Below are 50,780 nucleotides of genomic sequence, written 5' to 3' on the forward strand. Positions count from 1 at the left end.
CCGGGATTATTTGATTAATTAATAACTCGTCCCGATTTTAACGGGACACTAGTGAGTTGAATTTATAATTTTTTTCGGAAAAACTCAAAAATCTTTAGTTCATGACAGTGATATGTATTAAGTTAAACCGTATATTCTGTCTTCTCGTATAACATCTGTCACTTATGGATAATTTTAGTTACCAAGTCTTTAGGGAACTTATGCAAAATAATGTGATTAAAATCTTTAAACGATAACAAATATGAGAAGAACAGTAAAAAACAGTTGGTTTGCAGTAATATTGCTGACATGGGGGATGATATGTTTTTCATGTGAGGGCTGGACAGATCTGGAGAGGACCTTCATTATATCTGCTTAGAATATAAATCTCATTCCCCCTCTCTTCTCCGCCTGCTTATATTTCTTAATCTCCATTGAAAGATACTTCATTTGTTGAGCAAACATAAAATCGTGGATAGGACGTAAGTCTGGTTCTTCATCATCTTGAGGACGGGATGCTTCCAATGCCTGATAATATTCCAGTTTATCCTCTTTGAATATAGTAGCTAGAGGGAGTTGATGATAAGAGAGAATGTAGTTCATCAATAAGCGTGAAGTTCTCCCGTTTCCATCGGCAAACGGATGGATGCTGACTAGATAAAAATGGGCGTCGAAAGCTAACTGATAGATAGAGTCGGGTGTCTGAACTTGTTTGATACGCTGATTTAGTATTTCACATAGACGGGTTACTTCACGCTCTATTTTCTGATAGTTTACGAAATAACGGTCACCTACATGCACGGAAGATTTGCGCCAATCTCCTTTGGAAGAATCATAATCTCCTGCACTGGAATGAATTATAGTTCCTGTAGTACGCATCACGTGAGCTGAAATTTCCTGTATAAAAACAGGAGTAATTTCACGTTTCTTTCTAGCTTCTTCCACTATAAAACGCAAAGCTTCGAAATGGTCCTTTACCATATTATGATCATACAGCGGTTTTCCCTTGGCGGTGATACCGTCTACAATCAATAGGCGGCTTTCTTCTTCGGTGAGTGAAGAGCCTTCTATTGCTGTGGAGTGGTGGGAAATGAATATTTCATTCATTAGCTCGAAATTCACAGCCTCTTTCAGTTTCAATTCATTAAATTGCTCTAGTAATGGTTGTATGGACATATTGTTATAGATTAGCTCTGCAAATATAAACAAATTATAGAGGAAAAAGATGCTGACAGGAAGATATCAGGGGAACTGCAACAAAAAATAATTTCATTCCCGTACGCGAAATGAACTAAACCGTATAGCTATTTAGTTAATACATAGTATAATATACCTTATTATATTCTCAAACAATTCTCACTGTAATGAGAAAAAATACTCATCGCGATGAGAAAATATTCTCATAGGGATGAGTATTAATTCTTATCACCGTGAGAAAATGTTCTTATCACGATGAGAAAATATTCGAGTAAGGATTATTGCTCTTTAGAGAAAGAATAAGGCATATCCTCTTCTTTCGTTCCTCTGTTCTTATTCGGTTGGTTACCCATATCCACTTTGATAGTGCCACCTTTGAATAAGTCTTCGTGACGGAGATAATTCTTGGTGTAATCAGTACCATTAACATTCAATGAGTTGACATAGAAATTCTTTTTGCTGTTGTTCGGAGCATCAATTATTAAACTGTTGCCATTCTCGAAATGGAGCGTAGCTTTCTTGAATAACGGGGCACCTATGATATATTCGTCCGTTCCCGGGCAAACAGGGTAGAATCCCAGTGCCGAGAATACATACCAGGCGGAAGTCTGCCCGTTGTCCTCGTCGCCGCAATAACCATCCGGTCCCGGAGTGTACATTCTGTCCATAACCTGGCGCAGCCAGTATTGGGCTTTCCAAGGTTGACCTGCATAGTCATACAAGTAAATCATGTGCTGGATAGGCTGGTTGCCATGTGCATAGTTCCCCATGTTCATGACAGTCATTTCACGTATTTCGTGAATCACCTGTCCGTAGTAACTGTCGTCAAAGACAGGCGGCACGGCAAATACGGAGTCCATCATGGTGATAAACATCTCTTTTCCGCCCATCAGGTCGATAAGGCCCTGAGGATCGTGGAATACAGACCAAGTGTAGTGCCAGCTATTTCCTTCCGTGAAGGCATCTCCCCATTTCAATGGAGAGAATGGAGACTGGAATGTACCGTCCTCATTGCGTCCGCGCATCAGTTTGGACTCTTTGTCGAAAAGATTTTTGTAGTTCATGGCACGTTTGGCGAAGAGGTTAATCTCTTTCTTCGGACGTTTCAGTTCTTTGGCGAGTTTGTAGATGCACCAGTCGTTGTATGCATATTCCAATGTACGGGCTGCATTCTCGTTGATTTTCACATCGTAAGGGACATAACCCAGTTTGTTGTAGTATTCGTATCCCAGACGTCCTGTGGAAGAAACTTCGGGGTGTACATTTTCCGTTCCGTGAAGCAATCCTTCATATAGTGTTTTTACGTCGTCCACTTTTACGCCTTTCATGTAGGCATCTACGAGGATAGAAGCGGAATTATTGCCGACCATGCAACCTCTGTGACCCGGACTTGCCCATTCGGGGAAGAATCCGCTTTCTTTATACGTATTGATGAGCCCTTCCTGCATTTCCTTGTTGACCGATGGGTACATCAGGTTCAACAATGGGAACAGGCAACGGAAAGTGTCCCAGAAACCGGTGTCGGTGTACATATATCCCGGCAGAACCTGGCCGTTGTAAGGACTATAATGAATCGGTTGTCCCGCAGCATCCAGTTCGTAGAACTTGCGTGGGAAAAGCAACGAACGATACAGACAGGAATAGAATGTACGGTATTGGTCGAGATTGCCACCTTCTACTTCTATCTTGCCTAATTCCTGATTCCAGGCTTCTTTTCCTTTCTTAGCCAGTTGCTCGATATTATCTTTGCCCAGCTCCTTCATGTTGACAGCCGCTTGCTCGAAGCTGATGAAAGAAGAAGCGATTCGGGCATGTACCTGTTCGCCTTTGTGTGTCCGGAAGCCGATGATAGCTCCGGCATGGTCAGTTGTCTGTTCGGCAATGTTCTCTTGCAGATTACCGTTGGCTACCGTAGCCTTGTAAGTGAAAGGCTTGTCGAACTCAATGATGAAGTAATTCTTGAAGTTTTCGGGAACTCCGCCGCTGTTGCGGGTGGTATAGCCGATAATCTTATTTTCTTCCGGAATCACTTTGATATACGAACCTTTGTCGAAAGCATCCACCACGACATAAGAATGGTCGTTTTCGGGGAAAGTGAAACGGAAAAGAACGGCACGTTCCGTCGGAACCATTTCTGTCACTACATCATGCTCCGCAAGATATACTTTATAATAATAAGGAGTGGCAGTCTCGCCTTTATGCGCAAACCAACTGGCACGCTTTTCCTCGTCAAACACAGGCTTGCCTACTATCGGCATGATAGAGAACTGTCCGTAATCGTTAATCCACGGACTGGGTTGATGAGTCTGCTTGAAACCGCGAATCTTATTGGCGGTATAGGTGTATTGCCATCCGTCTCCCATTTTTCCGGTCTGCGGAGTCCAGAAGTTCATTCCCCAGGGACGGGCGATGGCGGGATACGTATTCCCTGTTGATAACTCGAAAGTAGACTGGGAACCCATCAGCGGGTTGACATACTGTGTCCAGTCTTTGGCTTTGGCAAAGACTGTGCAACTGAGTACACAAGCTATTAGTAATAGTCTTTTCATGGCATTATGTGTTTTGATAATTAGGCTTGTTAGTCATCTTGATTTCCATCGTTCCGCCGTTCACGATATCCTGATGGTTGAAGAATGGAGTATTCAGCGGTTTACCGTTCAGCGTCATGCTTTCGATATATTTATTCTTTTTCGTATTGTTCTTTACGATAATACTGAATTTCTTACCGCCGGGTAGGTTGATTACCGCTTTATCGAAAGCGGGGCGGCCAATGGAATACACCGGTTTGCCCGGACATACCTGATAGAATCCCATAGAATTGAGGACGTACCATGCAGACATCTGACCGCAGTCCTCGTTACCCGACAACCCGTCTACGCTGTTGGCGTATTGGCTCCGGTAAACACTGTCCACCAATTCCTGAGTTCTCCACGGGCGGTTTACGTAGTTATACAAATGAATAACATGATGGCTGGGCTCGTTGCCATGCGCATATTGTCCGATAAGACCGCTGATGTCCGATGAGGTCGTTTCGCCTTCGAGCGATGAATCGACAGTGAACAGAGAATCGAGTTTCTGTACAAATGCGTCCTTGCCACCCATCAGATTGACTAATCCCTCTACATCATGCGGCACAAACCAAGTCCACTGCCACGCTGTTCCTTCGCAATAATCATCGTTGCGGTGAGTCGATGCACGCGGGTTGAACGGTGTGCGCCATTCGCCTTTCGAATCAAGTCCGCGCATGAAGCGGGTCGACTTGTCGAAGTAGAATTCGTATGCTTTGGCAAAACACTCGTATTTGGCTTTGGATTCAAAGTCGTTCATTGCTTCCGCAAAGATGGAGATACACCAGTCATCGTACGCATATTCCAGCGCCTTGGCTACCGATTCGTTTTCACGGTCACAGGGAATATAGCCGATGGCATTCTTGTAATACTTGGCTTTCGGCATGAGATGCGGCAATACCAAATCCGGGCATTTGATGCCGGTAGTATCATATTCGGCTGCACGCAGGCAGGCTTTGTACGCCTCTTTCGCGTCAAAATTACGGTAACCTTTCATATAAGCATCCACAATGACGGGGACAGCATGATAACCAATCATCGTGCCGGTATAGTTGGAGGCTAAATCCCACATCGGATATATTCCGCCTTCCTGATGCTTCTTTATCAGCGAGTTGATGAATTGATTGTTCAAATCGGGGTCGATGATTGTCATCAACGGGTGCAATGCGCGAAAAGTGTCCCACAGTGAGAATACAGTATATATAGGGTTGACAGTGTCTCCCTGATGCACTTCGAGATCCATCCCTAAATAACGTCCGTCGGCATCGGTGAACAGGTTCGGACTGATACCCGTATGATAGAGGGCGGAGTAGAAGATGGTCTTATCTTCCTTATCGGAAGTAGTAATGTCTATCTTCGACAAATATTGGTTCCAGGCAGTGCGTGCATCTTCGCGTACCTTATCGAAGTCCCATGCGGGGATTTCTGATTCCACATTCTTGCGTGCCCCCGCTACGTCGACAGCGGAAACACCGACTTTCACAAGCACTTGTTCGTCTTTCTTCGTGTTGAAATGCAATAACGCTTTGCAGACAGGAAGCCGCTTGCCGTCGTCCATAGTGACGGAATCGGTGACGAGTGTGTAAGAGAACGGTTTGGAGAACTTGGCGTAGAAGTTAATGTACTGGTCGAACGCCCAATAAGTAGTTTTCTTGTGTCCGCAGATTTCCGTGTCGCTAATCACTTCGATTTCCATTTCCGAATTAGTCTGACGTTGCAGGCTGTAATCCAGGTCGATGATAAAACCGGATTCGGTGCTTTCGGGGAAAGTGTAGCGGTGGATAGCACCGCGGCTGGTGGCTGATATTTCAGCTTTTACCTGATAAGTGTCCAGAAATACGGAATAATAACCCGGTTCTGCCGTTTCATTCTCGTGTGAGAAGGCAGAGGCATAGGCCAGTGTCTGGCTTTGAGGGTCGGTGGTCAGATAGTTCTGTTTGCCGACGGTGGGCATGAGCAGCACATCTCCGTAGTCGCAGCAGCCTGTACCGCTGACGTGTGTATGAGAGAAACCATTGATGGTGGAGTCTGCATAATAATACCCCGAACAAGCATCCCATCCGTCAATCCGTGTGTCCGGACTGGGCTGAATCATGCCGTGGGGAACTACTGCTCCGGGAAACGTGTGTCCATGTCCGCCTGTCCCGATAAAGGGATTGACATAAGCACTGTAGTCTTTTACGCTAGTGGGGGCTGTGCAGGAGCTAAGTGTGAATAATCCTCCTAAACATCCTACTATTAGGAATGTTTTCAATTTCATGGTATTAATAGCTTTTAGTTTCATCGGAACCGTCTCTCTTATTTGGGAGAAATAAAGATGTTGTTTCCGACAATTTTGTAATCAATAGGTATAGAGTTCTGCAATGATTTCAGTACGGATTCGATATTCGATTTTCGTTTCAGTACACCGGAGTAGGTCTTGTCCGGCCGGATGTCGGGAGACAGGATAATCTTCACTTCGTAGAAGCGTTCCAATGCTTTGGTGATGGTGAAGATATCGGCTTTCTGGAATGGAATCAGGTTGTCGTGCCATACGGCGTCCATCTTGGCGTCCACTTGTTTCACAGTCAGCCGTCCGTTGTTCTTGTTCAGTTCCGCACGCTGTCCGGGGGCGAGGATGATTTGCCCTTCTTCCTTGTTGCCCTTCACTTCGATTTCGCCTTCAATCAGTGTCGCTTCCGCTATCCGGCAACGTTTGTCACATTTGAAGTTGAACGTTGTTCCCAATACACGCACACGCATGGCATCACTCTGTACGGTGAACGGCTTGTGGCGGTTTTTGGTGACTTCGAAGTAGGCTTCCCCTTCCAAGTATACGTTACGTTCCTTCTCGGAAAACTCACGCGGATATTTTAATGTTGCCGAGTTGTTCAGCCATACTTTGGTGCCGTCCGGCAGGACAACTTCTTTCACGATGCCTTCGTTGGCGACGGCAACCATCACCTGCTGGTCGGTTCCGTTCTGATAGAACCAGTATCCGGCTCCGCCACCGATGACCAGCATCACGGCAACAGCAGCCGCGTATCTCATCCAGCGATGCATACGCAGTATCTTTTTTTGTTTTCCTTTCTCTTCGTCCAGCTTCTTGTAAAGCTGTTTTTCCGCACGTGCCATCCGTTGCCCGTCGGCATATTGGTTGAATTTACCCAAATGATAAACCTCTTCCATGCGGAATAACTGACGGGCATTTTCTTCCGATTCTTTCATCCAAGTATTTACTTCGACGAGCTCCTCTTCCGAACATTGTCCTGTCAGATATTTGTTGATTATATCTTCACTCAGATTACTCATTTTCTTTTCCTTCATATTAATAATACAATTCAGAACGCAAAAACACTTATCATTGTCGCCATAAAAATAAGAAAAGAATCATCCAAAGCGGATTGAGACGACCGCGCAAGTACTTCAAAGCCTTGTACATATGTGCCTCTACTGTGCGGAGCGAAACTCCGAGAGCATCGGCTATCTCTTTGTTTTTCATGTCGTGCAGATAGCTGAGCTTGAAAACTTCCCTGCATTTGTCCGGCAGTTCGTTAATCGCATCGTGGATTTCTTTACGGAGCTCTCTGTCTTCAATCCGGCGGATCACTTCGTTGTTGTCCGGCTGGTAAAACTCGGCACGCCTTTGGTTGATTTCCTCCATGGCGGCACAGTAACCGTCTTCCACGTTCCGGTGCTTCAATACATTGAGGGCACGGGTATAGACGGCACGATAGAGGAAAGCCTGAATCTGGTCGCCTATCTCTATGTAGTCTTTCCGTCTCCATAGTTCTACAAACACATCCTGCACCACATCTTCAGCTTCTTCATCTCCCACCAGGCGGGTGGAATAGAAGATGAGGCTGGGGTAGTACCTGCGGAATAACGTCTGATAGGTTACATCGAAGTTTTCATTCATTCTCTCAATAGTTTTGTTTGGGTTATTTTAAGGATTCTTTTCTTCGAAGATGACTCCGATTGCTTTGGGAGCCGCGCCCATTTCGAACTCGACGGTGGCTCCGCTCATGATTTGCTCATGAGTGAGGTACGTTTTGTCGTAGGGTTGTCCGTTTACTTTAATAGATTGTATGTAAATATTCTTCTTGCTCACATTGGGGGCAAGTACGGTGAAAGTTTTTCCGTTTGCCAGGTGTAGCTGCATTTCCGGGAAGAGGGGAGTACCTATTTCATACTTTCCGCTGACGGGGTTTACGGGGTAGAATCCCATAGCGCTGAAAACGTACCATGCCGACATTTGTCCGCAGTCTTCGTTGCCGCAAAGACCGGCAGGCTCGTTCTTGTAGAGTTCGTTCATTACTTTGGATACGTAGTATTGAGTGCGGTCACTGAAGCCTATCGAGTTGAACAGGTAGATGACGTGATGGCTCGGTTCGTTGCCGTGCGCGTACTGGCCTATCATTCCCGTGCTGAAGAGGGGAAGTTCGGCATCTGCTGCCGGATGGTAGGTGAACATGCTGTCTAGTTTTTCGGCAAATCTATTTTTACCGCCTACAAGGTCTATCAGTCCGTCAACATCGTGTTGTACCGACCAGAAATATTGCCATCCGTTGCTTTCGCAGATGTGCGGGGTGTAGTCGTCGGCTTTGAAGTCTTTGATAAAGGCTCCCTTGTCATCGCGTGGCTGCATGAAGGAGGTGGCGGGGTTGTAGACGTTCTTGTAGTTCTGCGAACGTTTGTAGAACGTCTCGGCGATGTCCTGCTTGCCCATCTTCTTTGCCATTTCGGCGATGCAGTAATCGTCGAAGGCATATTCCAATGTCTTGGATAACGACCAGTTTTCGGCGTTGTAGTTGTCGGTCACGTTGTAGGGGATGTATCCCAGTTCTTTGTAGAGCCCGATGCCGCGGTAGTTGTCGAGGTTGGCGGTTGCTACACAGGCGTTCAATGCTTTTTCCGCGTCAAAGTCGCCGATGCCTTTCAGGTAGGCGTCTACGATGACAGGGACGGCGTGGTAACCAATCATCATGTCTGTCTCGCTTCCGTAGAAGTTCCACACGGGCAGGCGTCCGTTCTGTTCGTAGAAGGCGATGAAGGATTTCACCATGTCGTTGACACGTTCCGGTTCGGTGTAGGTGAAGAGGGGATGGGCGGTACGGTAGGTATCCCACAGGGAGAAAGTGCTGTAATTTACCCACCCGTCGGATTGGTGTATCTTTTTGTCGGGACCGTAGTAGGCTCCGTCTACATCACTGTAAATGGTGGGGGCAATCATTGAATGATAGAGGGCGGTGTAGAAGTTTACTTTGTCATTCTTGTTGTCGCTCTTTATTTCAATCTTTCCGAGTTGCCGGTTCCAGTTTGCTTTCGTTTCAGCGAGGTATTTGTCGAAGTCGTTTTCGGGCACTTCAGCTTGCAGGTTTTTGGCTGCGCCTTCCATGCTTGTGCCGGAAATAGCTGTGTTCACGAGAATCTGTTCGCCTTCCTTGGTGTTGAAGTCGAAGCGGGCGATGATGGCCGTGCCGATGCGCTTGTTTTCCTTGATGATGGCTGTCGTGTCCAGTTCCATTTTCTCAAAAGGACGGGAGAAGCGGGTGCGGAAGTAGATATGCTGGTCGCGTGCCCAACCGTCGGAGAAGCGGTATCCCTGGATGGTGACGGAGTCTATCACTTCGATATGTGAGTCGTTGGTGAAATCCCAGTTCATGGCTTTCTTCAGGTTTAAGAAGATGGCTGATTGGGCTTCGGGGAAGGTGTAACGCTGGATGCCGCAGCGTTCGGTTGCGGTCAGTTCGACGTTGATGTTGTAGTCTTTCAGGCGTACTTGATAGTAGCCGGCGTAGGTACTCTCGTCCTCATGGGAGAATTTGGAGTGGATGCCCAGCGGAGCTTCGGCTTCTTTGTATGGCAGGGTGACGGGCATAAAGGAGATGTCGTATAAGTCTCCTGCTCCGGTGCCGGAGAGGTGCGTGTGGCTGAATCCGGCAATCGTGCTGTCCGGATAGAAATAGCCGGAGATACGGTCCCATCCGGGGAGTCCGTTGTCGGGACTGAGTTGTACCATGCCGAAAGGAGCTTGGGCGCCCGGGTAGGTGTTTCCGGTGAAGTCGGTTCCGATAAATGGATTTACATAAGATGTGTAATCTGTTTCGTGTTTATCTTGTGTAGGGGTACAAGAAATTAGCATGCAGGTTAACAGCAGGCATAGATAAGTGGATGTTTTCATCATTCTTCCGGTATTAGTGATTACTTATTTTATTTATTTGAAGGATAAGAAAAATAATTAATCTGCTTGCAAAGGTAGAAAAAAACTGTGACAAGCCTACTGTATGGACTTAATATTTTTTTAATGAGGAAGATGGGGCGCTGTTGTTGTGTTTTGTTCCCCGGTGCCGGACACGTCCTTCCTCGGTGCCGAAGGGGGCCTTCCCCGGTGCCGGACGGTGTGTTCCCCGGTGGCGGAATCCGTGCCTAAAAAAATAGGAGCTGTTGGGAAGAACAGCTCCTATCTTTATTAATCTTTATCTTCTTGTTTTAGTCTTAGATTCCTGCAAGTTCCAGTACCTTTTCGACTGCCGCATTCAATCCGTCAACATTCTTGCCACCGGCAGTTGCGAAGTGTGGCTGACCGCCGCCACCGCCTTGAATCAGTTTGGCAGCTTCTTTCACCAGATTGCCGGCTTTCAGACCTGTCGCTACCAGATTGTCGCTCAGCATTACTGTCAGCATCGGCTTGCCGTGGTCTATACTTCCGGCTACGAAGAATAAATTCTCCGTAATCTCGCCACGAAGCTGGAAAGCAATGTTTTTCACTACTTCTGCCGGTAGCGGAGCGCAGAATTTGATAACTTTGATGCCGTGAACTTCTTGTACATTCTTCAGCAGTCTTTCTTTCAGGGCAGCTTCTTTTTCTTTCATGAAGTCTTCCACCTGTTTCTTCAATCCTGCGTTTTCATCAATGTACTTGCGGATGGCGATACCTAAATCAGGAGCATTGTTGAAGAGTGCCTTCAAATCGCTGAGTGTGTCCTGAACGGTGTCCAGGAGTTCCTCTACACGTGCTCCTGTGTAAGCTTCGATACGGCGGACACCGGCAGCAACGGAGCTTTCCGACATGATTTTCACCATACCGATGTTTCCAGTTGCAGCTACGTGCGTACCACCACAGAATTCGATGGAAGAACCGAACTGGATAACACGTACCTTGTCGCCATACTTTTCACCGAAGAGGGCGATAGCTCCCAGCTCCTTGGCTTCTTCGATAGGAATATTGCGGTACTCCTTCAAAGGTATGTTGGCACGGATTCTTGCGTTAACGATATGTTCCACTTTACGGATTTCTTCATCGGTCACTTTCTGGAAGTGGGAGAAGTCGAAACGTAATGAATCCGGAGTCACCAGCGAACCTTTCTGTTCGATATGCTCACCCAAGACTTCGCGCAGGGCAGCGTCCAGCAAGTGGGTGGCCGAGTGATTGGCTGCGCAGGCAGCACGTTTGTCAGTGTCTACACAAGCCATCATCGGAGCTTCCGGATGTTCGGGCAACTTTTTGGTAATATGTATCGGAAGGTTGTTTTCTTTCTTGGTGTCGACTACTTCAATCGTCTCGAACTCGCTTACCAATACACCGGTATCACCTACCTGGCCGCCACTTTCCGCATAGAACGGAGTGTAGTCAAGTACAATCTGATACAATGTCTGGTTCTTCTGTCTGATTTGGCGATAGCGAAGGATGGAAGCTTCGTATTCGGTATAGTCGTAACCGACAAATTCAGTCGTTCCCTCTTTCAGCGTAATCCAGTCACCGGTTTCGATGGCGGCAGCGTTGCGGGCGCGTTGTTTCTGTTGCTGCATCTCTTCGTTGAACTCTTCGATGTTGACGGTCATTCCGTTTTCGCGGAGAATCAACTCTGTCAGGTCGAGCGGGAAGCCGAACGTATCATATAAGGTAAAGGCGTCTTTACCGCTGATTTCTGTTTTTCCTGCCGCTTTCGTATCTTCCATGGTCTTGTCGAGCAAGCGGATACCTGTCTCCAGTGTGCGCAGAAATGATTCTTCTTCTTCCTTGATTACCTTTTCGATCAGTGTCTTTTGTGCAATCAGTTCAGGATAAGCGTCTCCCATGTTGTCGATGAGTACGGGCAGCAACTTGTACATGAATGCCTGCTTCTGTCCGAGGAACGTGTATCCGTAACGGACAGCACGGCGAAGGATACGGCGGATTACATAACCGGCCTTGGCATTGGACGGCAACTGACCGTCTGTGATAGAGAAAGCAATCGTACGGATATGGTCGGCAATCACGCGCATGGCGATGTCCTGCTGCTTGTCTTTTCCGTATTCTGTATTCGACATGGCTGCGATAGCTTTCAGCATCGGCTGGAATACATCTGTATCGTAGTTGGAAGTCTTGCCTTGCAATGCCATGCAGAGACGTTCGAATCCCATGCCGGTGTCGATAACTTTAGCCGGAAGCGGTTCGAGACTGCCGTCTGCCTTACGGTTATATTGCATGAACACGAGGTTCCAGATTTCAATCACTTGCGGATGGTCGTGGTTTACGAGGTCGCGGCCGGAGATTTTGGCACGTTCTTCTGCCGGGCGAAGGTCGATATGGATTTCGGAACATGGTCCGCAGGGGCCTGTATCACCCATTTCCCAGAAGTTATCGTGCTTGTTACCGTTGATGATATGGTCTTTCGGCAGGAATTGTTCCCAGTAAGAAGCGGCTTCGTCGTCGCGGCCCAGTCCTTCTTCGGGGCTTCCTTCGAATACGGTGGCATAGAGGTGTTCCGGATTCAGTTTCAGCACGTCTACCAGATATTCCCACGCCCAGCCGATAGCTTCTTTTTTGAAGTAATCGCCGAACGACCAGTTGCCGAGCATCTCGAACATGGTGTGGTGGTACGTATCGTGTCCTACTTCTTCCAGGTCGTTGTGTTTTCCGCTTACGCGCAGACATTTCTGAGAGTCCGCGACTCTCTGGTATTTCGCCGGGTGGTTTCCCAAAATAATATCTTTAAACTGGTTCATCCCCGCGTTGGTAAACATCAGGGTAGGGTCATCTTTAATCACCATCGGAGCCGAGGGAACAATGTGGTGTCCTTTCGTCTCAAAGAAATTCTTGAATGAATCTCTGATCTCTTTTGCAGTCAACATATTCTTCTATATATCTATCGTTGAGGTTAATATTCTCAAAAAACTGTGCAAAGATAGCTTGTTTTTATTACTTTTGCCGTATTAACAAGCGAAATATTTCCAAAAAGATGCGCAAAGTATACTACATCTATAATCCACAGTCCCAGACTTATGACCGAATTTACCCTACCGTCCGGCAGCGTGCACTTAGCATTTTACGTCGGCTTTTCTATGGAATGGGGTTGGGCGCAGGGTGTTTCATCGTGCTGCTCCTTATCTTCGGCTCTCCGTCGGAGAAAGAATTAAGAATCGAAAACAGCCGCCTTCTGGCACAGTATAACGTGCTTTCCCGCCGCTTGGACGATGCAATGGGAGTGCTTCAGGATATTCAGCAACGTGACGATAACCTCTATCGGGTTATTCTTCAGGCAGATCCGGTTTCTCCTGCTATCCGTCAGGCGGGGTATGGTGGCACGAACCGTTATGAGGAATTGATGGATTTGGCGAACTCCAAGTTGGTTGTGAATACGACTCAGAAACTGGACGTGCTCTCTAAGCGGTTGTATATTCAGTCAAAGTCTTTTGACGATGTGATAGATATGTGCAAGAATCACGATGAGATGTTGAAATGTATTCCGGCCATCCAGCCTATTTCAAACAAGGATCTTCGGCAGACGGCTTCCGGTTACGGCACGCGCATCGACCCTATTTATGGTACGACGAAATTTCATGCGGGGATGGACTTCTCCGCACATCCGGGAACGGACGTGTATGCTACCGGAAACGGAACTGTGGTAAAGGTAGGATGGGAAACCGGGTATGGGAATACGATTGAAATCGATCACGGCTTCGGTTATATGACCCGTTATGCGCACTTGCAGGGATTCAATACGAAAGTAGGAAAGAAAGTGGTGCGTGGTGAGATTATCGGGAAAGTGGGCAGTACGGGAAAGAGCACCGGCCCGCATCTCCATTACGAAGTGCACGTGAAAGGGCAGGTCGTGAATCCGGTGAATTACTATTTCATGGATTTGAGTGCGGATGATTACGAGAAGATGATTCAGTTGGCTGCCAACCACGGTAAGGTGTTCGATTAATCTTCTAAAAAAGGAATGTTATGCTTCATACGGATAAAGAACTGAAACTATATTATTCAATAGGAGAGGTGGCCGATATGTTCGGAGTCAATCAATCCCTGCTCCGTTTTTGGGAAAAGGAGTTTCCTCAGATCTCGCCCAGGACAATAGGAAGAGGAATACGCCAGTACCGCAAAGAGGATGTGGAGACGATCGGGCTTATCTATCATCTGGTGAAAGAGAAAGGGATGACTCTTCCGGGAGCCCGGCAACGTCTGAAAGATAATAAAGAAGCTGCGATTCGTAATTATGAGATTGTGAACCGGCTGAAGGCGATAAAAGACGAACTGTTGGCTATCAAGGCGGAATTAGACCAAAGGTAGACGATAGCCTTTTTTTCCAAAATCTACTTTGTTGAGTAAAAAATATAGGGCTGTTGTAACACTTGATTGTGTTGCAGCAGCTTTTTTCTTTATACTTTCATAATACTCTTATACAGTCTATTTAACAGTTGGTTATGCGATAATATAGGTATCGGCATCAGATAAAAAGTGTGTTCTTTATCATAAATGGTTTGTTACCTGTCAAATGCCCGAAAAAGCTCTTCTAAAACTATGGTAAATTCGTTTCTACTCCTATATTTGTGATGTGGTTTATTTGTTTTCATTCAAAGAAAAAAGGCTATGAAATACTCATTTATATACATATTATTTCTATCAATTTTTACTCCGTTGCATGCTCAGTATATGCAAACGATTAATTGTGATAACGGGCTAAGTAATCGGAGAGTCTTTCAGATTGTGAAAGACAAGTCTCATTTTATGTGGTTTGCAACGCGGGCAGGATTTGATCGGTATGATGGTAAGAATATCCGTCATTATACCTTGCCTCAGACCAAAGGCTCACGTATTTTTGGTTTAGCGACTTCATCTGACGGTGATATATGGGGATTTAGCAGTCATGGTAATCTGTATCTTTATGATAAGGATAAAGACAGTTATAGTTTGCAGTTGAGCCTTGATTCGCTTTTGCAAACGGATGAACCGTTCATTTTTAAGATCTATGTGGATACTCGCAACTCTATTTGGATTTGCTCCTCTTAAGGGCTTTACTGTTATTTTCCACAAGAGAAGAAGTTATCTGCGGTCACAGACTTGAATGGGAAAACCGTTTATGAAATAAATGAGTTGGAAACCGGTAGGTATGCGTTGTTTACCGGAGAAGGGTTTTATCTTTTGAAAGTGGTGGATAAACCTTTTAAGGTGAATTTGCAGAGTGTACCCGACCGGGGAGTCGCCGTTTCACAGGTGCGCACCTCTTACTACGATGTTTCAAATAAAGAAATATGGCTGGGGAATTTTACCGGTGAACTTTATGTATATAAGTTTGAAGACCGGAAATTCATACCGGTTTCTCTTGGGGGCAATCATTATGCTGTCCGTTCTATGACGGCAGACGACCATGATAATATTATTGTCGGGACTGACGGTGGAGGAATTATGTTTATAGATAAGAATACACGTCAGGTTGTAGCGACAATGACTGAAAGCGAAGATCAGTCGAATGACTTGATTAGCAAGAACGTCTATGACATTTATTGTGATAAAGATGGGAAGATATGGATTGGAACCTATAACAGAGGCATTTGTGTATATAATCCGCATACGTTTGATGTGACTATGACACTGCATGAAAAAATGAATCCGAACTCATTGGCGCATAGTTATGTCAATGCTTTGCTTGAAGACAAAGATGGAGATATGTGGTATGCTAATAATAAAGGAGTAAGTGTGTTTATTACTTCTGCCTGTAAATGGAAACACTTTTTCACGCAGGACAACAGTATAATGTCTTTGTGTGAAGACCGTAATGGGAATGTCTGGGGGGCAGGTTTTTCGGCCGGTGTATATTCTTTGAATAAGCGTACCGGAAGTATGCGGCATTTTACAGTAGAATCTACTGGGAAAAAGATGGTGACGAATGATATTACTGCTATCTATGCCGACAGGGATAACGATATTTGGATTTCACAGTTCAAGGGAAATCTTTTGCGTTACAATCCCCGGGCGGATTCTTATGTTCAGGTTAATCTGCAATTTGTCAATACGTTTATAGAAAAGGATGCACAGACCTTGTTTGCCGGTACTCGTTCCGGACTTTATCTGATAAACAGAAGCAATAATAAGGTAGAGAAGATATCCGCCGGTTCGCAAGTAGAAGGGAGTTTGGATAACCCTTATATCAATACAATGTATCTTGACCATAACGGAAAGTTGTGGCTGGGGACAGAGGGAGGACTTAGTTGTTATGATATACTGGCTAACCGTATTGTCAATATAAAAGGCTTTGAGAATTATACTATCTGCGGAATTTTGGCAGACCGCTTTTCACAACTGTGGATTAGTACGCATATGGGACTTATCCGGATGAATCCTCAAACGGGGCAGACTTATAAGTTTGGCATAGCAGATGGCTTTTTAAGCGAGGACTTTAATACTGGTGCGTATACCAGGCGGGCAAATGGTAATTTGGTTTTCGGTTCTCCTGTTGGCGCTGTTGAATTTTCTCCGGAGACGGCGATTACAAAAGTGACACAGCCGAAACTTTATTTTGACCAGTTCTCGCTGTTTAATCAGATTGTTTATCCGGGGATAAAAGGGACGCCTTTACAGAACACTATTGATGAGACAGAACAAGTTGTATTGAAGCATGACCAGAACACCTTCTCTGTCTCATTTGTAAATATCAATTTTAGTAATCCTGATAAATGGATGTTTAGCTGGAAACTGGAAGGGTTTGACAGGGAATGGAGTCTTCCTTCCAGTCTGTCTGTTGCATCATATAGTAATCTGGAGCCTGGGAGTTATAATTTACAGGTTCGTGTATTCAATGAAAATGATTCGTCTGTCAGTGAAATGCGTTCTATCGGCATAATTGTGCAGCCACCATTTTGGAGTAGTATTTATGCTTATGTCTTTTATGCATTACTGTCTTTATGGGTTGTTTATATGCTCTATCGTTATTTCACTAATAGGATGGCAGAAAGATCTTCTCGCGAACGTACCCGTTTCTTTATTGATACGGCACATAATATCCGTACACCGATAACTTTAATCAAGGCGCCGTTGAATGAGTTGGAGCAGGAACAAGACCTGACTCCTCAAGGGCGGCATTTCCTTGATTTGGCGTTGAGAAATGTAGAGAAACTGAATTCACTGATAAACCAATTGATTGACTTGCAACGTGCCGAGTCAAATGCCTTGAAACTGACAATTACCCAATGTGAACTGGATAGGTGGTTAAGACGTAAGACGGAGAATTTCAAGCCGTTGGCAGACCAGAAAAATATAGTGTTGTCTTTCGAAGAGACAGGAAGAAGGGTGGAGGCATGGTTTGATACGGCAAAGATGGATACGATATTTGATAATCTGATGTCTAATGCGATAAAATATAGTCCGAATGGGAGTACTATACAGGTCATTTCTCATGCAGATGAAACTTCATGGGGCTTCATTGTTGCCGATAATGGGATAGGAATACCGGTAAAGGCACAGAAACACCTTTTCAAACGATATTACCGGGCTGATAATGCGGTTAATACTTCAGAAACAGGAAGTGGTTTGGGATTGCTCATAACTCGTAGTCTGGTTTCTTTGATGCAAGGTAAAATCAGCCTTAAAAGTGAAGAGGGGAAGGGAAGTGCCTTTACTCTAAGGTTTAAAAATGGCAACGGGCATTTTCTTCCGGAAGATATGGTAGATGAGAAAGTAAATGATTCGGATGGTATTGATTCGGATAATGAGGAAATAGCAACGGATGTATTACCGGTATTGCTATTAGTGGAAGATAATGTTGAAATGTGTGAATATTTGTCGGCTAGTCTTTCTTCTCAATACCATATTCTTGTTGCGCACAACGGTGTAGAAGCTATGGAATTGTTGGGGGAACATTCTCCTCAAATTGTCCTTTCGGATATAATGATGCCATTGATGCGTGGAGACGAATTATGCAAGCGGATGAAATCAGATATGTCTTATTGCCACATTCCTGTTATTCTTATCACAGCGTTGGATGAGAAGTCAAATATTATAGCGGGATATGAAGCCGGTGCTGAGGACTATATCCTGAAACCGTTTGATATTGGCATATTGAAAGTGAAGATTGAAAGCATATTGAAGAATAGATTCCACTTGCAGGAAGCCTTTGCTGCTAGTACGGGCGAAGAGGAGATGGTGAAATATGCCAATAATATGGATAATGAATTTATGCAGAAGTCGGAACAGATTATTGAACGGTATTTGTCGGATGCTATGTTTTCGATTAATGTGTTCTGTTCTGAATTAGGCATGAGCCGTACATCTGTTTACAATAAATTGAAAGCGTTGACCGGACTTTCACCGAATGATTTTATTAAGATTATCCGGTTGAAAAAGGCGGCTGCATTATTGAGGGAACAGCGTTATTACGTTAGTGAGGTGGCTTATCTTACAGGCTTCCCTGACGTGAAATATTTTAGCGTAGCATTCAAGAAGCAGTTTGGAGTAACTCCCAAAAAATACAGCAGCGTGTATGTGAAAGATGAAAATTAACCTATAATAAATTAATATGTAATGAAAACAAGGCAAGAAAAAAAGATGTTCAGACACTATCTGATTCTGGTCGCTGTATTATGTCTGCCGATGGTGGCTTTTGCTCAGCGGGATATTACCGGAAGTGTTATTGATTCGTATGGTGAGCCGGTTGTAGGTGCCACTGTTACTGTGAAAGGTACGGCTAGTGGAACACTGACTACGGCAAATGGTACTTTCAGTCTGAAAGTACCTAAGGGAGGAGAGACATTAGTATTTTCTTTTCTCGGAATGGAGACTGTGGAGATTCCTTTTAATCGTAAGAATCTTGTTTATAAAGTTGTGATGAAAGAAGCCGCTATTGATATGGATGAGGTGGTGGTAATCGGATATGGAACCGTGGCAAGAAAGGATTTGACCGGTTCGGTCGCTACCTTATCCGGAAAATCTATTGCGAATATTCCAATGTCGAATACGGTTTCCGCCCTTACCGGACGTATGGCCGGAGTTAATATCACAACGACCGATGGTGCACCCGATGCGGAAGTTCAGATTAGAGTCCGCGGTGGAGGTTCTATTACACAGGATAACAGCCCGCTGTATATTGTTGACGGATTTCCGATGGACAGGATTTCTGATATCTCTCCCAATGATATAGAAACGATAGATATTTTGAAAGATGCTGCTTCTACCGCTATTTATGGAGCCAGGGGGGCGAACGGAGTGGTTATCATTACGACAAAATCCGCCCAGGCTGGTAAAACGGCTATCAGCTATAATGGCTATGCTCAGTATAAGAAGGTGGCGAAGAAATATGACGTGTTGGGTTCGTATGAATTTGTCAAACTGCAACATGAACTGTTAAGTCTTAAATATGGGGATGATATTAGTAACTTCCTGAATATTTATGGTGATGTGGATGACTTTGATATTTATAAGAATATTGCGGCAAGAGATACGCAGGATGAAATGTATGGACGGGATGCTTGGGGGCAGTCTCATAATATAAGTATTAGCGGCGGTTCGGATAAGACAAAATTTGCTGCCAGTTTTACTTATCTGAATGAAGATGCTATTTTGCTGAATTCTTCTTTTGAACGGTTTAATGCTAACTTTAAACTGAATCATCAGATTAGCCGTGCACTGAAGTTTGACCTCTCTGCTTATTATAGCAATGCTATTACGATGGGAGCCGGTACATCCGCAACTTCTTCCACACAAATAAAAAATGCGGTTAGTTTCCGTCCGGTCACAGGACGTGACACTCGGGGCGATATCAATATTGAAGAAGCGGCAGATGATGACATTGAAGCACTGAGTGAACTTTACGATCCGATTCTCCTTATTAATCAGGATTATAAGAAGCAGAAAAGGGAGGAACTGAATGTGAATACGGCTGTTTCCTGGAATATCAATAAAATGTTTACCTGGAAAAGCGAGTTTGGAATCCAAACAAGTGACCGGAAAACCGAACGTTACTATGGGCCGATTACGTATAACGGGCGAAAGAATGCCGGGAAGCCGGTTGCGGAAATTCAAAGCCAGGAAAGACCCCGTTGGCGTACGGCACATACCTTGAGTTTTAAGTTACGTAATCTGAAGAATATACATACATTAAGTGCGGTAGCCGGATTCGAGGCCATGTCCGAACAGAATCGTTCGATTATAAGCTCTTCCCGAATGTTTCCCGAAGACTTTACACCACAAATGGCATTTGACAGAATGCAGTCTGGATCTACAGAGTATACAATAACCAATAATGGGGCGGATACCCGTCTGGCATCTTTCTTCGGACGGGCAAACTATACGTTGCGGGATAAGTATCTGTTTACTGCGACTGTGAGGGCTGACGGCTCTACGAAGTTTGCACCGGGTAATCAGTGGGGAATATTTCCTTCGGCAGCTTTTGCCTGGCGCATTTCAAGTGAACCGTTCTTGAAAAATGTGAGCCGGATTGATGATATCAAGATACGTCTCAGTTATGGTGAGGCAGGAAACAACCGTATTGATAATGATATGTGGCGACGCACATATGTGGGGGCTATCACTTCTCCGGTTGCGGGGATTGGTAATGTCCCGAATCTGTATTACGAAAATACGTCTTCAACATTGATTAATCCCAGCTTGAAATGGGAGACTACCATTACAAGAAACTTTGGTATTGATTATTCGTTCTTCGACAACCGGTTGTCCGGTACTATTGACGTCTATTGGAATACGACGAAAGACTTGCTGCTCAAATCTGTGGTGCCTGCTTCTTCGGGATATAATGACCAACTGAAGAATATTGGCCAGACTTCTAACCGGGGATTTGAGTTTTCTATCACGGGGCAGTTAATTCGTAGGAGGGACTTTTCTTTAACGGCAACATTGAATTTCTCTCTAAATAGAAATAAGGTGGATAAATTGGCGGGCGTCAATGAAACCTTCTATCGTAGCAACTGGGCGGAAGGTCTCCGTGAAAGTGATGATTTTATATTGCGTGTGGGACAACCTACGGGGCTGATTTACGGTTATGTAACCGATGGTTTTTATCAGATAGATGATTATAGGCAAGGAGACGATGGCAAGTGGTATTTGAAAGAAGGTATTGCCAATTCACAAAGTATCACTCAGGCATATAATACGATTAATCAGGGAGCAGGTGTTCCCTCTCCGGGGTCTCTTAAATTGAAAAAGACTACTCCGGTAGACCCGAATAATCCGGATACCTATATGATTACTCCGAATGACCGTCAGGTGATTGGTAATACGAATCCCAAACATACCGGTGGATTAAACCTCTCGGCTGTGTATAAGAATCTGGATGTTTCGCTGTTCTTTAACTGGGTGTATGGTAATGATGTCTATAACGCAAATAAAATACAATTCACTACTCAATGGAAGAAAGACTATTATAATATGCTGTCTGATATGAGCAGTGCGAATCGTTTCAGATATATGGATGATGCGGGCAATAAAATAACTGATATGGAACAGCTTCGTGCGCTTAATGCTCATGCGAAAATCTGGAGTCCGGCCATGAAAATACCGGTTCTGCATTCATGGGCTATCGAAGATGGCTCTTTCCTTCGCCTGAATAATGTTACTGTAGGTTATACTTTGCCGGCTCAATGGACAAAAGCTGCGTTAATCAGCAGATGCCGCATTTATTGTACGGTAAACAATGTCTTTGTGTGGACTAAGTATTCCGGCTTTGATCCGGAAGTAAGTACTCGTTTGGATACTCCGCTGACTCCCGGAGTTGATTTCTCTTCTTATCCCAAGGCCAGAACATTTACCCTTGGAGCTAATATTACATTTTAAATCCTGAAGGCATGAAAACGATTAGAAAATATAGCATTTTACTGTTTGTAGGAATATTGGGAATTACTACTTTCTCATGCAGTGATTTTTTGGATACGAGATCCGGTTCACAATTGACAGAACAGGATATATATCAGAATGAAGGGGATATTTATCGGGCTATTCTGAATATTTATGCTCAAATCTCTGAGGAGAAGTTATATGGACGTACTATTCCTTTGGTATTTGCTTTTAATACAGATATAGAGTTTGGTACTTGTAACGCGACGACCGATAATACGCGACGCGGAATTTGGGACTATTCTACCACGGATAATAATGAAGAATTAGTAAGCTGGGATTATATTTATAAGGCTATCAATACGGCGAATGAATGTATTGCCGGAATAGAGAATGGACCGCTTTTAGAACAGAATCCGGCTGATGTCCCGTCAACTTTGCGACAACTTTATGGAGAAGCAAAAGGGCTCCGTGCCATGCTTTATCTTGATTTGGTACGTGCCTGGGGGGATGTCCCTTTCAAACTGACACCAACTATGCCGGATGATAATTTTTATCAGAAAGTGACACCACGTACCGAAATACTTGAAACGTTGATCAATGATTTGATTATGGTAGAACCTTCCATGCTGTATGCTTCTGAAATATCTCAAAGTGTGGAGCGGATGAACCGTGGTGCTGTGCAAGGGCTGATTGCCCGTATGGCATTGACGCTGGGAGGGTATACATTGATGCCGGACTATACTAATCCGGCTTCTCCGGGAGAAATCAGGCGGATGAAAGAGGATAATTATCTGGATTATTACGAGATAGCGAATACATATTGCCGTAAACTCCGTGATTCCGGAAAACATACTTTGGCTAATACTGACTTTCTGCAAGTATTTAAGAACCAATGTGAGGAAGTATATCCATCAAACGAAGATATGTTATTTGAAATTCCTTATGCGACAACTTATAGCGGTAGTGTAGGGGTGATTATCGGTCATAAGATAGAAGGCAGCTCTCATATCGCTTATGGAAAATCGGATGGTTGGTATTATGCTACTTTACCTTATCACGCTTCGTTTGACTATAAGGATACACGGCGGGATGTGACTTGTGCTCCATACAAATGGGCATGGAATGATGAAAAGGGATATATAGAACAGGTTTTTACCGAGTGGAGGTCGATTTATATTGGCAAATGGTCTAAGATGTGGATGAAAACTCCTCAAGGACCGAATGTGCAGTATAGTTCGGGAATCAATTGGCCTGTAATACGGTATGCCGATGTACTCTTGATGTTGGCTGAAACGGAAAATGAATTACATGACGGACCGACGGACGATGCGCGTGATGCACTGAAAGAGGTACGTCGCCGGGCATTTAAGGCAGAAGACCATGCACGGAAAGTAGATGCTTATGTGGATGCTTTGGATGACCATGATGCTTTCTTTGATGCCTTGGTTGATGAACGTGCTTGGGAATTTGGTGGTGAGAGTATCCGGAAATATGATTTGATCCGATGGAATCTTCTTCAGAAGAAGATACAGGATATGAAAGCAAAATTAGTAGAAATGAAAGGTAATGGTGATTATCCCCAATCGGTTTATGTAAAGACTAATAACGATGGTACTCTGGAGATACTGAATTTCGACAATTCTCTAGCGAGTGCTCCTTCCGGGTATACCAAGAAAGCATGGGCAAGTGCTACCGCTGATAATAACGGAGTGCCGAACACAACTTTTGTGAAGAGCTATAAGGATGAATATATTAATGCTACTCCAATGGTGTATATTCTTCCGTTGCATAAGGATGTGATAACGGACAGCCGGGGAGTTTTGAAGAATTATTACGGACATTAATGATGAAGTAAGATGAAGAAGAACTATTTTATATATTTGGTATTGGTAGCAACCTGTTTGATTGTATTTCCGTTTATTATGGCAGGCTGTGATGAAGATGAGCTGGCTACTCCTCGTCTTTTTAAACCGAAAAGCTTGAAGGCTGAGGCTTATTATGATGGTCTTATTGCTACTTGGGTAGGGACGGAAGGCGCTCAAGGATACAGACTGGAAATAGCTTCCGATGAGAACTTCACGACAATTGACAAGGTGATTGATACTGACGGAAAGACCCGGACGGCAACACTGACTAATTTAGCGGAGAATCATCTTTATTATCTTAGATTATGCGGTATCATGGAAGATGAATCTTTGAATTCCAAATATATCTATGCAGAAGTGACTACTGGCATTGCTTATTCCATTTTCTTGCCCGTAGAAGAAGAAAATCTGTCTTTTAGGACTGCTAAATTGGAATGGCGGGAATTTGTAGAGGCTGATAAAATAAAGATTGAGCATACTTCCGGCATTTCCCCAGAAAGGGAACAGATGTTAACCGAGGATGACCTTGTTTCTCAAAGTGTGTTGATTACCGGATTGAGTGAAGGGCAGAGTTATAAGGTGACTTTGTATGGCGGAGAAGAATCTTTCGGAGTGATGCGTTTTACCATGCCTGTCAAACCGGAGGGGACAATCACGATAGACGCTTCAAATGCCGCTTCGTTGCAGACACTTATAGATGATGCGTCGGCTGGTACAACAATCATGTTTACCGGTGAAGCGGTGTATGATTATAGTCAGGAGCATATTTATATCAGAAAGAATATTGTCTTAACGGGTGAACCGGGGGTAACACGCCCCGTACTTTATACAAAAGGTATCTTGTTGTCAGGTGATACTCCTTCTACTTCCATTGAGGAGGTTACTTTACAGCGTATTGAATTTTCAGGAATGGCATGGGACGGACAGAATGAGAACATAACAGATGAGCCTGCTGCCCAACTGATAGGTGTTGATTTGAAGAATATATCAGAACTTCTTGTAACTAACCTAAGGGTGAAAGACTGTGTGGTGAGGAACTTTGCAAATTCATTTATTGAATTGATTTCCGGTGTTACTTCTTCTTCCTGGAAGGTTAGAATTCAGGCACTTGAGGTTGATAATATACAAGCTTATGATTTGGGACGTAATAAGACAGGGTATGCGTCCTTTATAAGCATTACCAGTAAAAAGGACTGCAATGCCTTCTGTCAGAAGTACATGATTCGTAACAGTACATTCCATCATTTGATGAGAGGACTTATTGAGGCGCGTGTCTTTGATACAATTGATGGTTATAATAATCCGACAGTAACAATAGAGAATTGTACATTTGATGAAATCGGGAATAATCAGCCGATGATGGAAGGAAGTTGGTTGGGTACTAATAATGATATGACAAAGCCTTTCCTGGATTTTAAGGTGTCTGGCGTAACGGCATCTATTAAGCCGGAAATAGCCGGATGTTTATTCGGAGAAATGTATGCACAGAAAATAGCGAATAAATTTGTTCAGGGAGTGACTTTGGTCGTTGATAATTCATATATGCTTACTGTTTCTAAAGGTAAGTTTTCGGGGGATTCCACAGTTAAAGCCTTGTTGGATCTTGGAGGAACTGCTGATAGTATTTTCCCCGACAGGGATGGGTATAATTATAGAATCTCACCGGATGCGGGGATCGGTAATATCGGTGATCCGAGATGGTATTAATCATTTTTGAAATAACCTAATTAAATATATGTATAAGCAAAATTCAATGAAACAGTATATTGTCCAACTTCTTTTGTTGATATTTCCGGTATTAAGTATGGCTCAGAATTTGGACGTGCCTAAGCAATCAGTCTATCAGGTGCGGGATAAGATGGAGATTCAGACTTTGAACGGAAAATGGAAGTTCAAATATGTTGCGAATAAGAATATCCCGTCATCTTTGTCGGGCTTTGTGGAAACGAACTTCGATGATTCGTCGTGGGACTATATAGCTGTTCCGTCCAATTGGGAGACTGAGGGTTTTAAAACTCCGCAATATGGTGCGGATATTGTTGAGTCGTGGGGACTGTACCGGACTACATTCAAAGCAAATCCGGTGTGGAAAAACAGACATGTAATTCTTCGTTTTGATGGTGTACAATTCGGTTATGAAGTGTTTGTAAATGGGCATTACGCCGGAAGATGGGGAAGCTCTTTCAATCCGTGTCAGTTTGATATAACATCATTTTTGCATTTTGATCGTCCGAATGTACTTGCTGTAAAAGTGAGTACCCGATCTAAGGGCTGGCGGTTTGACCTAAACGACTGTTGGGCGCTTGCCGGAATCTTTAGGGATGTCGAATTATTTTCAGTTCCGAATCTGCATCTGAAAGATGTCACGTTTGTGAGCAAACTGGAGGATAATGAACAGGCTTCTCTTACTTTCAAGATTGATGTGGCTACTTTTAAGACATTGGACAATAGTGAGCAGTATCGTGCACAAGTGTTGTTTTATGATAAGACTGGGAGACATTTATTTTCTTCTTCACAATCAATAGAGTTGAAAGGGGATAGTCAGTTGTTGCAGTTTGATTGGAATTTGCCGAATCCTCACTTGTGGACTGCGGAAACACCTTATCTTTATAGGATGGAGGTGCGGATTGTGAACAGTAAGAATGAGGTTATTCAACAAATAAGTGAGAATGTAGGTGTACGGGAAGTTATGGTGAAAGATGGTATCCTGTTAGTAAATAACACCCCGGTGCTTCTGCGTGGTACTTGTCATAATGAAATAGATCCGTTTCACGGGCGGGCATTGACCACCACCGATCGGTTGAACCAGTTGAAAATGATGAAGGCAGCTAATGTGAACTTTATCCGTACTGCACATTATCCGTTCCATCCTGATTTTCATAAGATGTGTGATGAAATGGGATTTTATGTCTGTTGCGAGGTGCCATTCGGCTATGGTGATTCTAACTTGTATAAAGAGGAATTTACAACAGAACTCTGCACAAGGGCAGAAGCTACATTGACTAGGGACAAGAATCATCCTTCTATTATCATGTGGACAATCGGGAATGAGAATCCCTATACGGATGTAGTGGAGAAAGTTGTGCAATATGTTAAACAGAAGGATCCGACGCGTCCGCGTGCTCTTCCGATGACAGGAAATTATTTTCTGGAGAACCGGGAACGTCTGAGTGATAATCTTGATATTTATGCGTTTCATTATCAGTCTGCTCAGACTGTGGCGAAGATTGCTGATTTAAAACAAAAACCGGTGATTACAACCGAATATAGCCATGCTTTAGGACTTGCTTTTGATGCTTTGGAAAGTCAGTTTGATACAATTCTGAGTAGGAAAAATATAGCCGGAGGCTCAGTATGGTGTTGGAGCGACCAGGCGTTATTGAGGAATCGGACGAAAGAGGATTTTATGCGTGATTCAGTACCTATGGGTATATGGCTTGATTCTCTTCGATATCTTGATAGCTATAATGATAAAGGCACGGATGGAATTGTCTATGCTGATGGGTATCCTCAGGAAGACTATTGGCAATTGCGTAAGGTTTATTCTCCGATAGTAGTATTGGATAAAGAGATCGGCATCCGTAAAGGGAAGCAGAATATTAAGTTGACAGTTGAAAACAGGTTTGATTTTATTTCTCTTGCTGGTTATCGTTGTAACTGGCAGATACGGAATCTATCAAGAGAACTGGGTAATGGTTCTGTCGAACTGTCTGCTCCGGCCAGACAACAGGAGACTATTTCCTTGCAGTGTATATTTCCTGCTGATATTGAAAATAATGATTGCATGCTTTATCTGGCAGTGACGGATAATACGGGAGCACCTGTGTACGAGAAGTCGATACCTCTTTGGGTTGATAATCAGAGGCCTGACTACCCGAATTTATTGAATCGTATTCCTGAGCAGAAGCGTTTTAAGGTAAAGAAATCATCAGTAGCACTTTCTGTCCAGGGAGAGGATTACCAGTTTGTAGTTGATAAAAATGGAAAGGTCACTATTTGGGATGTTAATAAGAGGAAAGTGATGGATACTTATCTGTATCTGAGAGTAGGACGTAAACAGAGCATTAATATAGTGAACTTTCTAATGCGTAAAAAGGCATTTGGTTGGGAACCGTATCTTCTGACACCAGAGGTGAAAGAGTTCGTATGCGTGGAAGAGAAAGGAAAAGTGTCTGCCAAATTACGTTGCCAATGGTCCAGAACTGACAAGACAGGTGAATATATAGAAGGGGATGTGACACTTTCTGTAACTAAGAATGGAGTGATGACGGTCAATTATGATCTTGTTCCATACCATGCAACAGGAATCTTATGGGAGTGTGGCCCTACATTCGCTCTTCATCCTTCAATAGGGACATTCCGTTGGTTGGGGAACGGGCCTTATACTTCCACTCCTGGTAAGACCGCTTATAACGAAAGGGATGTTTGGGCTTTACATAAAGATGATATGCATTTTATGGGGAATCGTGGTTTAGTGGATGCGGCAGTATTATTGGATAATGAAAATACGGGGATTGGTTATATAGGTTCCTCTTCGGATTTGGCTGTCGAGAAGATAGGGGAAGCTATTTATATTACAGATAATGCTATTGTTTCTTCTTATGGAACGAAGCTTTCGCAGCCTGTTGTAAACAATAAAGCTGATAAAGTGAAAAACATAAAAGGAAAATTTAGTTTGATGCTGGTAGGTAAAGAGGGGAATATGCTATTGACTCCACTGTTCTCTCCTTATTCGGAAGTCTTGCCTAATATGCATTTTTTGAAAAGTTATGGACATTAAGAAACCTTGGTAATTTTGACTATATGAAGATAATAAAAATATTGATAGCAGGATGTTTCTCATGCGTGGCTTCTTTATCAATGGGCGCTGTGGATGTTTTGTCCTTTGGGGCGAAAGGCGATGGAAAAACATTGGATACCGCTGCTATTCAAAAGGCTATTGATAAAGCGGCTGAACGGGGTGGAGAGGTTCGTTTCTCTACCGGAACCTATCTGACGGGAACATTAGTCTTGAAGGATAATGTTACATTGTACCTTGAACGGGGGGCTGTCTTGCTGGCCAGTACCCGTTTGGAAGACTATCCGCCCACACCTTCCCGTTATATTTCCCATATTAATAGATATACGCATTCCAGTCTTATTTATGCGGAAGGAGTGAAGAATATATCAATAATCGGTGAGGGAATTATTGACGGGCAAGGGACTCATCCTAATTTTAAAGCGGATGAAAAGGATGAACTTAAATCGATACTCAGGCGTCCTTATATTATTCGCGTCATCAGTTGTGACCGGGTAAATATAAATGGGGTTACTTTACGGAACTCACCCGCCTGGATGCAGCATTACCTGGATTGTAGCAATCTTTTAGTGGATGGCATTACTGTATTTAATCATGGAAATTATAATAATGACGGTATCGATATCGATAATTGTAAGAACGTCCGTATAGTTAATAGCTGTTTTGATACGGATGATGATGCAATCTGCTTTAAAACAACGAATGCTACCGGTAAATGTGAAAATGTAGTGGTGGCGAATTGTGTGATTGCTTCTAATTGCAATGCCTTGAAATGGGGGACAGAAACGAATGGGGCGTTTTTAAACTTTACGGTTAATAACTGTTCTTTGTGGCGGTCGGACTATTCTACCATTTATCCTCGGAATGAACGAACTTTGGGAGCCATTGCTTTAGAAACGGTTGATGGAGCTTTGGTTGATGGAATACATATAGATAATATTGTTTCTAATGGGTTCATGACTCCTATTTTCATTCGTTTGGCGGATCGGGGACGTAATTATTATGACGGCGGTCCTTCCCAGCCAGCCGGAATACTGCGGAATGTGAGTATTTCAAATATGACTGCAAGGATGCATGGTCTTGTGACCAGTTCTATTTCAGGCTTGGCAGACCATCCGGTACAGAATGTGAGTTTGGAGAATATTCACATTATTTGTGAAGGTGGGGGCTCCGAAGAAGATGCTTTTCGCCGGAATATCGGTGACCGTAATAAAGAGTATCCTGAAACATTGATTTTTGCTGATGTGCCGGCTTATGGACTTTTTGTCCGTAATGTGGAAGGACTTAGGATGCAGAATATGTTTTTGGAAGTTCAGAATAAAGATCCTCGAAGTGCCCTTTACTGTGAAAATGTAGCTAATATGAGCTTGCATTGTTTTACATTCGGGAATCCGGCTGATGAGGCTCCTCTTATTATTTTGAATCAATGCAGGAATATACAGATTAGCGGTAATCTTCCGATAGGGCATAACGATAACATGCTACAGGTTGAGGGAACGGATAGTAGTCATATCCTGCTTTACAACAATGATTTGTCGGTGTATAAGAAACCGGTGGTGTTTGAGCGGGGAGCAGGAAAAGAGGCTGTAAGGCTTACTGGTAATTTCTAATATGAATAAATAAACAGTTTTTGATAGGATAAAATACTTATTGTTATGAAAGATGTATCATTTAAGTTTTTGTTGCTTTTACAGGTTTTTCTCCTGTTAGGGCATGGTTATTTGTACAGTGGTGAACAGGGCGGAAAGAAAGTCAGAGTTCTTCTTGCCGGTGATTCGACTATGCAGGATGTAAATCATGAGAAGAATACAGATTGGGGATGGGGGCAGGTATTACCTCGTTTTTTTAATGAAAAGGTGGAGATTTTCAATTTCGCTAAAGGTGGGCGCAGTTCCCGGACATTTATAGAAGAAGGGCGTTGGGATAAACTGATGGCTAAAGCAGATAAAGGCTCTTATATTTTTATCCAGTTCGGACATAATGATGCCAGTCAGAAGAAGCCGGATCGATATACGTCTCCCGAGGATTATAGAAAGTATCTGACGAAGTTCGTGAATGAGGCGAAGAATAAAGGAGCTACTCCGGTATTAGTAACTCCTGTCAGCCGTCGTAAATTTAAAAAGGGTGTTTTCAGTGATTCTCATGGAGTATATCCGGATATAGTAAAAGAAGTTGCCCGGACAGAAAATGTCCTTCTGATAGATTTGCAGGCTAAGAGTGCTACTGCTATTGCGGAACAGGGAGATGAAAAATCTAAGAAATGGTTTAATTATGTTCCGGCAGGTACAAATCCGATTGTTCCGGATGGAAAGAGTGATGATACGCATTTCTCTGAGGAGGGAGCCATGAAAATGGCATCGTTAGTACTTGAGGGAATGCGTGAATTGAATTTGAAAGAACTGGTTCAAAATTTGAAGTGATTTTTTGGGACTTGCGATTTTATTTCTAAGTATATCTTTTTAAAGTGATGCTTTCTAAATAAAATAATAGATGATGAAACAGTATATTTTACAAACAGGTTGTACGTTACTTCTTTTATTATGTCTATCGGTAACATTGCAAGCTGGAATGACAGAACTATACCACATTGAACGGGGAGGAGATAGACCGGACTGTGTGGTTGAACCCACATTTGAATCCTGTAGTTATTACGTATCTTGTAGCCGGGATACGGAGTGTAAGGTGAGTTATAAGAAGAGTGGGACATTGGATTGGAATGAGGCCTTTGCGCCTTACTATGATGACAGTTTGCAGGAATGCCGGGGAAGTTTGGTTCGACTTTCGGAAAACACTTCCTATGATATTAAAATTCAATTGTCGGAGAAGGGAGGAAAAACGTATACATTGAATAAAACTTTTACAACTTGGACTTCTACACCTTTGATTAAGAGAACGATACCAATCAGCCAGTTTAAGACGGATACGGATGGAACACTTTCCATTACGGGATTGAAAGGAACGGCTGATGGTTGGATAAAGATAATAGGTGATGTTCCGGTGCGTGGGGGAGATACCAAGGAGGCTGCTCTTAATTTGAATGATTGTCAATATCTGATATTCGAGAATTTATTGGTCAGTGGAGGTTTCCGTCATGGCATCAAAACGAATGAACGCGTGGAAAACGTTCGTTTTATAAATTGTGAGGTGACGCAGTGGGGACGTGAGTCTGTCCGACAGAATAAAGACGGGCATTATTTGGACAGGGATGGCAAGATGATAAATAATGATGGGGGAATTACCGTCTATCGTTCAAAGAATGTTGTAATAGAACGTTGTTATATTCATGATCCTGTCGGTTATACAAATCCGTGGAATGGAGTGATTGAATTGGGAGAATTCAAGGGACGGAAATATACGTTTACACATCCTCAGGGGCCTAATGCAGTGTATGTCATGCAGGCAGGAGGGGGGCTGGTGCTTCGGCACAATGATTTTATCGGTAGCCAGACTCATCGCTATAACGATCCTGTCGAAGGCTGGGAGAACCGGAGTGAGATAGGAGGGATTGCCAAAGATGCGGATGTATATGGTAATGTGATGGCTTTCGGACAGGATGATGCCATTGAACTGGACGGCGGACAATGCAATATTCGTATTTTTGACAACCGCATGGAACAGACTTATTGTGGGATAAGTACGGCTCCGAATCGTAAAGGTCCTTCTTACATTTTTAATAATGTAATCTGGAATCAGGGAAATTCAATGGGATTTGTTGGTAACGCTATTAAAAATGGAGGTGGAGATACATTTACTCAAGGTATGCAATATTTGATTAATAATACCATTATTCATGCTGGTGGTGGAATGGCAGGTGTCGGATATGGGAAAGATGCTAACCGGGAACTGTTTAATGCCTATTTGCGTAATAATATTATTTACTCATTGATAGAGGTTAATAATCCGGTTCGTAAGGGATATAATATCTATGATCCACATCTCAATCCTTTATGCGATTTTGATTATGACTTTTTGGGAAATATGCATGAACCTCGGCAAAAAGGTAAGATTGTTGCGGTGAAAGGCAGTGAAAGACACGCTGTATATGGAGCACCGGAATTTGTCGATATGGATCGGGGGTTGTTAACTCTTAAAAAAGGTGATAAGGGAATTGATAAAGGGAGTAAAGTTTTTAATTTTACAGATGGATATAAAGGTAAGGCACCTGATATGGGAGCGTTTGAGTACGGAAGTCCGGAAAGACTTTTTCCTCGTCGTCCTGTTGATATGACGGCTGATAGATATTTGGTGAGATTATCGGGAAAAAAGACTGAAACGATAACTGTGAAGATCGGTAATATAGAATCATGTAGTTTTTTTGTCCGTATGAGTGAAGATATGAAGCCATGGCTGGATGTATTTCCGTCAGCCGGTAAAATAAACTCCGGTGATGTTGTAACGTTGACCTTGAAAGTTACAGGAGATGTAAGATACAAGAAGAACGGAATGATTTTGTTCCGTTTGGATAATGGCTTTTCTATACCAATAACTATAATGGAATAAGTAAGATGATAATAAAAAATATAATTTGTTCTGTAGCGTTGATCTGTTCGGCTGTCTTGACAGGGTGCTCTACTACTCCGGCTGTAAAAGCTCCATTGGAATATTCTATAGGAATGGCGGATGCTATGATGGTTCGTTATGATTCTATTGTTCATCATATGGATCATCTTGATAAAAGAGCTTCCTGGCAGTATGATTATGCTCTTTTAGCAGAAGCTATAGGAAAACTGGAGAAATATACTGGTAATCCGGTTTATGGAAAATATATGAAGGAGTTCTTTGATTATTATGTGGATAGTATCGGGAATATTCGTTACTATAAGTTGGAGGAATATAATCTGGATAAGATACGTCCGGCAGTTCCTTTGTTCTCACTTTATGAAAAAACAGGCGATTCTTGTTATATAAGAGCTTTACATCAGGAAATAAAACAATTGGAGACGCATCCGCGTACTAAAGAAGGTGGATATTGGCATAAAAAGATATATCCTCATCAAATGTGGTTGGATGGCATCTTCATGGCCTCACCTTTTATGGCAGGATATGCTAAGATGTTTAAAGAACCCCGCTGGTTTGATGAGGCTGTCCGGCAAATTACGTTGATTTACGATAGAACTGTGGATGTTCAGACCGGTTTGCTTTATCATGCTTGGGATGAGAGTAAAACTCAGCGTTGGGCGAACCCGGAGAATGGACAGTCCCGTCATTTTTGGAGCCGGGCTACTGGCTGGTATATGATGGCAATTGCGGATGTGCTCGATTATTTACCGGAGAATCATTCCGGACGCGATTTATTAATCTCTATTTATGGCAAGGTGACTTCTGCTTTATTAAGTGTGCAGGATCCGGATAGTAAACTTTGGTTTCAAATACTTGATTGTGGTGGTAAAGAGGATAATTATCTTGAAGCGTCAGGTTCTTCTATGTTTATATATAGTTTTGCTAAAGGAGCCCGTAAAGGATATTTGGATATTTCTTATTTAGATGTGGCTCATGAGGCTTTTGATAATTTAATAGTCCGCTTGATGAAACCCGATGAAGCGGGTACTTGGGTATTGACTCAAATATGTGGTGGTTGTGGATTGGGTGGGAATCCTTATAGGGAAGGTGACTATCATTACTATGTGACAGAAAAGATTGTAGAGAATGATCCGAAAGGTGTTGCTCCTTTTATTTTGGCTGGGATAGAATTGCATGATGCGGATCTTGTGTTGAAAAATAAGTGATTAAAGATGATTGTTATGAATTGTTTACATCGTACTTTCTTGATTGCTCTAGTGTTGATATGCTGCTGGGTGAGTGTGTCGGCACAAAAGAAAATGCAGTTGGTTCCAACATTTGAGAATTGCAGTTACTACTGTGATTCGGTCTTTGATGTTACGTTTGATAAAGCATGGAATACAGCCGCTACTTTCAGGCTTTTGTATAAGTCTAAAGATGAATTGGAATGGAAAGAAACTTTTTCTCCTTATTATGATATCCGACGTTTTCAGTTGAGGGGTTCCATTATGAATCTGAAAGAGAATACAGAGTATGAGATTCGGTTGGAGAAAATGCGTAGAAACAAATGGGTTACTGTAAAGAAGGATAAGTTTGTTACTTGGAGTAGTTGCCCACCCGTAAAGAAGGTGTTGAAGTTAAGTGAGATGAAGGAATTTAAGGCAAGTACGGGAGTGGTGCTAAAAGGTATAAAGGGGCGTGCAGACGGTTGGGTTAAGATTATAGGAGATGTTCCTATTGAGGTTTCTTCTGCTTACCGCCAGGCATTGGAGATAGATGACTGTAAATATTTGATATTGGAGAAATTTGTAGTGAAAGGTGGGCGGATAGATGCAGTGGCAATACGTGAAAATTGCGAGGATGTCAGGATTGTTGGTGCTGATATCTCTGCTTGGGGCCGTATTGCCGTTGATCAGGTACATTTGGAGGACTCTGTAAATTATCCTGCATCTAAATATAAAAGGGATAATGCCTGTTTCATTGATGATGAGGGGATTGTTATCCGCAATGATGCTGGCATTTATTTAGGGACGGTAGGAAAAGTTCCCGGTCCTAAGAATATTGTAATCGAGCGGTGTTATATTCATGATCCTAATGGGCATTCTAATGCTTGGCATGGAGTTCGTGAGATCGGAAGAGCGAAAGGGATACCTTATCGTTTTTGGCATCCACAGGGGCCGCAGGGAATATATATGAGAAGCAGGGGAGGTTTGGTAATCCGGTATAATGATGTAGTTGGTGCAGACCATTATCGTTTGCATGATTTGCTGGGTGGGTTTAATAACGGAAAAATAGACGGTGGTATGAATATGGATGCCGATGTTTATGGAAACTATTTAGCTTTTTCACAAGATGACGGCTTGGAAATGGATGGTGGACAGTGTAATGTCCGGCTTTATAATAACCGTATTGAGCAGGCGCGGGTTGGAATCAGTACAGCTCCGAATAAGCGGGGGCCTTCCTATTTGGTAAGGAATGTAATCTTTAATTTGGGGGATAGTAACAGGGAGTATAGTTATGGAATTAAAAATGGTGGTGGGACGATGCATTCACATGGTTTACATTACTTTATAAATAATACTTTTCATATTTCCGGAAATTGCATATCAAGCGTAGGGTATGGCAGTGATGTGGATAGGGGAATGTTTCAAGGGTATAGCAGAAATAATATATTCTTTAATCGCAAAGAGGATAATCCAAAAGCCAGGGGATGCGGTATTTATGAATCTCATTCACATTCCAACAATCACTTTGATTATGATTTGTTTTTCGATGCGAACAAGAAAGATAAGAAAGGGGAAGCCCGCTTAAAAAGCGTGGATTGTGAACGGCATGCTGTATATGGAGATCCATTATTTGTCAGTCCGGAGACGGGTGTTTTTACTCTTCTACCGGAAAGTCCTGCCATTGGAAAGGGGCAGATACAAATGAATATTTCGGAAAATGGAGGGAGAACCGTAGATTTGGGTGCATTGTCCTATGGGGGGGCTTCTTTGATTCCACAACGTCCGATAGATGTGCAGGCTGACAAATACCTGTTGACAATGTCATTCCAGGATACAGGGAAAGTTAATATTAAAGTTGGAGATTTACTGGCAGGTTTGAGCTATACGTTGACTAAAAATAAAGATATGGATTGGTTTATTTTTGATACGGCTCAACAGGGTGAGGTGATGTCGGACTCTTCTTTCACTATATCTTTTAAAACAAAAGCCGAAGAAGGAAAAAGTTATCGAGGAGTCTTTTTTGTTCGATTTTCCAATGGCTTATCCATCCCTGTCAGTGTGAATATTTTGTAATATTATGAGTGTTAAAAACGATAAATGGCAGATAAATTACACATACTGTTGCATAATTGTCCGCCATTTATTTATATGTTCATACTGATTTTATTATTCTTCCACACGGCTTACCTGCTTGATATTCTGAATCTTTTTCAGGTTGTTGCAGATTGTTTTCACATCTTCCACATCGTGTACCCATAATTGTATTTTACCTTCAAAGATACCATCCTCGGTCTCTATGGTCAGCTTGCGGATGTTTACATTGAGCTGTCTAGAGATGACTTGAGTCACTTCATTCAGAAGTCCCATACTGTCTATTCCTTTTATATATATATAGACAAGGAAAGAAAGCTCTTTATGTGTATCCCATTCTGTTGCCAGGATACGATTGCCATAACTGCTTTTCAGTTTGGCAGCAACGGGGCATTGGCGTTTATGAATAATAATCCGGTCGTTCTCGTCCACATAACCTAGCACGTCATCACCCGGAATGGGATGACAACATTCTGCCATGATATATTTCTTTTGCAGGCTTTCTTCCGTCAGTTTGAGTACTTGTTTCGGATTGATTTTTTCTTTTTCCTGCGGTTCTTTTTCTTCCTGCTGTTTGTCTTTACTGTTGCCGAAAGAGAAAGTAAGGTATTTCTTCCAGTTGCTGGTTTGCTTCTCTTTCAGTTCATTTTTGTCCGCTTCTCCCAGGATGATTGCTTTACTGCCGATAGCAGCCAGTAATTCTTCTTCATTCTTGGCATTATGCAACTTGCGTAACTTCTCGATAACGGCTTCTTCCGGACGGATTTCTTCTTTCTTCAGAAATTCACTGAGAATTTCTTCACCGATTTTCTGGTTTGCCTTGCGCTCTTTACGGAGAATTGCCGCTATCTTGGCACGGGCGCGTGCAGTGGTTGCAAATACTTCCCATTGCGGTTGTACACGCTGTGATTTGGACGTCAGTATTTCCACCTGGTCACCGCTTTGTAACTTGTGGCTTAACGGCACTAATTTATGATTCACTTTGGCGCCGATACAATGGCTGCCGATATCCGTGTGCAGGGAAAAAGCGAAGTCAAGTGCCGTTGAGTTCTGCGGCATAGTCTTCAGTTCCCCTTTTGGTGTGAATACAAATATTTCAGAAGCAAATAAGTTCAGCTTGATAGTATCCAGAAAATCGATGGCATCCGGCTGCGGATCATCTAATATTTCCTTGATGGTCTTCAGCCATTTCTCCAGCTCGCCTTCATCTTCGCTGCCGCCCCCTTCTTTATATTTCCAGTGGGCCGCAAAGCCTTGTTCGGCAACGTCGTTCATTCGTTCACTACGAATCTGAACTTCGATCCACTGTCCGTTGTTGCCCATTAAAGTAACGTGCAAGGCTTGATAACCATTCGCTTTGGGATGGCTCACCCAGTCGCGCAGGCGGTCGGGATGAGGCTTGTATATCTTGGAGATAGAAACGTAAATATCGAAACAATCGTTGAGTTCTTCTTCTATATTGCGTGGTTCAAAGATGATTCGGACAGCCAGCAAGTCATAGATTTCTTCAAAGGGCACATGCTTGGTCTGCATCTTGTTCCATATAGAGTAGATTGATTTCACACGGGCAAGTATCCGGTATTTCAATCCCATCTTGTCCAGTTGGGTGCGGATAGGAGCTGTGAAGTCATTGAAAACCTTGTCGCGTTCGGCGGCTGTGGCGTTCAGCTTCTCTTCTATTTCCGCATATTCTTCGGGATGTTCGTATTTGAAACTCAGATTTTCGAGTTCGGTCTTTATCTTGTAAAGTCCCAGTCGATTGGCTAATGGGGCATAGATATAAAGAGTCTCTCCCGCAATCTTGTATTGCTTGTTGGGCAACATGGAACCGAGGGTTCGCATATTGTGCAGGCGGTCGGCTATTTTGATAAGGATAACCCGGATATCGTTCGACATCGTGAGCAGTAACTTCTTGAAGTTCTCTGCCTGTGCCGAAGCACGGTCACCGAAGATTCCACCGGATATCTTGGTCAGCCCGTCTACAATTTGAGCAATCTTGGGACCAAAGATATTCTCGATGTCTTCCACCGTATAATCCGTATCTTCGACTACGTCATGCAACAAAGCGGCACAGATAGAAGTGGAACCAAGCCCTATTTCATTGCATACGATACTTGCCACAGCAATCGGGTGCATAATATAAGGTTCGCCCGAACGGCGTTTGATGCCTTTATGCGCTTGGTTGGCGAAGTTGAAAGCCTTCGTGATGATTTCAACTTTTTTGCGATGTTTGGTGCTGAGGTAATCATTCAGTAGTTCGTGGAACGCCTGATTGATCATCTCTTCATCAGCTATTTCTTTGGGGGTCAGATTATCCATAATTGTTATCCTTTCACTTGCTTAGTTTTGCAAAAATAAGCAAATTTCCGAACGGTGCAAGCGGGAAGCCGTTTATTTGTATATTTTCAATCGTTTTCCTGCCGCAATCTTTGTGCTGGACAGTCCGTTCCACCGCTGTATATCCTTAACTTTGACACCATATCTTCCGGCGATGGAGGACAAAGTGTCTCCACTTTTTATTGTGTGGTAGGTCAGTTTTCCTTTACCGGCTACGGCTGTTGTCGTTTTGCGTGTTGCAGGCGTGACATCTTTCACAGCCACTGTTCTACGGTTGCGGAACAATTCGTCGGCGCGGTGTGCGTAGATGGTATCTTGTTTGTCGATAAAGCTGCTGATAGCTTCGATGGGTAGTCGAAGTGTGTAAGGCTTGTTATCACCCGGAATTATAGATTTCTTATATTGCGGATTCAAACTTTTAACCTGGTCCAACGGAACATTGCAAAGATCGGCAATCTGTTCGAAGTGCAGGTTCTTGTTGACTTGCACTGTATCTGTGCTGGCCGGAATATTAGTTTCCATCGGGCAGATATTGTGGTCGCAATAATAAGTCATCACGTAGTTGGCAGCGATAAAGGCAGGTACATATCCGCGTGTTTCTTTGGGCAGGTAGTTGTAGATTTTCCAATAATCCGTTTCGCCATTGGCACGGCGGATGGCTTTGTTGATAGTGCCGGGACCGCAGTTATAAGCAGCAATCACAAGATTCCAGTCTCCGTAGATGGCATACATCTCCTTGAGGTAACGGGCAGCAGCCCATGTCGCTTTTATCGGGTCGCGACGGTCGTCTACCAGACTGTTGGATTCCAGACCATAGATTTTTCCGGTACCAATCATAAACTGCCATAGACCGGAGGCTCCTGCACGGGATACTGCCGAAGGATTCAACGCGGATTCGATAATCGGAAGATATCTCAATTCCAGCGGAAGTCCGTATGCATCCAGTGCTTCTTCGAAAATCGGCATATAGAAGTTACAAGCGCTCAGCATGAAAGAAACCTGATTGCGCAAGCGTCCCGCATACATATCAATGAATTTGCGTACAATATCATTGTAAGGCATTTCCATTATAGCCGGAATACGTGACAAACGGTCGATGTAAACAGAATCACTGAACAGGGGATTGATTTCCGCTGTACTGCAATCCTTGCCTAAGTCAATGTAATTTTTAGCTTTCCAGTCATTCAGCAGACTGTCGAGAGGGTATGTCATACTCTTAGGCAGGTCGATGCTTTCTTTGCGTTCAGTTCCATTTTCACGAATCACTACATCTACACTTTGCGCTCTTACCTGAGACGTTGCTACCAGTAAAAGGAAAATAATCGAACAATAGTTTACTAATTTCTTCATGCTTCAATAATAAGATCAATCTAAATTGTGTTTTCTAAAATCGTAATACGCATTGCAAACCAACCGACTTGCTTTTTAAACTACTGGAGCGGAACTGATTGTTGTTGTCGATAACAGCAGGTTCTACTTTCATACTCAAGTCGGGAGTTATATCGAAGTTGGATAACTCTGCATCTACATAAGCGTCGATGATAGAGATGAGATAAACTCCGATAAATGCAAATATACTGAGATCCCGGTAACGCCGGAACATATCTTTTCTTCGTTTTAATGTATTTTTCAACTGCTCCTCGTTGTAAGTTGCGTTAGGTGGCAGCAAATCTTCATAACTCTTGGTGTTCGGGTTGCTGTCCATGATGTCCAGATAAGCTTGTGAATAGTCTTTATACATCTTTCCGTTCCAACTCAAGGCATAGGCGCAACCAGCAAATCCACCGTATATAATAGGTAACTTCCAGTATTTACGGTTGTAAATCTGTCCGCCACCGGGGAATACGACTGCCAACCAGGTCGCTTTGGTCGGATTCGGGATGAAAATCTTCTTGTTGATATCCTGCACGGGCGGAACGCTGTCTGTCTTGACAACGATAGATGCCGGTTGCTCTATCTTTTTCAGTTCCTTCTTGTTGGCTGCATCCAAGCTGTCCGCTATCTGTATCTTGGCGACAGATAAACTGTCAACGGACGGAAGTGCTTTGGATGGTATGAGCCGGATAGAATCTTTCTTTAACGAATCCTGCGCAACCGGTTCACGATGCCTTCGTGCACGGGCTTTCGGCGCTTCCCGTTGCATGATGGTTGTATCTTTTTGTACTGGAGTTACACTAGATTGTGCATACACATCAATCCCTGCCACCTGTAAGAAACAGAGAAGCAGGGTGATGACGAGTAACTGATATTTTTTACTTTTTCTAGTCATTTACTTCTTTAGCGTGTCGAAGATTTCCATGATGCGTTCCAGTTCCTCTTCGTTTCCGAAAGGAATGCTGATTTTCCCTTTCCCCTTTTCGGAGCAGGTGAGTTGTACCTTGGTGTTGAAAAAGCCTGAGAGTTGCTGCTTCAGTAAGTTGAACTCTTCCGGAAGTTTGGCACGCTTCGGAGTTATTTTCCGCGTACCGCTTTTCACTGCTTCTCCTTCGCTTAATGATTTAACAATTTCTTCTACTTTACGGACTGAATATCCGTGCTCTTGTATTTCTTCGAATATTTTAACTTGTAGTTTGGGGTCGCCCAGTGAAATAAGTGCACGCGCATGCCCCATATCCAACTGCTTGTTTTGTAGAGCCATCTGTATGGGAGCCGGCAATTTCAGCAGGCGGAGGTAGTTGGCGATTGTTGTCCGGTTTTTGCCGATGCGTTCACTCAGGCGTTCCTGTGTCAGTTCGTACTGGTCGAGCAGATGCTGGTAGGCAAGTGCGATTTCTACGGCATTCAGGTCTTCGCGCTGGATATTCTCAATCAGCGCCATTTCCATCATGTTTTCGTCGTCGGCGGTGCGGATATAAGCGGGGATTGTTTTCAATCCTGCTTTTTGCGAAGCACGGTAGCGACGTTCTCCGGCGATAATTTGATATTCGTCGTCCGACACCTTGCGTAAAGTAATAGGTTGGATAATTCCAATTTCAGCAATTGAATCAGCCAGTTCCTGCAATGCTGTTTCGTCAAACTCACGGCGGGGCTGGTTGGGATTGACGGCAATCTTTGCCAACTCTATTTCATTAATGGAAGAAGACCCTTCGGTTTTCACATCATCCATCGAGAGCAAGGCGTCAAGTCCGCGTCCTAATGCATTTCTTCTTTGTGTTGCCATATCTTCTTCTTTTATTTATTTCGGTTGATAATCTCTTTAGCAAGAGCCAGGTGATTCTTGGCGCCGGTAGAGTCCGCATCGTAAAGGATGGTTGGGATACCGTAGCTGGGAGCCTCGCTCAGTTTGACATTCCGTTGCACAACAGTGTTGAACACCAATTCCTGAAAATGACGTTTCACTTCATCGTAGATTTGGTTCGCCTGACGAAGACGTGAATCGTACATCGTGAGCAGGAAACCTTCGATTTCTAAGGCCGGATTCAGTTTTGATTTGATGATTTTGATGGTGTTCAGCAGTTTGCTGATACCCTCAAGAGCAAAATACTCGGCTTGTACGGGGATAATCACAGAATCGGCTGCTGTCAGGGCATTAATAGTGATAAGTCCCAATGAAGGCGAACAGTCTATCAATATATAGTCATATTCTTTCTTCAAAGGGGTGAGTACTTCTTTCAGAATCTTTTCGCGGTTTGGGAGGTTCAGCATTTCAATCTCTGCTCCTACAAGATTGATGTGCGAAGAGATTACTTTTAAAGAATCAATTTCCGTGTCGAGGATAGCGTCCTGTACGTTGGCTCTATCAATAATACATTCATAGATAGTGCACTCCGACTGCTTGATGTCTACTCCCAGTCCGGAAGAGGCATTAGCTTGCGGGTCGGCATCTATCACGAGTACCTTTTTTTCGAGTGTAGCGAGCGAAGCTGCGAGGTTAATCGTAGTCGTTGTCTTTCCTACACCGCCTTTTTGATTGGCCAAAGCAATAATTTTTCCCATATTCTCTAAATTTATTGGCAGCGAAATAAGTGATAAATCCTTAGAGCGCCTACGAAAAAAGAGAAACTTTGCAATTTCTGTTGATAAGTCACCTGTTTTGTTAATAACTGTCGGACGAAACGGTTACCAAACTCTGTCGGGTTCTTCATCTACTATTCTCTTTCTGAGCTTGCAAATATACATATTTATATTGGATATCTATTTCTTTTTTTTGCTCGCTTGCAGAAGATTAAGATTTGTAAACGGGTGAGAATGGGGACGGAAAGATACTTTTTCATCTGAAGGAAAGAGGGTTTGGCGGTACGGCTTCTTTTTGCTACTTTTGTGCAAATATTAAAAGGAAAGGATTGAATGTATGGAAAATGAAAAGCCGTTGATACTCGTTTCGAATGACGATGGCGTAATGGCTAAAGGTATAAATGAACTGGTGAAGTTTCTTCGCCCCTTGGGGGAAATCGTTGTAATGGCTCCCGATTCTCCGCGCTCGGGAAGTGGCTGCGCGCTGACGGTGACTCAGCCTGTTCATTATCAACTTGTCAAGAAAGAAGTAGGGCTGACTGTGTATAAATGTTCGGGAACACCGACCGATTGTATCAAGTTGGCACGAAACACCGTGCTTGACCGGACGCCGGATTTGGTGGTCGGTGGGATTAATCACGGAGATAATTCGGCTACAAATGTGCATTATTCCGGTACGATGGGGGTGGTAATTGAAGGTTGTGTGAATGGAATCCCTTCCATCGGCTTCTCTTTGTGTAACCATGAACCGGATGCTGACTTTGATGCTGCCGGTCCTTATATCCGCAATATCGCTGCGATGGTATTGGAAAAAGGGCTTCCTCCTTTGACTTGTCTTAATGTGAATTTTCCGGATACTGCCGATATAAAAGGAGTGAAAGTCTGCGAACAGGCAAAGGGACGTTGGATCAACGAATGGGCTGCTTGCCCCCGTTTGACTGATTCTAATTATTTTTGGCTGACAGGTGAATTTACCGACCATGAACCCGAAAATGAGAAGAATGATCATTGGGCACTGGCTAACGGTTATGTCGCTGTCACTCCAACTACCGTTGATTTGACGGCTTATGGCTTTATGGACGAACTTAATAAATGGTTTAATAAATGAAGTATTATCTGATTGTTGGCGAAGCATCCGGCGATTTACACGCTTCACATCTGATGTCTGCTTTGAAAGAGGAAGACCCTCAAGCCGATTTCCGCTTCTTCGGGGGGGATTTGATGGCTGCTGTCGGTGGAACGATGGTGAAACATTATAAGGAATTAGCCTATATGGGATTTATTCCTGTACTGCTTCATCTGCGCACCATCTTTGCAAACATGAAGCGTTGTAAGGAGGATATTGTTTCCTGGAATCCTGATGTGGTCATCTTGGTGGATTATCCGGGATTCAACCTCGATATTGCCAAGTTTGTGCACGCCAAGACTCAGATTCCGGTTTATTATTATATTTCTCCCAAAATATGGGCTTGGAAAGAATATCGCATTAAGAATATAAAACGCGATGTGAACGAGCTTTTCTCCATTCTTCCCTTTGAAGTGGAGTTTTTCGAAGGGAAGCATCAGTTTCCTATTCATTATGTGGGAAACCCTACGGTAGATGAGGTCACTGCCTATCAGGAAGCACATCCGAAAAACTTTGCAACGTTTGTTGGAGAAAACCAACTGGAGGATAAACCGATAATTGCTCTTTTGGCGGGAAGCCGTAAACAGGAAATAAAGGATAATCTGCCGGATATGTTAAAAGCTGCTTCCGCTTTTCCTGACTATCAGCTTGTCCTGGCGGGTGCTCCTTCCATTGCTCCCGAATATTACAAGCAATACATGGGTGATACGAAAGTGAAAATCATTTTCGGACAGACATATCGCCTTTTGCAGCATGCGGATGCTGCTTTGGTTACTTCGGGTACAGCTACTCTTGAGACGGCTTTGTTCCGTGTTCCACAAGTGGTTTGTTATCATACGCCAATCGGAAAGGTTATTTCGTTTTTGAGACGTCATATTCTGACGGTGAGGTTTATCTCGTTGGTCAATCTGATTGCCGACCGCGAAGTTGTGAAAGAGTTGGTGGCCGACACGATGACCGTGAAGAATATGCAATATGAATTGAAGAATATACTTGAAAATGAGAAGTATAGAAGTCAAATGCTTAAAGAATACGAGTATATGGCAGAACGGTTGGGACCTGCCGGTGCTCCCCGTCATGCGGCACGTGAAATGCTGCGCCTGTTGAAAAAATAGCTTTCTTTTTCTGAATAAACGTAAAGCCGATGCAGTAAATGCACGGCTTTTTTATTTATAGTACAGAAGGTTAAAATAAGAAAGGAACAGATATGAAAAAAATTAAGTGGCTTTTAGGTGTTTTATTATTGGCGTTAGTGCCAATGTTGCAGTCGTGTGATGATAATGACGGCTATTCTATCGGAGATTTTAGCTGGGACTGGGCAACGGTTCGTACAACTGGTGGCGGTAGTTATTATCTGGAGGGTGACCGTTGGGGGATTATTGATCCGGTCAGTACTTCTATTCCTTGGTACAGGCCGGTAGACGGCGAACGTGTAGTGGCATTCTTCAATCCTTTATATGATGTGAAAAATGGTGTCCAGGTGAAAATGGAGGGGATTCAGGATGTGCTGACGAAAGAAGTGGAAGAGATGAAAACGATAGAAGAATCCGAAGAATTTGGAAACGATCCTATCGTGATTTATGAGGGTGATATGTGGTTGGGAGGAAAGTTCTTGAATATTATCTTCCGTCAGGATATACCTCGTTCGGAAAAACACCGTATCAGTCTTGTGCAAAACTTGATAGATACAGAAGAACCGACACCATTCAAGGTAGCAGAAGACGGTTATGTGCATTTGGAACTGCGTTATAATACGTATGATGACAAGACCGGTTATTGGGGATGGGGACGAGTTTCTTATAATCTGGCTGATTTCTATCCGACAGAGAAAGAGGGGGAAACTCCGATGAAAGGTTTTAAGGTTGCAATAAACTCAAAAGAAAATGGAGAAGGAAGAGTTATCGTACTTGACTTTGACCATCCGGTGGGTGTACCGGAGAAAGCGAAGGATGTACATTCTACTTCTTCAATCCGATAACCTCTAACTATGATTTACTGTGTGTAAAAAAGGTCGGGAGCTTCTCCGGAAGCATCCCGACCTTTACTATTTTGTGGCGACTCTGTTTTTCTGGAAGTAAAACCTGTTTAAAACCAAGTCAGGGCATACAAGTAAACTACTGCTGCCGGGATAGCCATTAGAGCACTGTCGAACCGATCAAGCATTCCGCCGTGTCCCGGAAGGATATTCCCTGAATCCTTAACGTGCAGTTGACGCTTGAATAATGATTCCGTCAAGTCTCCCCATGTACCGAATATAACGACTACTAATGCGAGTCCGGCCCATTCCGATATGGACATAAACGGAAAATAGTGGGCGAGTATAAAAGAAACTCCAATAGCTACTACTCCGCCGCCAATAGAACCTTCCCAGGATTTCTTAGGTGAAATACGTTCAAACAACCGGTGTTTGCCGATAAGTGACCCGATGCAATATGCGCCTGTGTCATTCAACCAAAGGAATATAAAGATGGACAATGGTAAAATCGGATTATAGCTCACGCTGCTATACTCCGGATCGTTATGAAATGCCAATACATTCAGCATAGCAAAAGGTAAACCGATATAAAGTTGACTGAGCATGGAATAAGCCCAGTTGAGTACCGGATTCTCCTTTTTTAAGTACAATTCGCTGATCATCATATAGAGTAGCAAAAGTACATACGGGATAAAAATCTTCGAATCGGCTGCGTCAATGCAGAAGCCCATTATTGCAAGGAATAAATAGGCTCCGCCCAGCATTGTAATCGTCTTGTTTATCTTGACTCCTTCCGCCCGCATATTCACCAACTGCCCGAACTCATAAATAGTCAGCGCACTGATAATAGTGAATAGAATACCAAAGCTGAATGAATCGTAAAGGATGCACCCCACCAAGATGGCAACGAAGAGTACACCCGTAATAGCTCGTTTTATAAAATTGTTAATCAAAATCAGCGTGTTTAAATTAGTTGGATTTTGGATAGCTTACTTTTCCTCGTTGGTTTCTGTTTTCGTAGCCGTATTTCTTTCTACGGTCACTTTCGTTCCTTCTGCAGTCACCTTCGTTCCCGTAACAGCTTTTTCTTCAGCGGTATTTTCAGCTTCCTCTTCTTTTATTTCTTGTTCTTCTTTTTTCAGCTTTTCAGCAAGTTGTCTTTCTGCTTTTGCTGCATCCTGGCTTTCTTTAGCAGCCATGATTTCTTCCGAACGAGATGCCCATGGACGTTTTCCGAAGATACGTTCGACGTCTTCCGCAAAGATTACTTCTTTGTCAATCAGTAACTGCGTCAGTTCGTTGTGTCCTTCTTTATGTTCGGATAGAATTTTCTTGGCACGTTCATACTGTTCGTTTATCATCTTCTTGACCTCTTCGTCAATTAGTTCGGCAGTCTTTTCGCTGTATGGACGGTTGAAAGAATATTCTTCATTATTATAGTAACACAAGTTCGGCAACTTGTCGCTCATGCCTAAATAAGCAATCATGCCATAGGCCTGTTTGGTAACTCTTTCCAAGTCATTCATAGCTCCTGTTGAGATACGGCCTATGAATAAATCTTCGGCTGCACGTCCACCAAGAGTTGCGCACATTTCGTCAAGCATTTGCTCTTTAGTAGTAATCTGACGCTCTTCCGGCAGATACCAGGCAGCACCCAATGCACGTCCGCGAGGAACGATTGTTACTTTTATTAATGGATTAGCATATTCCAATAGCCATGAGATAGAGGCGTGGCCTGCCTCATGCAAAGCGATGGAGCGTCTTTCGGCCTCGGTCGTAATCTTGGTTTTCTTTTCCAAACCACCAATGATACGGTCTACAGCATCCAGAAAATCCTGTTTGCCTACGAACTTCTTGCCGTGACGGGCTGCAATCAATGCCGCTTCGTTGCAGACATTGGCAATATCCGCACCGGAGAATCCCGGAGTCTGACGTGCCAGTAAATCCACGTCTACGGTATCGTCTATCTTAATCGGGCGTAAATGTACGCCGAATACTTCTTTACGTTCGTTCAGGTCGGGTAAGTCTACGTGTATCTGACGGTCGAAACGTCCGGCACGGAGCAATGCCTTATCCAATACATCCACACGGTTGGTAGCGGCAAGAATGATAACGCCACTATTAGAACCGAAACCGTCCATTTCTGTCAGCAGTTGGTTCAATGTGTTTTCGCGTTCGTCATTTCCACCCATTGCAGGGTTTTTGCCACGTGCACGTCCTACAGCATCAATTTCGTCAATAAAGACAATGCAAGGAGCTTTTTCCTTTGCTTGCTTGAACAAGTCGCGGACGCGGGATGCACCTACGCCTACAAACATTTCCACAAAATCGGAACCTGCTAAAGAGAAGAATGGCACATTCGCTTCACCGGCAACAGCCTTGGCAAGCAGTGTCTTACCGGTTCCCGGAGGGCCTACCAATAATGCGCCCTTAGGTATTTTACCACCCAAGTCTGTATATTTTTGAGGTTCTTTCAAGAATTCTACAATTTCTTCCACTTCTTGTTTGGCTTCTGCCAGGCCTGCTACATCCTTGAAAGTAATTTTGATAGAGCCGCCTTTTTCAAAAAGCTGCGCTTTGGATTTTCCTACATTGAAAACACCACCGGGACCGCCGCTGCCACCACCGCTCATGCGTCGCATAAAGAATATCCATAAAGCAACCAGCAGAACAAGCGGAAGTATCTGAATCAAGATAGCAGGGAATAGATCCGATTTAGGTGGATAATCCGATGTACCGTCAAAATTGCCGGCTTCTTTTTCTGCCTGCAGAAATTCTTCCAGTTTATCGGTGGACGGAGTTCTACTTGTAATGATAGGGTTGCGTCCTACCTTCGTAGAGTCTGCGCCAAACACAGCACCTACGGCAGTTGGCTTCAGGTATGCTTCGATTGACTTATCTTCATAACCCAATACTTTGCTGATATACCCTTTTTTAACGTAATCCTGAAACTCGCTGTAAGTAACAGCTTTGCTTCCAGCACCCTTTGAATCACTGCCCCACCAGAGGCCGAGAAGCATCAGGGCAATAATCATATACATCCAGTTCAGATTGAACTTCGGCAAATTAACCTTATTGTTAGGTTTGTTGCTATTGTTATTATTACTATTATTGTCCATAGTCATAAATTAGTCTAGATCGGGGATTTGAGTAAGTTTGGCATCTGCCCAAAGATGCTCAAGGTTGTAGAAACTTCTTGTTTCCGGTAAAAAGACATGTACCAATACATCAGAATAGTCCATCGCTACCCATTCTGCATTCCGAAGTCCGTCAACCGCAAAAGGTTTGCTGTCAGCACCTTTGCGTGTAAATTCTCTGATTGAATCTACAATGGCGCTTACTTGGCTGGGAGAGTTTCCCTGGCAGATAACGAAATATTTACAGATGGTATCTTCTATACTGGTTAAATCGGCAATAATTATGTTTTTACCTTTTTTCTCTTGAATTCCTTCTTTTATTTTTTCAATTAATACTTTAGTATCGTTCATTCCTGTAATTGAGATTAATAATTTATGTTCTCTATTTGTTTATAACAAAAAAAGGCAACCCTTTGTTTCTGATTATAAACGTGATATTTTTGACAAATATACGCTGATTTATTGGATACAAGAAAGTTATACCCCAATTTTTGTGTTTTTTAGTGGAGATACTTGCCAATAAAAAGCTAATTTTAGGATTTTAGCAAAAAAAATAGCAGAAATGTTTTGATTTCCCAAATTATTTGTATCTTTGCACCCGCAAACGAAAAGCATTGGGCTATGGTGTAATGGTAACACTACAGATTCTGGTCCTGTCATTCCTGGTTCGAATCCAGGTAGCCCAACAAATCACCAGCTTTTTAATGACAAAAACCCGCTAAAAATGCAATTTTAGCGGGTTTTATTATTTTAAACCGCATTTAAGGATGTATAATTGAATTGAAGTATTAATGGTACAAATAACAAAGACAGGTTTTATCACTCATGTAGAGACGATAAAACCTGTCTTTGTTATTGAAGTGAACAGAAAGATTACTCTTCTGCCTTTATAGACTCATCAATCACCTTGATTTTCTGCAATACCAGTTCCAGATCCGCTTTCAACTTATCCACCTTGCGGTTCAATTCTGTAAGCAGGCTGCTTCCTTTCTTGGAAGTAGAAGTAAGGAAGCCCAGATTGTTTTCATAAGTCTGAAGTTCATTCTTCATATTCTCATAAGCACGCATCAGTTTTTCACGCTCTCTGTACAGAGATTGAGAACCGCTGCCTTGTATATTGCTGATATTCGAGCGGAAGCTACTCAACTTCTTGTTGGAAGCGCTGATATTGAAACGGTCAAAGAGTTGATCGATTATGTCATGATATTGCTTGTACAGTTTATCTTTCTCTTTGAATGGTACATGACCGATAGAGTTCCACTCTTTCATTAAATCACGTACGAGTGTGCTGGCTTCTTCGGTATCCATATTTTCATCAATAGCGGATAATTTTTCAATCAACACCTTCTTTTTCTCCATATTCTCTATTTCAACAGAGCGTTGGGAAGAAGTAGCTTTGTTCTTTTGTTCAAAGAAATAGTCGCAAGCCGAGATGAAACGTTTCCAGACAGCATCCGAATGTTTCTTGGATACCGGACCGATGGTTTTCCATTCTTTTTGGAGTTTGGTCAGTGCATCGGCGGTTGCTTTCCAGTCAGTGCTGTCTTTCAGAGCTTCCGCTTTTTCGCAGAGTGCTTTCTTCTTTTCCAGATTTTCGTTCATTCCTTCTTTCAGGCTCTTGAAGAATTCTCCTTTTTTCTTGAAGAAATCATCGCAGGCATGGCGGAAACGCTCGAAGATTTTCACATTCATTTTTTGCGGAGCAAAACCGATGGTCTTCCATTTGTTCTGTAAGGCAATAACTTCCTGAGTCTTGTTTTCCCAAGCCGAGAATGTTTTCAGTTCGTTGTACTCTATCGCTTCCACGATTTCGCAGATAACGGTCTTCTGGTCCAGATTATGCTGTTCCGCTTCCTTCAAGGATTCAAAGTGTTGCTGATGACGGCGGTTGACAGCAGTGGATGCAGCTTTAAAACGATTCCAGATTTCATCGCGCAACTCTTTCGCTACCGGACCCGTATCACGAAATTCCTGATGCAACTTCTGAAGTTGGTGGAAAG

Annotated in this window: 32 protein-coding genes and 1 tRNA gene; 17 read left to right on the forward strand and 16 right to left on the reverse strand. The window is 43.2% G+C overall.

Features of this window, described 5'->3' with window-relative positions; translation table 11 throughout:
- Positions 1 to 354 precede the first annotated feature (354 nt).
- The 7 genes from RDN93_RS11225 to alaS all read right to left on the reverse strand — a co-directional run bounded on the left by RDN93_RS11225 (position 355) and on the right by alaS (position 12,839).
- Positions 355 to 1,155, reverse strand: a complete 801-nt coding sequence (locus RDN93_RS11225; RefSeq protein WP_308745614.1) for a Fic family protein — start codon at positions 1,153 to 1,155, stop codon at positions 355 to 357.
- A 299-nt stretch (positions 1,156 to 1,454) separates the two neighbouring features.
- Positions 1,455 to 3,725, reverse strand: a complete 2,271-nt coding sequence (locus tag RDN93_RS11230) for a GH92 family glycosyl hydrolase (protein ID WP_308745615.1) — start codon at positions 3,723 to 3,725, stop codon at positions 1,455 to 1,457.
- Positions 3,726 to 3,729: 4 nt separating this feature from the next.
- Positions 3,730 to 6,003 (reverse strand): GH92 family glycosyl hydrolase, encoded by a 2,274-nt coding sequence (locus RDN93_RS11235; protein ID WP_308745616.1) that lies wholly within the window; start codon positions 6,001 to 6,003, stop codon positions 3,730 to 3,732.
- 38 nt (positions 6,004 to 6,041) lie between these two features.
- Positions 6,042 to 7,049: a FecR domain-containing protein gene (locus RDN93_RS11240; protein WP_308745617.1), complete on the reverse strand. Its 1,008-nt coding sequence runs from the start codon at positions 7,047 to 7,049 to the stop codon at positions 6,042 to 6,044.
- 34 nt (positions 7,050 to 7,083) lie between these two features.
- Positions 7,084 to 7,641 carry an RNA polymerase sigma-70 factor gene (locus tag RDN93_RS11245; RefSeq protein WP_308745618.1) on the reverse strand — a complete coding sequence of 186 codons (558 nt, stop codon included), beginning with the start codon at positions 7,639 to 7,641 and terminating at the stop codon, positions 7,084 to 7,086.
- 27 nt (positions 7,642 to 7,668) lie between these two features.
- On the reverse strand, positions 7,669 to 9,906 hold the full coding sequence (locus tag RDN93_RS11250) for a GH92 family glycosyl hydrolase (RefSeq protein ID WP_308745643.1): 2,238 nt from the start codon (positions 9,904 to 9,906) through the stop codon (positions 7,669 to 7,671).
- A 314-nt stretch (positions 9,907 to 10,220) separates the two neighbouring features.
- Complete coding sequence (alaS, locus tag RDN93_RS11255) at positions 10,221 to 12,839, reverse strand: alanine--tRNA ligase (protein WP_308745619.1); 2,619 nt, start codon at positions 12,837 to 12,839, stop codon at positions 10,221 to 10,223.
- Between the two features lie 107 nt (positions 12,840 to 12,946).
- On the opposite strand from alaS, the gene RDN93_RS11260 reads away from it, so the two are divergent.
- The 13 genes from RDN93_RS11260 (at position 12,947) to RDN93_RS11320 (ending at position 36,233) form a co-directional block, all read left to right on the forward strand.
- Positions 12,947 to 13,915 carry a M23 family metallopeptidase gene (locus tag RDN93_RS11260; RefSeq protein WP_308745620.1) on the forward strand — a complete coding sequence of 323 codons (969 nt, stop codon included), beginning with the start codon at positions 12,947 to 12,949 and terminating at the stop codon, positions 13,913 to 13,915.
- Positions 13,916 to 13,935: 20 nt separating this feature from the next.
- Complete coding sequence (locus RDN93_RS11265; protein ID WP_308745621.1) at positions 13,936 to 14,277, forward strand: MerR family transcriptional regulator; 342 nt, start codon at positions 13,936 to 13,938, stop codon at positions 14,275 to 14,277.
- Between the two features lie 363 nt (positions 14,278 to 14,640).
- Complete coding sequence (locus RDN93_RS11270; protein ID WP_308745622.1) at positions 14,641 to 14,997, forward strand: hypothetical protein; 357 nt, start codon at positions 14,641 to 14,643, stop codon at positions 14,995 to 14,997.
- A gap of 84 nt (positions 14,998 to 15,081) precedes the next feature.
- Positions 15,082 to 18,483: a two-component regulator propeller domain-containing protein gene (locus RDN93_RS11275; RefSeq protein WP_308745623.1), complete on the forward strand. Its 3,402-nt coding sequence runs from the start codon at positions 15,082 to 15,084 to the stop codon at positions 18,481 to 18,483.
- Between the two features lie 45 nt (positions 18,484 to 18,528).
- Positions 18,529 to 21,768: a TonB-dependent receptor gene (locus RDN93_RS11280; RefSeq protein ID WP_308745624.1), complete on the forward strand. Its 3,240-nt coding sequence runs from the start codon at positions 18,529 to 18,531 to the stop codon at positions 21,766 to 21,768.
- A gap of 11 nt (positions 21,769 to 21,779) precedes the next feature.
- Entirely contained in the window at positions 21,780 to 23,615 is a 1,836-nt protein-coding gene (locus RDN93_RS11285; protein ID WP_308745625.1) for a RagB/SusD family nutrient uptake outer membrane protein, read from the forward strand.
- A gap of 12 nt (positions 23,616 to 23,627) precedes the next feature.
- Positions 23,628 to 25,343 carry a hypothetical protein gene (locus RDN93_RS11290; RefSeq protein WP_308745626.1) on the forward strand — a complete coding sequence of 572 codons (1,716 nt, stop codon included), beginning with the start codon at positions 23,628 to 23,630 and terminating at the stop codon, positions 25,341 to 25,343.
- 46 nt (positions 25,344 to 25,389) lie between these two features.
- Positions 25,390 to 28,416: a glycoside hydrolase family 2 TIM barrel-domain containing protein gene (locus tag RDN93_RS11295; protein ID WP_308745627.1), complete on the forward strand. Its 3,027-nt coding sequence runs from the start codon at positions 25,390 to 25,392 to the stop codon at positions 28,414 to 28,416.
- Between the two features lie 23 nt (positions 28,417 to 28,439).
- Positions 28,440 to 30,044, forward strand: a complete 1,605-nt coding sequence (locus tag RDN93_RS11300) for a glycosyl hydrolase family 28 protein (RefSeq protein ID WP_308745628.1) — start codon at positions 28,440 to 28,442, stop codon at positions 30,042 to 30,044.
- Positions 30,045 to 30,089: 45 nt separating this feature from the next.
- Positions 30,090 to 30,854: a rhamnogalacturonan acetylesterase gene (locus tag RDN93_RS11305; RefSeq protein ID WP_308745629.1), complete on the forward strand. Its 765-nt coding sequence runs from the start codon at positions 30,090 to 30,092 to the stop codon at positions 30,852 to 30,854.
- Positions 30,855 to 31,002: 148 nt separating this feature from the next.
- Entirely contained in the window at positions 31,003 to 32,934 is a 1,932-nt protein-coding gene (locus RDN93_RS11310) for a hypothetical protein (RefSeq protein ID WP_308745630.1), read from the forward strand.
- 5 nt (positions 32,935 to 32,939) lie between these two features.
- Positions 32,940 to 34,160, forward strand: a complete 1,221-nt coding sequence (locus tag RDN93_RS11315; protein ID WP_308745631.1) for a glycoside hydrolase family 88 protein — start codon at positions 32,940 to 32,942, stop codon at positions 34,158 to 34,160.
- 15 nt (positions 34,161 to 34,175) lie between these two features.
- Complete coding sequence (locus tag RDN93_RS11320; protein WP_308745632.1) at positions 34,176 to 36,233, forward strand: hypothetical protein; 2,058 nt, start codon at positions 34,176 to 34,178, stop codon at positions 36,231 to 36,233.
- 93 nt (positions 36,234 to 36,326) lie between these two features.
- Here the strand turns inward: RDN93_RS11320 and RDN93_RS11325 are convergent, their stop codons facing one another.
- From RDN93_RS11325 to RDN93_RS11345, 5 genes are all read right to left on the reverse strand, one after another.
- Positions 36,327 to 38,570 carry a RelA/SpoT family protein gene (locus tag RDN93_RS11325; protein ID WP_308745633.1) on the reverse strand — a complete coding sequence of 748 codons (2,244 nt, stop codon included), beginning with the start codon at positions 38,568 to 38,570 and terminating at the stop codon, positions 36,327 to 36,329.
- Between the two features lie 72 nt (positions 38,571 to 38,642).
- The gene (locus RDN93_RS11330; protein WP_308745634.1) at positions 38,643 to 39,938 is read right to left on the reverse strand and encodes a transglycosylase SLT domain-containing protein; all 1,296 of its coding nucleotides are present in this window, start codon (positions 39,936 to 39,938) and stop codon (positions 38,643 to 38,645) included.
- Positions 39,939 to 39,972: 34 nt separating this feature from the next.
- Positions 39,973 to 40,857, reverse strand: coding sequence for a DUF5683 domain-containing protein (locus tag RDN93_RS11335; RefSeq protein ID WP_308745635.1), 885 nt, complete (start codon positions 40,855 to 40,857; stop codon positions 39,973 to 39,975).
- On the reverse strand, positions 40,858 to 41,748 hold the full coding sequence (locus RDN93_RS11340; protein WP_308745636.1) for a ParB/RepB/Spo0J family partition protein: 891 nt from the start codon (positions 41,746 to 41,748) through the stop codon (positions 40,858 to 40,860).
- A gap of 11 nt (positions 41,749 to 41,759) precedes the next feature.
- The gene (locus tag RDN93_RS11345; RefSeq protein ID WP_022138067.1) at positions 41,760 to 42,524 is read right to left on the reverse strand and encodes a ParA family protein; all 765 of its coding nucleotides are present in this window, start codon (positions 42,522 to 42,524) and stop codon (positions 41,760 to 41,762) included.
- 355 nt (positions 42,525 to 42,879) lie between these two features.
- Here RDN93_RS11345 and surE point away from each other — a divergent pair, with 355 nt between their 5' ends.
- The 3 genes from surE to RDN93_RS11360 all read left to right on the forward strand — a co-directional run bounded on the left by surE (position 42,880) and on the right by RDN93_RS11360 (position 45,646).
- Complete coding sequence (surE, locus tag RDN93_RS11350; protein WP_308745637.1) at positions 42,880 to 43,650, forward strand: 5'/3'-nucleotidase SurE; 771 nt, start codon at positions 42,880 to 42,882, stop codon at positions 43,648 to 43,650.
- On the forward strand, positions 43,647 to 44,783 hold the full coding sequence (gene lpxB, locus RDN93_RS11355; protein ID WP_308745638.1) for a lipid-A-disaccharide synthase: 1,137 nt from the start codon (positions 43,647 to 43,649) through the stop codon (positions 44,781 to 44,783). Before surE ends, lpxB begins: the two co-directional genes overlap by 4 nt.
- Positions 44,784 to 44,875: 92 nt before the next feature.
- Positions 44,876 to 45,646 (forward strand): NigD-like protein, encoded by a 771-nt coding sequence (locus RDN93_RS11360; RefSeq protein WP_308745639.1) that lies wholly within the window; start codon positions 44,876 to 44,878, stop codon positions 45,644 to 45,646.
- A gap of 107 nt (positions 45,647 to 45,753) precedes the next feature.
- Here RDN93_RS11360 and RDN93_RS11365 read toward each other — a convergent pair whose 3' ends face one another.
- From RDN93_RS11365 to rsfS, 3 genes are read right to left on the reverse strand one after another with little or no spacing between them, the layout of a single operon-like run.
- Entirely contained in the window at positions 45,754 to 46,596 is an 843-nt protein-coding gene (locus tag RDN93_RS11365; RefSeq protein WP_308745640.1) for a phosphatidate cytidylyltransferase, read from the reverse strand.
- Between the two features lie 36 nt (positions 46,597 to 46,632).
- Positions 46,633 to 48,768 carry an ATP-dependent zinc metalloprotease FtsH gene (gene ftsH / locus RDN93_RS11370; RefSeq protein ID WP_374047400.1) on the reverse strand — a complete coding sequence of 712 codons (2,136 nt, stop codon included), beginning with the start codon at positions 48,766 to 48,768 and terminating at the stop codon, positions 46,633 to 46,635.
- 3 nt (positions 48,769 to 48,771) lie between these two features.
- Positions 48,772 to 49,131 carry a ribosome silencing factor gene (rsfS, locus tag RDN93_RS11375; RefSeq protein WP_308745641.1) on the reverse strand — a complete coding sequence of 120 codons (360 nt, stop codon included), beginning with the start codon at positions 49,129 to 49,131 and terminating at the stop codon, positions 48,772 to 48,774.
- A gap of 264 nt (positions 49,132 to 49,395) precedes the next feature.
- On the opposite strand from rsfS, the gene RDN93_RS11380 reads away from it, so the two are divergent.
- Positions 49,396 to 49,466: transfer RNA gene (locus RDN93_RS11380), tRNA-Gln, on the forward strand.
- A gap of 187 nt (positions 49,467 to 49,653) precedes the next feature.
- Here the strand turns inward: RDN93_RS11380 and RDN93_RS11385 are convergent.
- The coding region (locus RDN93_RS11385) for a DUF349 domain-containing protein (RefSeq protein WP_308745642.1) at positions 49,654 to 50,780 on the reverse strand (1,127 nt) is incomplete at its 5' end.

It is taken from the genome of uncultured Bacteroides sp., assembly GCF_902491285.1.
Classification (GTDB): Bacteria; Bacteroidota; Bacteroidia; order Bacteroidales; family Bacteroidaceae; genus Bacteroides.

Bases quoted from the DNA above. Each gene is read 5' to 3' on its own strand.
- RDN93_RS11295 (WP_308745627.1), top strand. From the start codon at position 25,390: ATGAAACAGTATATTGTCCAACTTCTTTTGTTGATATTTCCGGTATTA.
- alaS (WP_308745619.1), bottom strand. From the start codon at position 12,839: ATGTTGACTGCAAAAGAGATCAGAGATTCATTCAAGAATTTCTTTGAG.
- RDN93_RS11340 (WP_308745636.1), bottom strand. From the start codon at position 41,748: ATGGCAACACAAAGAAGAAATGCATTAGGACGCGGACTTGACGCCTTG.
- RDN93_RS11260 (WP_308745620.1), top strand. From the start codon at position 12,947: ATGCGCAAAGTATACTACATCTATAATCCACAGTCCCAGACTTATGAC.
- RDN93_RS11360 (WP_308745639.1), top strand. From the start codon at position 44,876: ATGAAAAAAATTAAGTGGCTTTTAGGTGTTTTATTATTGGCGTTAGTG.
- RDN93_RS11305 (WP_308745629.1), top strand. From the start codon at position 30,090: ATGAAAGATGTATCATTTAAGTTTTTGTTGCTTTTACAGGTTTTTCTC.
- RDN93_RS11315 (WP_308745631.1), top strand. From the start codon at position 32,940: ATGATAATAAAAAATATAATTTGTTCTGTAGCGTTGATCTGTTCGGCT.
- RDN93_RS11345 (WP_022138067.1), bottom strand. From the start codon at position 42,524: ATGGGAAAAATTATTGCTTTGGCCAATCAAAAAGGCGGTGTAGGAAAG.
- RDN93_RS11280 (WP_308745624.1), top strand. From the start codon at position 18,529: ATGTTCAGACACTATCTGATTCTGGTCGCTGTATTATGTCTGCCGATG.
- lpxB (WP_308745638.1), top strand. From the start codon at position 43,647: ATGAAGTATTATCTGATTGTTGGCGAAGCATCCGGCGATTTACACGCT.
- RDN93_RS11235 (WP_308745616.1), bottom strand. From the start codon at position 6,003: ATGAAATTGAAAACATTCCTAATAGTAGGATGTTTAGGAGGATTATTC.
- RDN93_RS11320 (WP_308745632.1), top strand. From the start codon at position 34,176: ATGAATTGTTTACATCGTACTTTCTTGATTGCTCTAGTGTTGATATGC.
- RDN93_RS11240 (WP_308745617.1), bottom strand. From the start codon at position 7,049: ATGAAGGAAAAGAAAATGAGTAATCTGAGTGAAGATATAATCAACAAA.
- RDN93_RS11265 (WP_308745621.1), top strand. From the start codon at position 13,936: ATGCTTCATACGGATAAAGAACTGAAACTATATTATTCAATAGGAGAG.
- RDN93_RS11310 (WP_308745630.1), top strand. From the start codon at position 31,003: ATGACAGAACTATACCACATTGAACGGGGAGGAGATAGACCGGACTGT.
- surE (WP_308745637.1), top strand. From the start codon at position 42,880: ATGGAAAATGAAAAGCCGTTGATACTCGTTTCGAATGACGATGGCGTA.
- RDN93_RS11285 (WP_308745625.1), top strand. From the start codon at position 21,780: ATGAAAACGATTAGAAAATATAGCATTTTACTGTTTGTAGGAATATTG.
- RDN93_RS11245 (WP_308745618.1), bottom strand. From the start codon at position 7,641: ATGAATGAAAACTTCGATGTAACCTATCAGACGTTATTCCGCAGGTAC.
- rsfS (WP_308745641.1), bottom strand. From the start codon at position 49,131: ATGAACGATACTAAAGTATTAATTGAAAAAATAAAAGAAGGAATTCAA.
- RDN93_RS11300 (WP_308745628.1), top strand. From the start codon at position 28,440: ATGAAGATAATAAAAATATTGATAGCAGGATGTTTCTCATGCGTGGCT.
- ftsH (WP_374047400.1), bottom strand. From the start codon at position 48,768: ATGACTATGGACAATAATAGTAATAATAACAATAGCAACAAACCTAAC.
- RDN93_RS11290 (WP_308745626.1), top strand. From the start codon at position 23,628: ATGAAGAAGAACTATTTTATATATTTGGTATTGGTAGCAACCTGTTTG.
- RDN93_RS11270 (WP_308745622.1), top strand. From the start codon at position 14,641: ATGCAAACGATTAATTGTGATAACGGGCTAAGTAATCGGAGAGTCTTT.
- RDN93_RS11325 (WP_308745633.1), bottom strand. From the start codon at position 38,570: ATGGATAATCTGACCCCCAAAGAAATAGCTGATGAAGAGATGATCAAT.
- RDN93_RS11330 (WP_308745634.1), bottom strand. From the start codon at position 39,938: ATGAAGAAATTAGTAAACTATTGTTCGATTATTTTCCTTTTACTGGTA.
- RDN93_RS11225 (WP_308745614.1), bottom strand. From the start codon at position 1,155: ATGTCCATACAACCATTACTAGAGCAATTTAATGAATTGAAACTGAAA.
- RDN93_RS11250 (WP_308745643.1), bottom strand. From the start codon at position 9,906: ATGAAAACATCCACTTATCTATGCCTGCTGTTAACCTGCATGCTAATT.
- RDN93_RS11230 (WP_308745615.1), bottom strand. From the start codon at position 3,725: ATGAAAAGACTATTACTAATAGCTTGTGTACTCAGTTGCACAGTCTTT.
- RDN93_RS11335 (WP_308745635.1), bottom strand. From the start codon at position 40,857: ATGACTAGAAAAAGTAAAAAATATCAGTTACTCGTCATCACCCTGCTT.